The sequence below is a fragment of the Citrobacter telavivensis genome, assembly GCF_041807075.1.
Taxonomy (GTDB): domain Bacteria; phylum Pseudomonadota; class Gammaproteobacteria; order Enterobacterales; family Enterobacteriaceae; genus Citrobacter_A; species Citrobacter_A telavivensis.
The window spans coordinates 2297650-2354439 of the sequence record NZ_JBGUBF010000001.1 but is presented as its reverse complement, the minus strand read 5'-3'; the positions used below and the strand labels follow the sequence as shown (position 1 = coordinate 2354439).

The following is a 56790-nucleotide window of genomic DNA, read 5'->3' as shown; positions in this document are numbered from 1 at the left end:
CCATAATTAACAGGGAGACATTTATGAAGCTTCGCCTGTCGGCGCTTGCGCTGGGAACCACACTGCTGGTGGGGTGTGCAAGTTCTGGCACAGAACAGCAGGGGCGTTCAGACCCGTTTGAAGGGTTCAACCGCACCATGTACAACTTCAACTTTAATGTGTTGGATCCGTATATCGTTCGACCGGTGGCTGTCGCCTGGCGTGATTATGTTCCGCAGCCTGCCCGTAATGGTCTGAGCAACTTTACCGGAAACCTGGAAGAACCGGCGGTCATGGTGAACTATTTCCTGCAGGGTGATCCCTATCAGGGGATGGTGCATTTCACCCGTTTCTTCCTCAACACGATTCTGGGGATGGGCGGCTTTATTGACGTCGCCGGTATGGCTAACCAGAAACTGCAGCGCGTTGAGCCACATCGCTTCGGCAGTACCCTCGGCCACTATGGCGTAGGTTACGGTCCTTACGTGCAATTACCGTTCTACGGCAGTTGGACTATTCGTGATGACGGCGGTGATATGGCGGATACGTTCTATCCGGTTCTTTCCTGGCTGACCTGGCCGATGTCTATCGGTAAGTGGACGATTGAAGGGATTGAAACCCGCGCGCAGTTGCTGGATTCCGATGGTTTGCTGCGCCAGTCCTCCGATCCCTACATTATGGTTCGTGAAGCTTACTTCCAGCGTCATGACTTTATCGCGGATGGCGGGAAGCTCAAGCCGCAGGAAAACCCGAACGCGCAGGCGATTCAGGACGAACTGAAAGAGATCGATTCCGAGTGAGTCGATTGGGCAAATAAAAAGGTGAGCAAAAAGCTCACCTTTTTTACATCTGCAACTTTTACATCTGCAACAAATCAGAATGCGTAGTTGAAGTTGGTACCAAAGAGCCAGGCTTTACCTTCGGACTCGAACTGGTATGGACCTTCGCTAATTTTAACGCTCTGACCGTGCATGTAAGAGACGCCAACGTCAACTGAAGCATCTTTATTGAAGGCGTAGGTGGTACCGGCGCTCAGCCAGAAGCGGTCCTGATCCGGAATTGAGATAGAACGGTTTTGAGATGGAACCGGGCTATCATCGAAGGCGATACCGGTACGGAACGTCCAGTTGTCATCGTAGTAGTAGGTGGTACCCAGTGCGATGCGGTAGGCGTCTTTAAAGCCTTCATCTTTCTGGAACAGCGTCTGACCACTGGTGGATTTCGCTTTCAGCTCCTGGAACTGACTCCAGCTGGTATAGGCCAGGCTGTAGTGAATAGCCCACTGCGGCGCCACGCGGTTATAACCCGACACTTCCCACATTTCTGGCAGGTTCAGGGTCAGATAACCCGACTGGGTTGCGCCGCCGGTAGCGGTCGGGATGCCCAGATTGTAGTTGTTGATCGCTGGCGGCAGATCGCTGCTGTAGTTGCCTTTAAAATCAATTTTGACTTCAGAACGGTAGGTCAAGGCGTAGCGGTTGTTCTTATCCAGTTCATACAGGATCCCGGCGTTCCAGCCGAAGCCCCATTGGTTACCGTTCAGGTGGGCAATTTTAGTATCGCTCGGGATGCCGTTTGCGGTGGCAGCCAGTTGCTGACCCTGCGGCGTTTGTCCGGCAGGCGATTGCATTACCTGACCGGCGACCAGTTGACCCAGGTCACCGGCGAAGCGTTCGATTTTCGCCCGTGCATAAACGGCGTTCAGACCGAGACCAAAGCTCCAGGCGTCATCCAGGCGATAAGCACCGCTCAAGTTGAGGTTCATGGTTTCAAGGTCGGTGGTACCGCCGACAGAACCGCCCGCGTAGGTATCGTTAAACTCTGTCGCCAGACCGTAGTTAGAGGTAATTGATGCTCCCCAACCGAACTGATCGTTAATTGGCGCAACAAAGTGCGCATTTGGCACCCATGCCGTTGGTGCGATGTTATCCGCATCAAGGCTACGGCCAGACGGCGAGCGTCCGCTGATGTTGACGTCCGGATCGATATAGACCGCACCCGCAGAAAACGTTGGGCGATCGAACATCGTGATCAGCGCTGGGTTACGGCTGACGTTACCTGCATCGTCTGCGATAGCGCCTTCACCCGAATAGGCCCGGCCGAGGCCAGAGGAAGAAAATTCGTTTAACTGAAAGCCTGCAGACCAGGCCTGGGTGGAGATAATTGCCACTGCGACTGCGAGAGCAGACTTTGTTAACAGGGTTTTCTGGCTCATGACCATAACCTCAATTGATTTATTTTTATACAAACTATGTTACATGGTGTAACAGGAGCGCGAAGTGTAGGGTCTGTGGTACGACTTAGAAATCAGACCAGTGGCGTGAGTATAGGTCTGACCAGATGAAATGTTGCAAGTATGTTTATAAGTTTTTTCAATTGTGATCTTAAAAACGCGATCCAGCTGGCAAAATTGACGGTTTGCGCACTCATTCTTTTGGGTGAAATTTGTTCTGGATCATTTTTAAGTGTGATTTCGGTCACTTATCGCATTTCGCACAATTAACAACTGGAGAGGCGAATGTGGGGAGCGTAAAATATCCCCATCGTTTATCTGGCACCCTGGGTGCAAAATACAGAGGAAATCTACAATGAGTAAATGCAGTGCTGATGAAACCCCGGTTTGCTGCTGTATGGATGTTGGTACCATCATGGACAACTCCGATTGCACCGCATCATACAGCCGCGTGTTCGCTAACCGCGCAGATGCAGAAGAGACGCTGGCGGCGCTGACCGAAAAAGCGCGCAGCGTGGAATCTGAACCGTGCAAAATCACCTCAACCTTCACCGAAGAGTCTGACGGTGTGCGTCTGGATATCGATTTTGTCTTCGCCTGTGAAGCCGAAACCCTGATCTTCCAGCTGGGTCTGCGTTAATCCCACCTCGTTGTTTTTGATGCCCCGGTGATTTTTCCCGGGGCATTTTCATTTCAGGCAGTGATTATTCACTGTGCCATAGCTCTCACTTTCTTTGCGCTCCGCTTGGCTAAATGTAAAAAATTGGTTAAGACTATGATCAGGTCAGACCACTTATTTTATTTTTACAGGGGAGTGTTATGCGTCAGGTTTTACCGCTGGTCACCCGTCAGGGCGATCGCATCGCCATTGTGAGCGGATTACGTACGCCTTTTGCCCGTCAGGCGACCGCCTATCATGGCATTCCCGCCGTCGATCTCGGCAAAATGGTGGTTGGCGAACTGCTTGCGCGCAGTGAAATCCCTGCCGATGTTATTGAGCAACTGGTTTTTGGGCAGGTCGTCCAGATGCCGGAAGCACCGAACATTGCCCGTGAAATTGTGCTCGGGACCGGGATGAATGTGCATACCGATGCCTACAGCGTCAGTCGTGCCTGTGCGACCAGTTTTCAGGCCGTCGCTAACGTTGCGGAAAGCCTGATGGCCGGTACTATTCGTGCAGGTATCGCCGGCGGGGCGGACTCTTCTTCGGTGCTGCCCATTGGCGTCAGCAAAAAACTGGCGCGGGTGCTGGTCGATGTCAACAAAGCCCGCACGATGGGGCAGCGTCTGCAACTCTTTTCCCGTCTGCGCTTGCGCGATCTGATGCCCGTCCCGCCTGCCGTGGCGGAGTACTCTACCGGCCTGCGAATGGGCGATACCGCCGAACAGATGGCGAAAACCTACGGCATTACCCGTGAACAACAGGACGCTCTGGCGCATCGCTCTCACCAGCGTGCCGCCCAGGCGTGGGCAGAAGGAAAGCTGGCCGATGAGGTGATGACCACCTACACGCCGCCTTTTAAAGATCCCCTGTCTGAAGATAACAATATCCGCGGCAACTCCACGCTGGCGGACTATGCCAGACTACGTCCGGCATTTGACCGGAAACATGGCAGTGTAACGGCGGCAAACAGTACGCCGCTGACGGATGGCGCGGCGGCGGTCATCCTGATGACGGAATCCCGTGCCAAAGAGTTGGGGCTGGTTCCGCTCGGCTATCTGCGCAGCTACGCGTTTACCGCTATCGATGTCTGGCAGGATATGTTGCTGGGGCCGGCCTGGTCCACGCCGCTGGCGCTGGAACGTGCGGGGATCACGATGGCCGATCTGACGCTTTTCGACATGCACGAAGCCTTTGCCGCGCAGACGCTGGCGAATCTCCAGTTACTCGGTAGCGAGCGCTTTGCCCGTGAGGTGCTCGGTCGGTCCCATGCCACCGGTGAAGTCGATGACAGCAAATTTAACGTACTCGGCGGCTCGATTGCCTTTGGACATCCGTTTGCCGCGACGGGCGCGAGGATGATTACGCAAACCCTGCACGAATTACGCCGGCGCGGTGGCGGCTTTGGTCTGGTCACCGCCTGTGCGGCGGGTGGACTGGGTGCGGCAATGGTTCTGGAGGCGGAATAATGGAAACGACATCGGCTTTTACGCTTAACGTTCGTCTGGACAACGTCGCCGTCATTTCCGTTGATGTCCCAGGAGAAAAGATGAACACCCTCAAGGCGGAATTCGCCTCCGAGGTTCGGGTCATACTTAAACAGATCCGTGAAAACAAGGCGATTCGCGGCGTCGTGATCGTTTCCGCGAAAGCGGACAATTTCATTGCCGGAGCGGATATCAATATGATTAGTCGCTGCAAAAGCGCGCAAGAAGCGGAAATGCTGGCGCGACAGGGGCAGCAACTGATGGCTGAGATCAACGCGCTGCCGATCCCGGTGGTTGCCGCCATTCACGGCGCCTGTCTGGGCGGCGGGCTTGAACTGGCGCTGGCCTGTCATGCGCGTGTCTGTACGGATGATGCGAAAACGGTACTCGGTTTACCGGAAGTTCAACTGGGACTGCTACCGGGTTCAGGCGGCACCCAACGGCTTCCGCGCCTGGTGGGCGTCAGTACGGCACTGGATATGATCCTCACCGGTAAGCAACTTCGCGCGAAGCAGGCGTTGAAAGCGGGGCTGGTGGACGAGGTGGTTCCGCAGACGATCCTGCTGGACGCCGCCGTGGAATGGGCGAAAAAAGATCGCCCCGGTCATCGATCCCTTCCGGTTCGTGAACGTATTCTGGCGGGCCCACTTGGGCGAGCGTTGCTGTTCCGCATGGTCGGTAAGAAAACAGAACAGAAAACTCAGGGCAACTACCCGGCGACAGAACGCATTTTGCAGGTGATTGAAACGGGACTGGCGCAGGGCAGCAGCAGCGGCTATGACGCGGAAGCGCGCGCATTTGGCGAGCTGGCGATGACGCCGCAGTCTCAGGCGTTACGTAATATCTTTTTTGCCAGTACGGACGTGAAAAAGGATCCGGGCAGTGAGGTTACGCCAGGACCGTTACGCAGCGTCGGCGTATTAGGCGGCGGGCTGATGGGCGGGGGCATTGCGTATGTTACTGCCTGTAAAGGTGGCTTGCCAGTTCGCATCAAAGACATTAATCCCAAAGGAATCAATCACGCACTGAAATACAGCTGGGATCAGCTTGAAACGAAGGTACGTCGCCGGCATATCAAAGCCAGCGAGCGTGACAAACAGCTGGCGCTGATTTCAGGTTCGGTGGACTATCGCGGCTTTTCCCATCGCGATGTGGTTATTGAGGCGGTGTTTGAAGATCTGTCGTTAAAACAACAGATGGTGGCGGAAGTTGAGCAAAATTGCGCCTCACACACCATTTTTGCCTCCAATACCTCATCTTTACCCATTGGCGATATTGCGGCAAAAGCGGCCAGACCCGAGCAGGTGATAGGTCTGCACTTTTTTAGCCCGGTTGAGAAAATGCCACTGGTGGAGGTGATCCCGCATGCCACGACGTCGGGGCAAACCATCGCCACGACGGTTAAATTGGCGAAAAAACAGGGCAAAACACCGATTGTGGTGCGTGATAAGGCTGGATTCTACGTAAACCGTATTCTTGCACCGTATATCAATGAAGCAATTCGCCTGCTAACCGAAGGCGAGCGGGTCGAACAGATCGACAGCGCACTGGTAAAGTTTGGTTTTCCTGTTGGGCCAATCCAACTTTTGGATGAGGTCGGAATCGACACAGGCACTAAAATTATACCGATACTGGAAGCCGCTTATGGCGAGCGTTTTAGCGCCCCTGCAAATGTTGTTTCATCAATATTGAATGACGATCGCAAAGGTAGAAAAAATGGTCGGGGTTTCTATCTTTATGGGGCGAAAGGGCGTAAAAGCAAAAAACAGGTCGACCCCGCAATTTATAGGCTTATTGGCGCACAGGGGCAAAGTCGGCTCTCTACCCAGCAGATTGCGGAACGTTGCGTCATGTTAATGCTCAATGAGGCGGCGCGCTGCTTCGACGAGCAGGTGATCCGTGGCGCGCGCGATGGTGACATCGGCGCGGTGTTTGGTATTGGTTTTCCTCCGTTTCTCGGTGGCCCGTTCCGTTATATGGATTCTCTCGGCGCGGGTGAAGTGGTTGCGGTATTGCAACGTCTGGCTTCGCTGTATGGTCCACGGTTTACGCCGTGCGATACGTTGTTACAGATGGCGGAGCGGGGTGAAAGTTTCTGGAAAGCAGATGCAACTGACCTGAATTAACAAGGTCAAATGTTAAGGTAAATCCGTACTGAATGGTTGTGGTTTGGTTAAATTGTAAACACAGATTGACTATACTTACGCCATTGAGGTAAAACACAGCGTTTCATTCAGTGAACGGATAAGGCACAATGCCGGCCACTGCATTACAGCAACCCTGAGAGGTTTTAGCTGGGGTGCGTGTGATTCTGGTTAACAAAAGCGGTGCAATATGCAAGTTTTTATCATGCGTCACGGCGACGCGGCCCTCGATGCCGCCAGTGATTCGGTTCGTCCCTTAACCACCTGTGGTTGTGATGAATCCCGCCTTATGGCGAACTGGCTGAAAGGTCAAAAAGTGGATATCGAACGTGTTCTGGTGAGCCCGTTCCTGCGAGCCGAACAAACGTTGGATGTGGTAGGGGGATGCATGAACCTGCCAGGCGACGTGGATGTTTTGCCGGAGTTGACTCCCTGCGGCGATGTCGGTCTGGTCAGCGCTTATTTACAAGCTCTGGCCAATGAAGGTGTCGCCACCGCACTGGTGATTTCCCACCTCCCGTTAGTGGGTTACCTGGTGTCCGAGCTGTGCCCAGGCGAAACGCCGCCGATGTTTACCACCTCAGCAATTGCCAGTGTAACGCTGGATGACAGCGGAAAAGGGGTATTCAACTGGCAGATGAGTCCGTGTAACCTCAAAATGGCGAAAGCGATTTAACCTGTCGTCTTATCCTGTATCGGGATGAGGTTTGTCATACTCTCAAAGAGCCGCTGATGCGGCTCTTGTTGTTTTTGCGCTCAGGGCAGTTCCGGCGGTGCCCACTCTTCCACCTCGATCAGCACCAGCAGCGCGGCATCGCCGCCGTACTCTTTTGGTGCCTGATGGAAAGCCATGACATGCGGATGTTGCGCCAGCCACAGGGGCGTCTGTTGCTTCAGCACATGTTTGCCGTGACCGTGCATCACACAGGCGCAAAACACATGCTCCCGTCGACAGGCAGCAATCAGCGCGCCCAGCTCCTGCTTGGCCTGAAGCTGCGTCAGACCGTGTAAATCGAGAAACAATTCCGGAGAGTAATCGCCACGACGCATTTTCTTCAGTTCGAAATGGCTGACGTCAGGACGAACATATTTCACCGGGCCTTCCGTATTCAGCAGCGGCTGAAACTCATCAGAGAAATAGTGGCTGGCATCGGCCTGCTCTGAAAGCAGTCGCTTAACCGGAACTTCGGTGACCTTTTTACGCAGCGGGCGATGAACAATCGTGTCCTGTTTAATCTGACGGGTGCCGGTCATCAACTGTCGGAACAGCGCCTGGTCCTCCTCGCTGAGCGATGTTTTCTTTTTCATTCTGCGGTCTCATCTTTTTTTATTATCCGTTAGTTTACCCGACTCGATGCGGATGCGAATGCTCAAAACGCAATTTTCACCCGCTACCCCTGCGTGATTGCTGATTTATCGCCGTCTTCATGGCAAACTAGCCGCCGAAATTAATGCGAGCATGCCCTGGAGGAACAGATGGATAAAATTTTCGTTGATGAAGCAGTGAGTGATCTGCATACCATTCAGGACATGTTGCGCTGGGCGGTTAGCCGTTTTAGTGCGGCGAATATCTGGTACGGTCATGGTACGGATAACCCGTGGGATGAAGCCGTACAGCTGGTACTGCCCTCGTTGTATCTGCCGCTGGATATCCCCGAAGATATGCGCACCGCGCGCCTGACCTCCAGCGAACGCCACCGTATTGTTGAGCGCGTGATCCGTCGCGTGAACGAACGTATCCCGGTGGCCTATCTGACCAATAAAGCCTGGTTCTGCGGCCATGAGTTCTATGTCGATGAACGCGTGCTGGTGCCGCGCTCTCCGATTGGCGAGCTGATCAACAACCGCTTTGCGGGGCTGATTGCACAACAACCTCACCACATACTGGATATGTGTACGGGTAGCGGTTGTATCGCTATTGCCTGCGCCTACGCCTTCCCGGAAGCGGAAGTGGACGCGGTAGATATCTCGGCAGACGCGCTGGCCGTGACGGAACGCAACATTGAAGAGCACGGTCTGATCCATCACGTCACGCCCATTCGCTCCGATCTGTTCCGCGACCTGCCTAAGGTCCAGTACGACCTGATCGTGACCAACCCGCCGTACGTTGACGCGGAAGATATGTCCGATCTGCCTAATGAATATCGTCATGAGCCGGAACTGGGGCTGGCGTCCGGTACTGACGGCCTGAAACTCACCCGTCGCATTCTGGGCAACGCGCCGGATTACCTGTCTGATGACGGTATTCTGATTTGTGAAGTCGGTAACAGCATGGTACATCTGATGGAACAATACCCGGATGTGCCGTTCACCTGGCTGGAATTTGACAATGGCGGCGATGGCGTCTTTATGCTGACCAAAGCCGAGTTGATCGCTGCCCGCGAGCACTTCAGCCTCTATAAAGATTAAACCACAACGACAACAACGAGACCGCAATGGCAGGAAATACAATTGGACAACTCTTTCGTGTAACCACCTTCGGCGAATCGCACGGGCTGGCGCTCGGTTGTATCGTCGACGGTGTGCCGCCGGGCATTCCGCTGACGGAAGCTGACCTGCAACACGATCTCGACAGACGTCGCCCTGGCACGTCACGTTACACAACGCAGCGTCGTGAACCGGATCAGGTCAAAATCCTTTCCGGCGTGTTTGAAGGCGTCACGACAGGCACCAGCATTGGGCTGCTGATTGAAAACACCGATCAGCGTTCACAGGACTACAGCGCCATCAAGGACGTGTTTCGTCCCGGACACGCGGATTACACCTACGAGCAGAAATATGGTCTGCGCGATTATCGTGGCGGCGGACGTTCCTCCGCACGAGAAACCGCGATGCGCGTGGCGGCAGGGGCGATTGCTAAAAAATATCTCACCGAAAAATTTGGCATTATCATTCAGGGCTGTCTGACCCAGATGGGCGACATTCCGCTGGCGATCAAAGACTGGTCGCAGGTAGAGCTTAACCCTTTCTTCTGTCCGGATCCGGATAAGATTGAGGCGCTGGATGAACTGATGCGTGCGCTGAAAAAAGAGGGCGATTCCATCGGCGCGAAAGTGACCGTGGTCGCCAGCGGCGTACCGGCAGGGCTGGGCGAGCCGGTCTTTGATCGTCTCGATGCCGACATCGCCCACGCGCTGATGAGCATCAACGCGGTGAAAGGCGTCGAAATTGGCGACGGGTTTGACGTCGTGGCGCTTCGCGGTAGCCAGAACCGTGACGAAATCACCAAAGAGGGGTTCCAGAGCAATCACGCTGGCGGTATTCTGGGCGGGATCAGCAGCGGTCAGCAGATCGTGGCCCACATGGCGCTGAAACCGACGTCCAGTATTACCGTCCCAGGGCGCACCATTAATCGCTTTGGCGAAGAGGTGGAGATGATCACCAAAGGACGCCACGATCCGTGCGTGGGGATCCGCGCCGTACCGATCGCGGAAGCGATGCTGGCGATCGTGCTGATGGATCACCTGTTACGTCAACGGGCGCAAAATGCGGATGTCAAAACGGATATTCCACGCTGGTAAGAGATGAAAAAAACCGCGATAGCACTGCTGGCCCTGCTTGCCAGCACGGCCAGCCTGGCGGCGACGCCGTGGCAAAAAATTGCCCAACCCGTGCCGGGCAGCGCGCAGTCAATTGGTGGCTTCTCGAACGGCTGCATTGTGGGAGCGGACACGCTTCCCGTGCAGTCCGAGCATTATCAGGTGATGCGCACCGATCAGCGTCGCTATTTCGGCCATCCCGACCTGGTGATGTTTATTCAGCGCCTGAGTACGCAGGTGAACAATCTTGGACTGGGAACGGTGCTGATTGGCGACATGGGAATGCCCGCCGGTGGTCGATTTAATGGTGGACATGCCAGCCATCAGACCGGCCTGGATGTGGATATTTTCCTGCAGTTGCCAAAAACGCGCTGGACTCAGGCGCAACTGCTGCGTCCCCAGGCGCTGGATTTGGTCGCCCGTGACGGTAAACATGTGGTGCCGACCCTGTGGAAACCGGAAATCGCCAGCCTGATTAAGCTGGCGGCGGAAGATAACGACGTCACCCGTATTTTTGTGAACCCTGCCATAAAACAGCAACTTTGCCTCGATGCCGGTACCGATCGCGACTGGTTACGTAAAGTGCGACCCTGGTTCCAGCATCGTGCGCATATGCATGTACGATTGCGTTGCCCTGCCGACAGCCTTGAGTGCGAAGACCAACCGTTGCCTCCTCCGGGCGATGGCTGCGGTGCCGAGCTGCAAAGTTGGTTTGAACCACCAAAACCTGGAACAACAAAGCCTGAGAAGAAGACACCACCTCCGTTGCCGCCTTCCTGCCAGGCGCTACTGGATGAGCATGTACTCTAATGGATAATTTTGCGGACCTGTTTATGGTCTCTCCGCTACTGTTGATGGTGTTGTTTTTTGTGGCAATGCTGGCTGGATTTATCGACTCACTGGCGGGCGGCGGCGGTCTGTTGACCATCCCCGCGCTGATGGCAGCAGGGATGTCTCCCGCGCAGGCGCTGGCGACCAACAAACTGCAGGCCTGCGGCGGCTCGATTTCTTCTTCGATTTATTTTATTCGCCGTAAAGTGGTGAACCTCGCTGACCAGAAACTCAATATCGCGATGACGTTTATTGGCTCGATGAGCGGCGCGCTGTTGGTGCAGCATGTGAAGTCTGACGTGTTACGTCAGGTCCTGCCGGTTCTGGTTATCTGCATTGGTCTCTACTTTTTGCTGATGCCGAAAGTGGGTGAGGAAGACCGACAGCGTCGTCTGTACGGTCTGCCGTTTGCCCTGGTCGCCGGGGGTTGCGTAGGCTTTTACGATGGCTTTTTTGGCCCGGCGGCAGGTTCATTTTACGCGTTGTCATTTGTCATGCTGTGTGGCTATAACCTCTCTAAATCGACGGCCCACGCCAAGGTGCTGAATGCCACCTCCAATATTGGTGGCCTGCTGCTGTTTGTCATCGGCGGGAAAGTGATTTGGGCCACCGGTTTTGTCATGCTGATCGGACAGTTTCTCGGGGCGCGAATGGGTTCCCGACTGGTACTGAGCAAAGGACAAAAGCTGATTCGCCCGATGATCGTCATTGTTTCGGCGGTGATGAGCATGAAACTTCTTTATGATAACCATGGACAGGAGATTCTCCACTGGCTGGGGATGAATTAATGAACAGTACGCACCGCTACGAACAGTTGATTGACATTTTTAATGGCTGCTTTGCCGATGATTTTAATACCCGTCTGATTAAAGGCGACGACGAACCGATCTATCTTCCTGCTGATGCAGAGATCCCGTATCACCGGATTGTCTTTGCGCACGGTTTTTACGCCAGCGCATTGCATGAGATTTCGCACTGGTGCATTGCCGGAAAGGCGCGCCGCGAGTTGGTGGATTTCGGCTACTGGTATTGTCCGGACGGTCGAGATGCGGCGACGCAGGGGCAGTTTGAAGATGTGGAAGTGAAGCCCCAGGCGTTTGACTGGTTGTTCTGCGTGGCAGCGGGGTATCCGTTTAACGTCAGTTGCGACAACCTGGAAGGCGATTTTGAACCAGACCGCGTGGTGTTCCAGCGTCGGGTTCATGCACAGGTGATGGTGTATCTGGAGAACGGCATTCCCGAACGTCCGGCGCGCTTCATTAAGGCATTACAGAATTATTATCACACGCCTGAACTTACGGCGGAACAGTTCCCGTGGCCAGAAGCGCTCAACTGAAGCCAGCGCCACGTTACAATGAGGAAAGAAGATGATCGCGGAGTTTGAATCACGCATTCTGGCATTAATCGATGACATGGTAGAGCATGCAAGCGATGATGAGCTGTTTGCCAGTGGGTATTTGCGTGGCCACCTGACGTTAGCCGTTGCAGAACTGGAAGGTACAGATGACCATTCTGCTCAGGCCGTCTATGCCAACGTCACCCGCAGCCTGGAAAACGCTATCGGTGCCGGTGAGTTGTCGCCGCGCGATCAGGCGTTAGTGAAAGAGATGTGGGACACGCTGTTCGAGAAAGCAGTGCAATAATCACGATAACGCCATCCGGCCTGGTTAACTTGCCGGATGGCGCGTCTGTTCATCCCATCGGTGTTTTAACCGCTTTCCCTTTCAACAATTTCCGCACCCATAAACGATTTGGATTTAATGCTGCCAGCGTGGCGGCATCCATCGGCATCGGTTCATTACTCATTTGTGAAGCCAGTATTTCTGCGCACAGGGGCGCGGAGCACAGCCCGCGGGAACCCAGCGCACCCAGCATAAATAAATCGTCATACACCGGCGCATTTGCCGCGCCCGCTTTGTTGTCGGCTAAATCGGCGTACTGCACCAGTGTGGCAGCGTAGTCCGGAACGCTTCCCACCATCGGCAAATGATCGCGGGTGGCGCAGCGCACGCCGCAGCGCGCCGCGTTGTCGCTGACATCGACCTCTTTGGCCCATTCCGCCGCCGGGAAGCAGTCAATCAAGCGCTGTCGATTTTGCTGCTGATCGTCTTCCCGATACTGCGTCTCTTCGCTGCCGCGATGGTAGCTGGCACCGATACAGTGCTGCTGATTAGCCAGGTTCTGCGGCGTGAGATAACCGTCATAGCACAGCACCTGACGAATCTTACAAAGCGCTGGCGTGGTCGGAATATGGCTGACCTGGCCGGCGACAGCGTAGACGGGCAACGGTTGTGTCTGCGTAAAATGGTTAATCTGATGACCGTTAGCCAGTACCACCACGGCATGTTCAGCGCAATTACCGTGCGTAAACTGCAAATTCCAGCCGGATGCAGACTGATTAAGTGCCGCCAGCGAATGCTGATAGTGACAGCGTAATCCCTGTTTTTCAGCAAGCAGAAGCACGGCGGCGGTTAATTGCGCCGGGCACAGCCAGCCGCCCAGAGGATACGTCACGCCGCCACAATCGGTATCGACACCGGTAAGACGTCGCGCCTGTTCAGCATCAACGGCGTTCGCCAGCGCTGACGGTAAATCCAGCGACAGCATCTGCGCGATTTTCTGCTGACTCTTGTCGTCCCAGCCCAGTTGCGTGACGCCACACCAGTCGTGATCGAACCTGACGGGCAGGGCGTCATAGAGACGACGGGCAAACGTAAACGCGGCGGGGAAAAAGAGGTTTATTGCCGCATCGTGTTTGCTGAGAAGAGGGTAGAGCGCCCCCTGACGGTTGCCGGACGCGCCCTGAGCGGGTTTATCATCCGCGCAATAGAGCGTGACCTGCCAACCGCGGCGCAACAGCGCCAGCGAAAGCAGCGCGCTGGCAATCCCGCCGCCAATGAGGGCAACCTCGCGTTTTTCACTGCCCTGACGGGAAAACCACGGCATTGATGCTGGCAGCGCGGGAGCGTGTTCCATCACGCCGCGCAGCATCTCGCGCTTGCGCCCAAAGCCTTTGCATTTCTGCATGGTAAAACCGGCTTCCTGTAAACCGCGACGGACAAATCCGGCAGACGTAAAGGTCGCCAGCGTACCGCCCGGCCGAGCCAGTCTCGCCATCGCGTTAAACAGCGTTGGCGTCCACATGTCCGGGTTTTTGGCCGGGGCGAAGCCATCAAGAAACCAGGCGTCGACTTTTTGATTCAGGCTGTCATCGAGTTGATCGGTGAGTTCATTAATATCGCCAAACCAGAGATCGAGCGTGACGCGTCCTTCATCCAGCAGCAGACGGTGGCAACCCGCCAGCGGTAACGGCCACTGGGCCTGAAGCTGTCCGGCAAATTCAGCCAACTCCGGCCAGTGCTGATGTGCCGCCGTGAGATCGTCGCGGGTCAGCGGAAATTTTTCAAAACTGATGAAATGTAATCTTTGTAGCGTAGCCTCGGGCTGAGTGGCGCGAAATTCAGCAAACGCCTGCCAGAGCGTGAGAAAGTTCAGACCGGTGCCGAAACCGCTCTCCGCCACCACAAACAGCGGGTGAGAATGTTTTGCAAAACGTTCTGTGATTCGGTTGCCGCCGAGGAAGACATAGCGCGTCTCTTCCAGACCGTTGTCGTTGGAAAAGTAGACGTCGTCAAAATCTCGGGAAACAGGTGTACCCTCAGCGTTGAATTCGAGGTTGGCGGGTTGTATAGCGTATTGTTTCACGTAAGTTACTCGTCTGACAGGCAGTGTCACGATCTTAGCGATGTGTGCCAGGCGGCGCAAATTTCAGTACAAATTGGCTGATCGGACTTGTTCGGCGTACAAGTGTACGCTATTGTGCCAATCGAAACTTACTATAGTGCGATTACAGAGGTATTGAATGAAACGTGCAGTGATTACTGGCTTGGGCATCGTTTCCAGCATCGGTAATAACCAGCAGGAAGTCCTGGCATCTCTGCGTGAAGGACGTTCAGGGATCACTTTTTCTGACGAGTTTAAAGATGCAGGAATGCGTAGCCACGTATGGGGCAACGTCAAACTGGACACCACTGGTTTGATCGACCGTAAGGTGGTTCGTTTCATGAACGATGCCTCTATTTATGCCTATCTCTCCATGCGTGAAGCGATTGCAGATGCAGGCCTGAGTGAAGACGCGTATCAGAACAACCCGCGCGTTGGTCTGATTGCCGGTTCCGGCGGCTCTTCCAAAGCGCAGGTATTCGGTGCTGACGCAATGCGTAGTCCGCGTGGCCTGAAAGCGGTTGGCCCGTATGTGGTCACCAAAGCGATGGGCTCCGCAGTTTCTGCCTGCCTCGCAACACCGTTCAAAATTCACGGCGTAAACTACTCAATCAGCTCCGCCTGTGCGACCTCCGCACACTGCATCGGTAATGCGGTCGAGCAGATCCAACTGGGCAAACAAGACATCGTATTTGCGGGCGGCGGCGAAGAGCTGGGCTGGGAAATGGCCTGTGAGTTCGACGCGATGGGCGCACTGTCCACCAAATATAACGACCAGCCTTCTAAAGCTTCTCGTACCTATGACGCGCACCGTGACGGTTTTGTTATCGCAGGCGGCGGCGGTATGGTGGTGGTTGAAGAACTGGAACACGCGCTGGCGCGTGGAGCCCATATCTACGCGGAAATCGTGGGCTACGGCGCGACGTCTGATGGCGCTGACATGGTGGCTCCGTCTGGTGAAGGCGCGGTGCGCTGCATGCAGATGGCGATGCACGGCGTTGATACTCCAATCGACTACCTGAACTCCCACGGTACCTCTACGCCAGTGGGTGACGTGAAAGAACTGGGTGCGATTCGCGAAGTGTTTGGCGATAACAGCCCGGCTATCTCCGCGACCAAAGCGATGACCGGTCACTCTCTGGGCGCTGCTGGCGTACAGGAAGCGATCTACTCTCTGCTGATGCTGGAACACGGCTTTGTCGCACCAAGCATCAACATCGAAGAGATGGACGAGCAGGCTGCCGGTCTGAACATTGTGACCGAAACTCTCGATCGTGAACTGACCACCGTTATGTCCAACAGCTTCGGTTTCGGCGGTACCAACGCCACGCTGGTGATGCGTAAACTGAAAGCGTAAGTGACTTTCTTAATAAGAAGGGGAGCCCGGTTGCTCCCCTTTTTTGTTTCGTTGACAAAATGCATGCGTAGCAGGCAGACTTCAGGCCCATCATTATCTTCTGGATAATGCGTAAGCGTTTGACGTTATCCAACGCACCTTAATCCTGACGGTCAGGTGGAGGGGGCGTGGCAATTCCTCGCCTTACTCTGCATTCTGGAGTAACGCATGACAGCAGTAATCCATAAAGAAAAAACATCTGCAGCGAACACATCGCTTTTTCGCATCGCTTTTGCGGTCTTTTTGACCTACATGACGGTCGGCTTGCCGCTACCCGTTATTCCACTTTTTGTCCACCATGAGCTGGGCTATGGCAATACGATGGTCGGTATCGCCGTGGGGATTCAGTTTTTGGCCACCGTCTTAACACGCGGCTATGCCGGGCGACTTGCCGATCAGTACGGCGCTAAGCGTTCCGCGCTTCAGGGGATGTTCGCCTGCGCGCTGGCGGGCGGCGCGTGGCTACTGGCGGCGCTGTTACCCGTTTCTGAACCGATCAAATTCGCATTATTGATAGTCGGACGTCTGATCCTCGGCTTTGGTGAAAGCCAGTTATTGACCGGAACGCTGACTTGGGGACTTGGGCTGGTGGGGCCTGCACGTTCCGGCAAGGTGATGTCGTGGAACGGGATGGCGATTTACGGTGCGCTGGCGGCAGGCGCGCCGCTGGGGCTACTCATCCACAGCCATTTTGGTTTTGCGGGTCTTGCGGGCACGACAATGGCGTTACCGCTGCTGGCATGGGCGTTTAACGGAACGGTGCGTAAAGTACCTGCTCATGCGGGCGAGCGCCCCTCGCTGTGGAGCGTGGTGGGGCTTATCTGGAAACCGGGTCTGGGCCTCGCGTTGCAAGGTGTCGGATTTGCCGTTATCGGCACTTTTATCTCTCTCTATTTTGCCAGTCACGGTTGGGCGATGGCCGGCTTTACGCTGACCGCGTTTGGCGGGGCCTTTGTCATTATGCGCGTGCTGTTTGGCTGGATGCCGGACCGCTTTGGTGGGGTCAAGGTGGCTATCGCTTCCCTGCTGATAGAGACCGTTGGACTGATACTGCTCTGGCTGGCACCGACGGCGTGGTTTGCGCTGCTCGGGGCGGCATTAACCGGGGCCGGGTGTTCGCTAATCTTCCCGGCGCTCGGCGTTGAAGTGGTGAAACGCGTACCGTCGCAGGTTCGCGGAACCGCACTGGGGGGATACGCCGCATTTCAGGATATCTCTTACGCGGTCACCGGCCCGCTGGCGGGACTGCTTGCCACGTCCTGTGGCTATCAATCCGTGTTTCTTGCCGGTGCGATTTCGGCAGTGCTGGGGATTGTGGTGACGCTGTTGTCGTTTCGCCGGGGCTAGATGACCAGCCAGAACACCAGTAACGCGATCAGCAGGGCGATAAACAGCAGTCCGGGACGCGCGGTGAACGATCGCAGCGTCTCAATAAACGGTGCAAACGGACTGTAAATCGGCTGAATGTGGCGTGGATCGGTGAATTCCCGATCGCGCTCAACGCGCTTGAGGAAGATCTGATTCAGGAGATCCTGTACCTGGGCGGTGGTGAGCACGGTTTGCGGTTGGATCTGCCCGTTCTGCTGGGCGTAATCTTTCAAACTGGCCAGCTCGTCGGCTTCCAGCGGTTGCTTAAGCGCCGCCTGTAGCGATTGCAGAGTGGGGGCATGTTGCAGACTCAGGGTCTGACGCGCCTGTAGCCAGGTCGCCAGATGGGTGAAATGTTTTGCCGGGATCAGCTCACCGCTTTTCACGCCAGAGAGTTCCAGCATCGATTGCCAGATAAGCTTGCCGGATTCCCCCGTGGCGGCGGCCAGTTTAGTCACCAACTGATTTAACGTATTGTGTTCGGCTGGCATCAGCGGGCGATCGGTTGCCGGACGCTGTTGCGGCTGCGGGATCGACAGCTGCCCCTGCTGTAAAAGCGTCAGTACGTTCTTAAGCTGTTCCGGTTTGAGTTGACTGAGCGCCGTTTGTCCGTACTGCTGGCGAATAAAATCGCTCACTGCCTGGCGGTTATTCCCCTGACTCAGCAATTCCGTCAACTGTGAAAGTACCTGACGGTTGGCATGATTCTGTTGGGCTACGCCAAGACGCTGGCTGAGATTTTGCTCCGCCGCAGGGAAATGACGTGACAGTAGCGGAGTGTCGCTTTTCACTCCTAGATCGTGCTTCATGCCAGCCCACACTTCCGCACTTTGCTGTTGCGTCAGTGAAATCAGGCGGGTTATCAGTCGTTCCAGTACGGTCCGCTGTTGCGTGGAGAGCGGTTGTTCGCCCGCCGTGGAAACCGCAGGTTGCCCTTCACCGGGAGGGGGCGCGGGAGTACCGGAAATAGGTTGCATCATCACTTATCCTTAAACCATCAATCTTAGCAAAGTATGCCTGGCGGCCAGATTATGGCACACTTGCCCGGTTAACTCTCGTTCTCAAACAGGTACGACAGACGTGAAAATTCTCGTTGATGAAAATATGCCTTATGCCCGCGAATTGTTTAGCCGTCTGGGCGAGGTCAAAGCGGTTTCTGGGCGCCCCATCCCTGTCGCTGAACTGGATGATGCCGACGCGTTAATGGTGCGTTCTGTCACCAAAGTGAACGCGTCATTGCTGGAGGGAAAGGCCATCAAGTTCGTTGGTACCGCAACTGCCGGCACCGATCATGTGGATGAGGACTGGCTTAAGCAGGCGGGAATCGGATTTTCAGCAGCGCCTGGCTGTAACGCCATTGCGGTGGTGGAGTATGTGTTCTCTTCGCTGCTGATGCTGGCGGAGCGTGACGGATTCGCATTGCGCGATCGTACCGTCGGGATTGTTGGCGTGGGTAACGTCGGGGGGCGCCTGCAGGCTCGGCTGGAAGCGCTGGGGATCCGTACGCTGTTATGCGATCCACCGCGCGCGGATCGTGGAGACGAAGGCGATTTTCGCTCGCTTGATGAGCTGGTACAGGAAGCCGATGTCCTGACCTTCCATACGCCGCTGTTTAAAGAAGGGCCATACAAAACGCACCATCTGGTCGATGAGGCGCTGATTGGTCGCCTGAAACCGGGCAGCATTCTGATTAATGCCTGTCGCGGCGCGGTGGTTGATAACGCCGCGCTGCTGGCGCGCCTTAACGCCGGGCAGGCGCTGAGCGTGGTCCTGGATGTCTGGGAAGGTGAACCGGATCTGAATGTCGACCTGTTGCGTAAGATAGATATTGGCACGGCGCACATTGCGGGCTACACGCTGGAAGGCAAAGCGCGCGGCACCACGCAGGTTTTTGAAGCCTGGAGCAAATTTATTGGTCGCGAGCAGCATGTCGCGCTGGATACCCTGCTGCCAGCGCCGGAATTTGGCCGCATTACGCTGCATGGCCCGTTGGATCAGCCGACGCTGAAAAGACTGGTGCATTTGGTGTATGATGTGCGCCGCGACGATGCGCCACTGCGCAACGTTGCCGGAATACCGGGTGAATTTGATAAACTGCGCAAAAATTATCTCGAGCGCCGTGAATGGTCCTCACTGTACGTGATGTGCGACGACGCGAATGCGGCGGCGTTACTGTGTAAACTGGGTTTTAACGCGGTTCATCACCCGACACGTTAATGTCTTCTTAATGCTCCCTGACGAATAATCGACAGGGAGGCTTATGCTTTTCTGGAGTAAACCACCATGTCTGAAGGCTGGAATATTGCCGTCCTCGGCGCGACGGGCGCCGTCGGCGAAGCGTTGCTTGAAACCCTGGCTGAACGTCAGTTCCCGGTTGGGGAAATTTTTGCGCTGGCACGTAATGAAAGTGCAGGCGAACATCTGCGCTTTGGTGGTAAGTCAGTGATGGTGCAGGATGCGGCTGAATTCGACTGGACGCAGGCACAGCTGGCCTTTTTCGTTGCCGGTGTCGACGCCACGGCAGCCTGGGTGGACGAGGCGACAAATGCGGGCTGTCTGGTCATTGATACCAGCGGTCTGTTCGCGCTTGAGCCGGACGTCCCGCTGGTGGTGCCAGACGTGAACCCGTTCGTGCTGGCAGACTACCGCAATCGTAACGTGATCGCTGTGCCGAACAGCCTGACCAGCCAGTTGCTGGCCGCGCTGAAGCCGCTTATCGATGAGGGGGGACTCTCTCGCATCACCGTAACCAGTCTGCTTTCTGCATCTGCGCACGGTAAGAAAGCCGTCGATGCCCTCGCCGGACAGAGTGCGAAACTGCTGAACGGGATCCCCATTGATGACGATGATTTCTTTGGCCGCCAGCTGGCGTTCAATATGTTGCCGCTGTTGCCGGATCGCGAAGGCAGCGTGCGTGAAGAGCGGCGGATCGTCGATGAAGTGCGCAAAATCATGCAGGATGACGGGTTGATGATTTCGGCAAGCTGCGTACAGTCACCGGTGTTTTATGGTCACGCGCAGATGGTGGCATTTGAAGCGCTGCGTCCACTGGCTGCCGAAGAGGCTCGCGATGCTTTTGCCCGTGGCGAAGACATTGTGCTGTCGCAAGAGAGTGATTTCCCGACTCAGGTTGGCGATGCCACCGGCAGCGCGCACCTGTCCGTGGGCTGCGTGCGTAACGATTACGGCATGCCGGAGCAGGTTCAGTTCTGGTCCGTGGCGGATAACGTTCGCTTTGGCGGCGCGCTGATGGCGGTGAAAATTGCGGAAAAACTGGTGCAGGAGTACCTGTACTGATGTCTGACCAGCAACGCTCGCCGGTGTATAAAATTGCGCTGGGCATCGAATATGACGGCAGCAAATATTATGGCTGGCAGCGTCAGAATGAAGTCCGCAGTGTGCAGGAAAAGCTGGAAAAGGCGCTCTCACAGGTTGCTAATGAGCCGATTAACGTTTTTTGCGCCGGACGCACCGATGCCGGTGTGCACGGCACCGGTCAGGTTGTGCATTTTGAAACCACCGCTTTGCGCAAAGATGCGGCATGGACATTGGGTGTAAATGCGAATTTACCTGGTGACATCGCGGTGCGATGGGTAAAAGCTGTACCGGAAGATTTTCACGCGCGTTTCAGCGCCACGGCTCGCCGATATCGTTACATCATCTACAATCATCGGTTACGTCCGGCGGTGTTAGGTAAAGGTGTAACGCATTATTATGAACCGCTGGACGCTGAGCGCATGCATCGTGCGGCGCAGTGTCTGATTGGCGAGAATGACTTTACGTCGTTTCGCGCCGTCCAGTGCCAGTCGCGCACGCCGTGGCGCAACGTGATGCACATTACGGTCTCGCGCCATGGCGCGTATGTGGTGGTCGATATCAAAGCGAATGCCTTTGTACATCATATGGTCAGGAACATTGTTGGCAGCCTGATGGAAGTAGGTGCCCACAACCAGCCGGAGAGCTGGATAGCAGAGTTGTTAGCGGCAAAGGACAGAACGCTCGCAGCGGCAACGGCGAAGGCCGAAGGACTGTATCTGGTTGCGGTGGACTACCCTGACCGGTTTGACCTTCCTAAACCGCCCATGGGCCCGCTCTTTCTGGCGGACTAATTCGAGTCGTATAAAGGCACAACTATGGACCTGATTTACTTCCTTATCGATTTTATCCTGCATATTGATGTGCACCTGGCGGAACTGGTCGCACAGTACGGCGTCTGGGTTTACGCGATTTTGTTCCTGATCCTGTTTTGTGAAACCGGACTGGTGGTGACGCCGTTCCTGCCAGGCGATTCCCTGCTGTTTGTGGCGGGGGCGCTGGCGTCGCTGGGCACTAACGATCTCAACGTGCACCTGATGGTGGTGTTGATGCTGATTGCCGCGATTGTTGGCGATGCGGTGAATTACACTATTGGTCGATTGTTCGGTGAGAAGTTATTCAGTAACCCGAACTCGAAGATTTTCCGCCGCAGCTATCTGGACAAGACGCATCAGTTTTACGAAAAACATGGCGGAAAAACCATCATTCTCGCCCGTTTTGTACCGATCGTCAGAACATTTGCGCCGTTTGTGGCGGGAATGGGACATATGTCGTATCGTCATTTTGCGGCTTATAACGTGATAGGCGCGCTGCTGTGGGTTCTGCTCTTCACCTACGCAGGTTACTTCTTTGGTACCATTCCGATGATTCAGAACAACCTTAAGTTGCTGATTGTCGGGATTATTGTGGTGTCTATCCTGCCGGGCGTGGTGGAAATTATTCGCCATAAACGCGCGGCGTCACGTGTAACAAAATAGAAACTAACTCGGCGGTTCGACCACTTTTTTGTCCAAAGTTTCGGGCTGTTATGTTTTAATGTGCAACATTCATGGTCTGTTGGGGGCAAAAATGGCATTATGCGCCCCCACGGCAAAACTGGAACACACCAGGTTCAGGCAGAAAGGTCATAAATGAGCTGGATTGAACGAATTAAAAGCAACATTACGCCCACCCGCAAGGCAAGTATTCCTGAAGGGGTGTGGACTAAGTGTGATAGCTGCGGTCAGGTTTTATACCGTGCTGAGCTGGAACGTAATCTCGAGGTCTGTCCGAAGTGTGACCATCACATGCGTATGTCGGCGCGTAACCGCCTGCATAGCCTGTTAGATGAAGGAACGCTGGTGGAGCTGGGTAGCGAACTTGAGCCGAAAGACGTACTGAAGTTCCGTGACTCCAAGAAATACAAAGACCGTCTGGCTTCCGCGCAAAAGGAAACCGGCGAGAAAGATGCGCTGGTGGTGATGAAAGGCACGCTTCACGGCATGCCGGTCGTCGCGGCGGCATTTGAGTTCGCTTTCATGGGCGGCTCGATGGGTTCTGTGGTCGGCGCACGTTTTGTGCGTGCTGTTGAACAGGCGCTGGAAGATAACTGTCCGCTGGTGTGCTTCTCCGCCTCCGGCGGCGCGCGTATGCAGGAAGCGCTGATGTCGCTGATGCAGATGGCGAAAACCTCTGCGGCGCTGGCAAAAATGCAGGAACGCGGTCTGCCGTACATCTCCGTGCTGACCGACCCAACGATGGGCGGTGTCTCTGCAAGCTTCGCGATGCTGGGCGATCTCAACATTGCTGAACCGAAAGCGCTGATCGGCTTCGCGGGTCCGCGCGTTATCGAACAAACCGTACGTGAGAAACTGCCGCCGGGATTCCAGCGCAGTGAGTTTCTGATCGAAAAAGGCGCTATCGATATGATCGTCCGCCGTCCGGAGATGCGCCTGAAACTGGCAAGCATTCTGGCGAAGCTGATGAATCTGCCGGCGCCAAATCCGGATACCCCGCGTGAAGGCGTGGTGGTGCCACCGGTGCCGGATCAGGAACCAGAGGCCTGATAACTGAAAAGGGCAGGGCCACAGGCGCTGCCCTTTTGCTTTTCTCAACGTAACGAATTTACGGGCATCATGAATAACAAACATATTCCTAAAGCCGCGTCGCCCCTGGCCTCGTGGCTTTCTTATCTGGAAAACCTCCACGCGAAGACTATCGATCTGGGCCTTGAACGCGTAAGCCAGGTGGCTGCGCGGCTGGGCGTGCTGAAGCCTGCGCCGTTTGTCTTCACCGTGGCGGGCACCAATGGCAAGGGCACTACCTGCCGGACGCTGGAGTCCATATTGACGACAGCGGGATACAAAGTCGGGGTATACAGTTCGCCGCATCTGGTGCGCTACACCGAACGTGTGCGTGTGCAGGGCAATGAACTGCCAGAATCGGCCCACACGGAATCCTTTGCGGAGATTGAAGCGGCGCGTGGGGATATCTCGCTGACCTATTTTGAATACGGCACGCTGTCTGCGTTGTGGCTGTTTAAGCAGGCGCGACTGGATGTGGTGATTCTGGAGGTCGGGTTGGGCGGACGACTGGACGCGACAAACATCGTTGATGCCGATGTCGCCGTGGTGACCAGCATTGCGCTGGATCATACCGACTGGCTGGGGCCTGATCGTGAAAGTATTGGCCGCGAAAAGGCCGGCATTTTCCGTGCGGATAAACCAGCGATTGTCGGCGAACCCGAAATGCCCTATACCATCGCTGATGTGGCGCTGGAGAAAGGCGCACGCCTACAGCGCCGTGGCGAAGACTGGCAGTTTACGGTAACGGAGACGGGGTGGTCCTTCAGCGACTGCCACGGTACATTGACCGATTTACCGCTGCCACAGGTACCGCAACCCAATGCGGCGACCGCACTGGCGGCACTGCGCGCCAGTGGCCTGAACGTCAGTGAACAGGCGATCCGCGACGGGATTGCTCAGGCGATTCTACCGGGACGTTTCCAGATTGTGAGCGAGTCGCCGCGCGTCATCCTCGATGTCGCGCATAATCCCCATGCGGCGGAATATCTGACCGGACGGCTGAAAATGTTGCCGAAAAAGGGGCGCGTTCTTGCCGTTATCGGTATGCTACATGATAAGGATATTGCGGGAACGTTGGCCTGGTTGAAAAGCGTGGTCGACGACTGGTATTGTGCTCCGCTGGAGGGCCCCCGGGGGACGACGGCAGAGCAACTGCTGGAACATCTCGGTAAAGGCAGTGTCTATGACAGTGTCGCGCTGGCATGGCACGCCGCTCTGGCAGACGCGAGACCAGAAGATACCGTACTGGTGTGTGGTTCATTCCACACGGTTGCACATGTCATGGAAGTGATGGACGCGGGGAGAATCGGTGGCGAGTAAGTTTCAGAATCGTTTAGTCGGCACGATTGTGCTGGTCGCGCTGGGCGTGATTGTGCTGCCCGGGCTGCTCGACGGGCAGAAAAAACATTATCAGGATGAATTCGCGGCGATCCCGCTGGTGCCGAAACCCGGCGATCGCGACGAGCCGGATATGATGCCCGCGGCAACGCAGGCATTACCGACTCAACCGCCGGAAGGGGCGGCAGAAGAGGTGCGGGCAGGCGATGCGGCGGCTCCGTCGCTGGATCCGTCACGCTATGCGTCAGCGAACAGTCCTGAGCTTGATACGACGCCAGCGCCCGTAGAACAACCCAAACCAAAACCGGTTGAAAAACCGAAGCCGCAACCGAAGCCGCAGCCGACTGTGGACGCAACGCCCGCTCCGGTTCCCACTCCTGCGCCAAAACCGGCGGTGGAAGAGAAACCGGCACCGACGGGTAAAGCCTATGTTGTGCAGTTGGGTGCGCTGAAAAATGCCGATAAGGTCAATGAGATCGTGGGTAAACTTCGTGGCGCAGGTTTCCGGGTATATACTTCTCCGTCAACGCCAGTACAGGGTAAAATAACCCGTATTCTCGTGGGGCCGGATGCATCACGCGACAAGCTGAAAGGTTCGCTCGGCGAGTTACAGCAAATCTCCGGATTAAGCGGAGTGGTGATGGGGTACAGCCCGAACTAAGTTAGGGTTGCCTGATGGCGGCGCTCGGCGTCTTATCAGGCTTACCACCGTGTGGTTTGTTGGCCGGATGAGGTGTTTACATCGCCATCCGGCAGTGCCCGAAGAGGCATAAAACGGTATGGCGTTGAATATTTTTTCAGCGCCATTTTTATTTACGCGCGGGAAGGAAATCCCTACGCAAACGTTTTCTTTTTCTGTTAGAATGCGCCCCGAACAGGACGACAGGGCGTAAAATCGTGGGACACATATGGTCTGGATTGATTACGCCATTATTGCGGTGATTGGTTTTTCCTGTCTGGTTAGCCTGATCCGTGGCTTTGTTCGTGAAGCGTTATCGTTGGTGACATGGGGTTGTGCTTTCTTTGTCGCCAGCCATTACTACACTTACCTGTCTGTCTGGTTTTCGGGCTTTGAAGACGAACTGGTTCGAAACGGGATTGCCATCGCGGTGTTGTTTATCGCGACGCTTATCGTCGGCGCCATTGTGAACTACGTGGTAGGGCAACTGGTTGAGAAAACCGGTCTGTCAGGTACCGACCGGGTTCTGGGGGTCTGTTTCGGCGCGCTGCGTGGTGTGTTGATTGTTGCTGCCATTCTGTTCTTTCTCGACACCTTTACGGGCCTGTCGAAAGGTGAAGACTGGAGTAAGTCACAGCTGATCCCGGAGTTCAGTTTCATCATCAGATGGTTCTTTGACTATCTGCAAAGCTCGTCAAGTTTCTTGCCCAGAGCATAAGCGTTGGGTTGTAGCTTAACGAGGAAAAAGACGTATGTGCGGTATTGTCGGTATCGCCGGTGTTATGCCGGTTAACCAGTCGATTTATGACGCCTTAACAGTGCTCCAGCATCGTGGTCAGGATGCCGCTGGCATTATCACCATCGATGCAAATAACTGCTTCCGTTTGCGTAAGGCAAACGGCCTGGTGAGCGATGTATTCGAAGCGCGTCACATGCAGCGTATGCAGGGCAATATGGGCATCGGTCATGTGCGTTACCCAACGGCTGGTAGCTCCAGCGCCTCTGAAGCTCAACCTTTCTACGTCAACTCCCCGTATGGCATCACGCTTGCCCACAATGGCAACCTGACTAATGCCCACGAACTGCGTAAAAAGCTGTTTGAAGAGAAGCGCCGCCATATCAATACCACCTCAGATTCTGAGATCCTGCTCAATATCTTCGCCAGCGAACTGGATAAGTTCCGCCACTATCCGCTGGAAGCAGACAACATTTTTGCGGCAATTGCCGCGACCAACCGCCAGATCCGCGGCGCGTATGCCTGCGTGGCGATGATTATTGGTCACGGTATGGTCGCCTTCCGCGACCCGAACGGTATTCGTCCGCTGGTGTTGGGTAAACGTGATATCGGTGACGGCCGCACTGAGTATATGGTGGCGTCTGAGAGCGTTGCGCTGGATACGCTGGGCTTTGAGTTTCTGCGTGACGTTGCGTCGGGCGAAGCGGTCTATATCACTGAGAAAGGGCAATTGTTCACCCGTCAGTGTGCTGAAAACCCGGTCAGCAACCCGTGCCTGTTTGAGTATGTTTACTTCGCGCGTCCGGATTCCTTCATCGACAAGATTTCCGTCTACAGTGCCCGTGTGAATATGGGGACCAAACTTGGCGAAAAAATTGCCCGCGAATGGGAAGATCTGGATATCGACGTGGTCATTCCGATTCCGGAAACCTCCTGCGACATCGCGCTGGAAATTGCGCGTATTCTCGGTAAGCCGTACCGCCAGGGGTTTGTGAAAAACCGCTATGTCGGCCGTACCTTTATCATGCCGGGACAACAGCTGCGTCGTAAGTCCGTACGTCGCAAACTGAACGCTAACCGCGCTGAGTTCCGTGATAAAAATGTCCTGCTGGTGGATGACTCCATTGTGCGCGGCACCACCTCAGAACAGATTATTGAGATGGCGCGTGAAGCCGGGGCGAAAAAGGTCTATCTGGCCTCTGCCGCACCGGAGATTCGCTTCCCGAACGTGTACGGTATCGACATGCCTACCGCAAATGAACTGATTGCGCATGGTCGTGAAGTGGATGAGATTCGCCAGATAATTGGCGCAGACGGTCTTATCTTCCAGGATCTTGACGATCTGATCGACGCCGTGCGTGCCGAGAACCCGGATATTCAGCAGTTTGAATGTTCCGTGTTTAACGGCGTCTACGTCACGAAGGATGTCGATCAGCAATATCTCGATTTCCTCGATTCCCTGCGTAATGACGATGCCAAAGCGGTCCAGTTGCAGAACGAAGTCGAAAACCTCGAGATGCACAACGAAGGGTAATCCTGACCTGCCAGGGGGCGAATCCCGCCCCCTGACTTGCAACTCCCCATAAAATCCTGCAAAGTCAGCCCAGAAGTCAGACAGGGCGATATATCATGAAACGACTCATAGTAGGGATCAGCGGTGCCAGCGGCGCCATTTACGGCGTGCGGCTGTTGCAGGTTTTACGCGATGTACCGGACGTTGAAACGCATCTCATCATGAGCCAGGCCGCCCGCCAGACGCTGTCGCTGGAGACTGATTTATCGCTGCGCGATGTCCAGGCGCTTGCCAACGTGACGCACGATGCGCGCGACATTGCCGCCAGCATTTCCTCAGGCTCATTTTCGACTGCCGGCATGGTGATTCTGCCATGCTCCATCAAAACCCTTTCCGGTATTGTGCACAGCTATACCGACGGCCTGTTGACCCGTGCGGCAGACGTGGTGTTGAAAGAGCGCCGTCCGCTGGTGCTATGCGTTCGGGAAACGCCGCTCCATCTTGGGCATCTGCGCTTAATGACTCAGGCGGCGGAAATTGGTGCGGTGATTATGCCGCCGGTTCCGGCGTTTTATCATCGTCCTGTGACGCTGGATGATGTGATAAATCAAACGGTTAATCGCGTTATCGATCAGTTTGATATCGCCCTGCCGCAGGACCTTTTTACCCGTTGGCAGGGGGCATAACATTGCGCTGTCAGCGTGCCTTTTTGCATCAGTTGCCCTGTTTCAGGGCAATTTTGTAACCGCGATCATATCCTCAACATTTAATTCGCTAAATCCATTCGAAACGCTGCGGTTCATCCGTCAGACCTGCTATCTTCAACATCAGGACAATATTGCAACGTTTTATTAACATATTTAACGTCGAATATCCCAGGCGGCGCGAAAATGGCATAAGACCTGCATGAAAAAGCCTGCAAACACACAACACAACGTAAAACATAATAAAGTCATTCCACTTGAGGGTTATGTATGAAGAAGTCAATTCTCGCTCTGTCATTGCTGATTGGTCTTTCTGCTACTGCATCCAGCTATGCGGCGCTGCCGCAAACGGTGCGCATTGGCACAGACACAACCTACGCCCCGTTCTCTTCGAAAGATGCCAAAGGCGACTTCATCGGCTTTGATATCGATCTGGGCAATGAGATGTGTAAGCGTATGCAGGTCAAATGTACCTGGGTCGCCAGTGATTTTGATGCGCTGATCCCATCACTCAAAGCGAAGAAAATTGATGCCATTATCTCTTCGCTCTCGATTACCGATAAGCGTCAGCAGGAAATCGCGTTCTCTGACAAGCTGTACGCGGCGGACTCGCGGTTGATTGCGGCGAAAGGCTCACCGATTCAGCCGACGCTTGACGCGCTGAAAGGTAAGCACGTTGGCGTGTTACAAGGCTCAACTCAGGAAGCGTATGCCAATGATATCTGGCGCAGCAAGGGCGTGGATGTGGTGGCCTATGCAAACCAGGATCTGATTTATTCCGACCTGACAGCGGGCCGTCTTGATGCGGCACTGCAGGACGAAGTTGCCGCCAGCGAAGGTTTCCTCAAACAGCCTGCGGGCAAAGACTATGCTTTTGCCGGTCCTTCCGTGAAGGATAAAAAGTACTTCGGCGACGGTACGGGCGTCGGTTTACGTAAAGATGATGCTGAACTGAAGGCCGCCTTCGATAAGGCACTTGCCGATCTGCGTCAGGATGGCACTTACGACAAGATGGCGAAAAAGTACTTTGACTTTAACGTCTACGGTGACTGAAACCTCAATATGGGGAACGGATTGCACCGGTCGGGTTAACCATAACGGTGCGTGACAGGTGAATTGCACCGTTATGGTGCAATTAGTGCGGGTGAACAGGGCGGAAGTGCATATTTAAGCGCTTTTCATGCAAAATAAACCGGGCGACAGGGTAGAATGTTTTGCCTTGTCGACCCGATTAGTGGCACGATAACTGCACCTGGTCCTGTAAACATCCCCTATAAAAGACAGTCTGTTGAGGATAGTTATGAAAAAACTGGTGTTATCTCTTTCTCTGGTCCTGGCTTTCTCCAGTGCTACCGCAGCATTTGCCGCTATTCCGCAAAAAGTTCGTATCGGTACCGATCCGACCTATGCCCCGTTTGAGTCAAAGAATGCCAAGGGTGAATTAGTCGGTTTTGATATCGATCTGGCGAAAGAGCTGTGCAAACGTATTAATACACAATGTACCTTCGTTGAGAACCCGCTGGATGCGCTGATCCCTTCGTTAAAAGCGAAGAAAATCGACGCTATCATGTCCTCGCTTTCGATTACTGAAAAACGTCAGCAGGAAATCGCCTTCACCGACAAACTTTATGCAGCCGACTCGCGTCTGGTGGTGGCCAATGCGTCTGACATTCAGCCGACCGTTGAGTCGCTGAAAGGCAAGCGTGTCGGTGTGCTGCAGGGCACTACCCAGGAGACGTTTGGTAACGAACACTGGGCGCCAAAAGGCATTGAGATCGTGTCTTATCAGGGCCAGGACAATATTTACTCCGACCTGACTGCCGGACGTATTGATGCCGCATTCCAGGACGAAGTCGCTGCGAGCGAAGGCTTCCTGAAACAACCCGTTGGCAAAGATTACAAATTCGGCGGCCCGTCTGTGAAAGACGAGAAACTGTTTGGTGTAGGGACCGGTATGGGTCTGCGCAAAGAGGATAACGAATTGCGTGAAGCCCTGAACAAAGCGTTTGCAGAAATGCGCGCTGACGGAACTTACGAGAAGCTGGCGAAGAAGTACTTTGATTTTGATGTTTACGGCGGTTAATCACCGCAGGTGCAGATAAAGCCCGAAGATGTTTGACAGACTTTATGCCAGATGACGGCTTCGCCTTATCCGGCCTACGACGATGTTCTTGTAGACCGGATAAGCGTAGCGCCATCCGGCATCAATGAAGTGTGTCATCACGTCAAAAGAGGCTTCTAACTCGCCACTCACGACAGGACAGGCAGCATGTTGTACGGGTTTTCAGGTGTTATTTTACAGGGCGCAATTGTCACGCTGGAACTGGCTCTCAGTTCCGTGGTACTGGCCGTTCTGATCGGCCTCGTCGGGGCGGGGGCCAAACTCTCGCAAAACCGGGTGACGGGGCTTATTTTCGAAGGTTATACCACTCTCATTCGCGGGGTGCCGGATCTGGTGCTGATGCTGCTGATTTTTTATGGCTTGCAGATAGCACTCAACGCGTTAACCGATGCGATAGGCATCGGTCAGATTGATATCGACCCGATGGTCGCTGGTATTATTACGCTCGGCTTCATCTACGGTGCGTATTTTACGGAAACCTTCCGTGGCGCCTTTATGGCGGTCCCCAAAGGGCATATTGAAGCGGCAACGGCCTTCGGTTTCACCTCGTCACAAACTTTTCGCCGCATTATGTTCCCGGCGATGATGCGTTATGCGCTGCCGGGGATTGGTAACAACTGGCAGGTGATCCTCAAAGCGACGGCGCTGGTCTCGCTGCTCGGTCTGGAAGATGTGGTAAAAGCCACGCAGTTGGCCGGGAAGAGCACCTGGGAGCCCTTCTATTTCGCCATCGTCTGCGGACTTATTTATCTGGTATTTACTACGGTTTCTAATGGTGTGCTGCTGTTCCTTGAGCGCCGCTACTCCGTCGGTGTGAAGAGGGCTGACCTGTGATCGAGATTATTCAGGAGTACTGGAAATCCCTGTTGTGGACGGACGGCTACCGCTTTACGGGCGTGGCGATAACGCTGTGGCTGCTGATCTCCTCCGTGGTGATGGGCGGCATTCTGGCGGTAATCCTGGCGATTGGCCGCGTTTCCAGTAACAAATTCATCCAGTTTCCCATTTGGCTATTCACCTATATTTTCCGCGGGACGCCACTGTACGTTCAGCTACTGGTGTTCTATTCAGGGATGTACACGCTGGAGATAGTCAAAGGCACGGATTTTCTTAACGCCTTCTTTCGCAGCGGTCTGAACTGTACCGTTCTGGCGCTGACGCTGAACACCTGCGCGTATACCACGGAGATTTTCGCTGGGGCGATCCGTTCGGTTCCACACGGTGAAATTGAAGCAGCGCGCGCGTACGGCTTCTCCTCGTTTAAAATGTATCGTTGCATTATTCTGCCTTCGGCGCTGCGTATCGCGTTGCCCGCGTACAGCAACGAGGTCATTTTGATGTTGCACTCCACGGCGCTGGCCTTCACCGCGACGGTTCCGGATCTGCTGAAAATCGCCCGTGATATAAACTCGGCGACCTATCAGCCCTTTACCGCCTTCGGTATTGCCGCCGTGCTGTACTTAATCATATCGTATGTCCTGATAAGCCTCTTCCGCCGCGCGGAAAGGCGCTGGTTGCAGCATGTTTCCTCTAAATAATTCGAGTAACACGATGTCTGAGAATAAATTAAACGTTATCGATTTGCACAAACGCTACGGCGAACACGAAGTGCTGAAAGGGGTTTCGCTGCAGGCCAACGCCGGGGATGTGATCAGTATTATTGGTTCTTCTGGCTCGGGAAAAAGTACGTTTTTGCGCTGCATAAACTTCCTCGAAAAACCGAGTGAAGGGTCGATTGTGGTCAATGGCCAGAATATCAATCTGGTGCGTGACAAGGACGGTCAGCTAAAGGTGGCGGATAAAAATCAGCTTCGTTTACTGCGTACGCGCCTGACAATGGTGTTTCAGCACTTTAACCTGTGGAGCCACATGACGGTGCTGGAAAACGTCATGGAAGCGCCGATTCAGGTACTGGGCCTGAGCAAACAGGAGTCCCGCGAGCGGGCGATCAAATATCTGGCGAAAGTTGGTATTGATGAGCGCGCCCGGGGGAAATATCCGGTGCATCTTTCCGGCGGTCAGCAGCAGCGTGTGTCGATTGCGCGCGCGTTGGCGATGGAGCCGGAGGTGCTGCTCTTTGACGAACCGACCTCGGCGCTGGATCCTGAACTGGTGGGCGAAGTGCTGCGTATCATGCAGCAACTGGCAGAAGAGGGAAAAACGATGGTGGTGGTGACGCACGAAATGGGCTTTGCCCGCCATGTCTCCAGCCACGTTATTTTCCTGCATCAGGGGAAAATCGAAGAAGAGGGCAATCCGGAGCAACTCTTTGGCAATCCGCAAAGTCCACGTCTGCAACAGTTCCTGAAAGGATCGCTGAAGTAACATTTCTCTGTTGGCGTGGTGTTTTCAGCTAATAGTCCTGATAAGCGCAGCGCCTCAGGCTAACATTCAATGCCGGATGGGGGCGTAAACGCCTTATCCGGCCTACAGATCAACAAACGCCTCTGCCTCCAGACGGTATCCCCAGTCATCATAGTGGATACCGTTGACCTCAAACGCTTTCTCCAGTACCTGCGTACGCACAAATCCGAGCTTTTCCAGCAGACGAACTGAACCCCGATTCTCGGCGAGCACCCAGGCGTTGATGGCTTTCACACCGGCATCGCAAAAGGCATAGTTGCAGACGGCGCGAACGGCCTCGCTGGCGATACCGCGTCCCTGGGCTGCGGGGATGACGCAATAACCGATATCCGCTTCTTGCGGAAAATGATGGCTAACCTGTAAGCCAATGTCGCCCAGCGGTGTGGCATCGTGATGCTGGCGGATCACGAAGGTGTGTTTTGAGGTAAGGCGACGTGCAAACAATAAGCGTGTTTCGCGTTCGGGGCAGAGGTTGCCCATAAAACGCATGACGTCCGGATTTTCACGAAGCGCGAGGAAAAAGGGCCAGTCTGTGGGTTGAAACGGGGAAAGCGTCAGTCGTTCAGTGGTGAGTCGTGCCATAAAATCGCCATTCCGGGAGCCAGTGAGACTACCTTACCACCGGAATAGCGAGGGTGAACAGGGAAGACGTTAACGAACAACATCCGCCAGCGCTTCTTCAAGATCGTACCAACGGAAGGGAAATCCGGCGGCTTCCAGTCGTTTTGGCAGGGCGCGCTGCCCACCCAGCACCAGAACGGACGACTCGCCCATCAGCAGGCGAATCACCGTGGCCGGTACGCGAAGAATCGCAGGCCGCTGCAGGGCATGTCCTAGCGCATGAGCAAACTGTTCATTGCGTACCGGGTAGGGTGAGACCATGTTGAACGGTCCACGCAGATCGTTATCCAGCAGCCAGAGGATCGCATTGACCATGTCATCAATGTGGATCCAGGCCAGATACTGGCGACCGCTGCCGATTGGACCACCGAGGCCCAGGCGAAAGGGGGGGATCATTTTGGCGAGGATCCCGCCTTTTGGCGCCAGCACCACGCCGGTACGCAGCAGGCACACGCGCGTTCTGTCGCTTTGCGCCTCACAGGCAATTTGCTCCCAGCGCGCGCAAAGCTTATGGGTGAATTCGTTATGCGGCGGCTCTTCCTCGGTGACAACCACTTCACCCAGATCACCGTAATAACCGGCGGCAGAACCTGAAATCAGAACCGACGGCGGCGTTTCACTGGCGTTAATGAGGTCCGCCAGTTTCTGGGTGATGCGCCAGCGGCTCTGGCACAGGCGATCTTTTTGCTCTGTCGTCCAGCGCTTGTCAGCAATGGGTTCACCGGCCAGGTTAATCACCGCATCGATGTCGTCGAGGTTGTGCTTATCGTCCAGCGAGTTCCACAGGGTGACCCGATCATTGAGTTTTTTGCGGGCGTCATCGGGGCGGCGGGTCAGTACCGTCACCTGATGGCCCAGTTCCTGCAGGCGCGGGACCAGGTGTCCTCCGATAAGGCCAGTCCCTCCAGTTACCAGTATCTTCATGCAGCCTCCCGTGAAAGCGGTTAGCGCTGCCAGCTCAACGTCATGGAGACAGAATCGGCATAACGCAACGCGTGTAGTTTGTCGACTTCCACTTCAGCATAAGTGACCCAGTGGTGTTCGCGTGCGATATCGAGCACATCCTGGGTTAATTTTTCTAACAATGAGAAGCGGTTGTTCTCAACGTGCAGGATGATATTTTTGGTGATCGTGCGGTAGTTCAGCGCATCATTGATATCTTCGCTGACGCGGGCTTTGTCTGCCGGATAGTGAATCGCAACGTTGATGACAATGTCCTGTCGGTTATTGATCTCTTCCTCTTTGATACCGATGAAAGTGCGTAAACGAAGGTTTTTTATACGAATAATAGCGTCATGATGTGACATTGCAGGTCTCCTCCATGTATGAACTCTCGCATGATACACGAGAACCCGGCCACGTTATTCTTTTGCACTCGCAGGATCCTGGTGCGCCCGCATCATCGCGCGTTCCGTGGCGGGTCGACTGCGAATGCGGTCAAACCAATTCTTCACGGCGGGAAACATGTCAAGGTCGACGCGCTGACGCTGCCAGGCGTTCACCCACGGCCAGCAGGCAATGTCGGCGATGCTGTAATGTTCACCGCCCAGCCACGGCGACGTTTCCAGCCGTTTATTGAGGACGTTATACAGCCGCTGTGTCTCCACCTGATAGCGTTCGATGGCGTAGGGGATGGCCTGCGGGGCGAAATGGTTGAAATGGTGATTCTGACCGAGCATCGGTCCCAGTCCGCCCACCTGCCAGAATAGCCATTGCAACGTGGTATGGCGTTCGCGCAATTCGCCGCTAAGCAACAGGCCGCTCTTTTCCGCCAGATAGATCAAAATGGCGCCGGACTCAAACAGGCTGAGCGGTGTGCCGCCATCGATTGGGGCATGATCGACGATGGCGGGGATTTTATTGTTGGGTGAAATGGCCAGGAAATCAGGGCGAAACTGATTTCCCTTACTGATATCCACCTTAATGAGTCGGTAGTCCAGCGCAGCCTCTTCAAGGAAGATCGTAATCTTGTGCCCATTGGGTGTCGGGGCATAATAGAGGTCGATCATTTCAGCTCCAGAAAGCATTGAGTGGAATTAGACAACCACAAGTATAGAAAGCCTGTTGCGCTGTGTGAGTTTTCATCAGGTGACAGCAAGCGAAAGACCCTCTATGTTGTGAGAAAAGCCTAATAACGACGAGGATGCTATGAGTAAACCCAACATCACGCTGTGGTCAGACGCGAATTTTTTCTCTCCCTACGTGCTATCTGCCTATGTTGCGTTGCAGGAAAAGGGGCTGCCGTTTAGCCTGAAAACCGTTGACCTGGACAGCGGCGAACATCTACAACCTGGCTGGCAGGGTTTTGCATTGACTCGCCGTGTGCCGTTGCTGGAAATCGATGGCTTTGAGCTGAGCGAGTCCTCCGCGATAGCTGAATATCTGGAAGACAGTTTTGCGCCACCCAACTGGGAACGAATCTATCCCCACGACCTGCAAAAGCGCGCGCGTGCGAGGCAGATTCAGGCATGGTTGCGCAGTGATTTAATGCCCATTCGAGAAGAACGTCCGACGGATGTCGTTTTCGGTGGGGTAAAGAAAGGGCCGCTGAGCGACGCGGGGAAAGTCAGCGCGGAAAAACTGTTCGCCACGGCGGGGAATCTACTGGCACACGACATGCCAAATCTTTTCGGAGAATGGTGTCTGGCCGATACCGATTTAGCCCTGATGCTCAACCGTCTGGTCCTCAATGGTGATGAGGTCCCTGAACGACTGGCGGAATATGCAGCATTTCAGTGGCAACGCGCATCTGTCCAGCGTTATATTGCGCTTTCCGCGAAGCGTTCAGGCTGATAAAGCGTCTACAATCCAGTATCATAATGTGGTTTTTGATGACACGGAGTATGTGATGAAACTGATGTTTGCATCCGACATTCACGGGTCCTTGCCTGCCACAGAACGCGTGCTGACGTTGTTTTCCCAGAGTGGCGCACAGTGGCTGGTGATACTGGGAGATGTACTCAACCACGGGCCGCGAAATGCCTTACCCGAAGGCTACGCGCCCGCTCAGGTGGCTGAGCGACTGAACGAACAGGCGGCGCAGATTATTGCGGTACGGGGAAACTGTGATAGCGAAGTGGATCAAATGCTGCTGAAGTTTCCAATGACCGCGCCCTGGCAGCAGGTGCTGTTGGATAATCAGCGGCTGTTTCTGACTCACGGCCATCTCTTTGGGCCGGATAGCCTGCCCGCTTTACGCGCCAGCGATGTCCTGGTGTATGGGCATACGCATCTGCCGGTGGCAGAAAAAAAAGGCGATATTTATCACTTCAACCCGGGTTCAGTAAGCATTCCTAAGGGGGGCTTTCAGGCAAGTTATGGCCTGTTGGACGATAATGTTTTAAGCGTTATCGCACTCAATGATCAAAGTATCATTGCACAGGTTGCGATTAATTCGTAATTTACCCCCCACATATGTAAATGCGCCGTAAGAGCGCCAGAAAAAGAAGGTTTCCTGATGGTGGAACAGCGTCGTTTGGCAAGTACGGAATGGGTGGATATTGTGAATGAAGACAACGAAGTCATTGCACAATCCAGCCGGGAACAGATGCGAGCGCAGGGCCTGCGTCATCGTGCGACCTATATTGTCGTACATGACGGGATGGGCAAAATACTGGTGCAGCGTCGTACCGAGACAAAAGACTTTTTACCTGGAATGTTAGATGCCACTGCCGGTGGCGTTGTGCAGGCCGACGAACAACTGCTGGATTCTGCCCGTCGTGAAGCGGAAGAAGAGTTAGGCATTGCCGGCGTGCCATTTGCCGAACACGGTCAGTTCTACTTTGAAGATAAGAACTGTCGCGTCTGGGGGGCGTTGTTCAGTTGTGTGTCGCACGGCCCGTTCGCCTTACAGGAAGAAGAGGTCAGCGAAGTGTGCTGGCTGACGCCAGAAGAAATTACCGCTCGCTGCGATGAGTTCACGCCCGACTCTCTGAAAGCGCTAGCGCTATGGATGACCCGTAATGCCAAAAACGAAGCGGCCAGGTCAGAGTCGCAACAGGAGAAGCAGGAAGAGGCGGAGTAACCGCTCAGCAACTGTCCCTTACGCACAAACTGGAGGCGATCGGTTTTTGATCGCGCCAGTTGCCATCCTCAAACCGTGCCAGTAACGCACGTCCAGCCTCAATACCAATCTTGCGATGGGGCACAGCCATCGTGGTTAACGGCGGCTGGCAAACCCTGCTCACATCACTATCGCCAAATCCGACTACCGCCAGATCGTCAGGCACTTTGATGCGTCGTCGCTGGCACTCATACAGCACGCCACAGGCCAGTTCATCCGACACGCAAACCAGCGCGTCGAGTTCGGGCCAGGCGAGAATAAACTCGGGCAACTGCGAAGCGCCGGTGGAAAAGTTGGGGGGGAGCGCCGCGTTAATCACTCGATTCGGCGACATGTGGTGGCGCAGCATCGCCTTATACCAGCCTTGCAAGTGCTGCTGAAAAATCCACTGTTCCTGATTGGCGCAGAGCAGTCCAATGTTTTGATAGCCGCGTTGAATCAACATTTCGGTGAGTTCAAACATTGCTGCGACGTTATCAATACCAATGTTCATATCAATGGGATCGCTACGAATCGCGCCCATCTCCATGACCGGGATCCTGGCGTTTTTCAGCCAGTTCCGCACGGTGTCGCTGTGCTCGACGCTGAGCAAAATGGCGGCGGCAATATTGGAGGCCAGCAGCGTCTCAAGCAGCGTTTCTTCCTGTTCCAGGCGATGACGGGACTCTGCCAGCATGATCTGGTATCCGGCGGGCTGCAGGACTTCCTGCAATCCAGCGAACATTTCCGAGCAGCCAGCCTCTGAAAGATTCGGTACGACCATCGCAATGGTTCGTGATGACGCAGACGCCAGCGCACTTGCAGCCAGATTGGGCATGTAGCCCAGTTCATGCACTGCAGCGTCTATTTTTTCCCGGAGTTTATCGGAAACCTGTTCAGGCGTGCGCAGTGCACGAGAGACGGTCATGGTGCCGACACCGGCAAGGTGAGCGACATCCGCAATGGTCACCTTGCCTGTACTACGTCGTTTTCGGGTCAGAGACATACACATTCCTGCGCAATTACAACCGGTTGAGCCGCTTTTTATCGTCATTTTTTGCTTCGTATGCAGGGCAAGTATACGCCTTTAATGACTTTCATTGCTGTGATTTTACCCGGCAATTATATTTTGATAGCGCTATCACATATCTGAACGATATCCCCTGATAGCGCTATCTTTGTGAGAATGATCGCAGATAAGGTTTCATGGGTTGAATAAAGTTTGCTCACATTGAGCAAGAAATGAGGAGAGGACGTGCTGAATAAATGGTTAACGGAGTCAACCATCATGCTGCGCGAGAGCGTTGAGGACTGGCAGCAGGCTCTTGCGTGGTGTGCCAGACCTTTGCTTGCTGCCGGGATTATTACACCGAAGTACCTTACCGCCATCGTCGCGCAGCATCATCAATTGGGACCTTACTACGTCCTGGCACCGGGTCTGGCAATGCCGCATGCCAGACCGGAAGAAGGCGCAACAGCATTAGGGCTTTCAATGTTAAAACTGGAGCACGGTGTTTCATTTGGCGCAGGCGAATTTGATCCTGTCGACATTATTATCATGCTCGCGGCGCCGGATAAACATAGCCATATTGCCATGATATCCGCACTGGCTGAATTATTTTCAAGCGACGAGGATCTGGTGCGATTACATCAGGCAACAACCCTGGAGGAAATTAAAAAAATCATTTCACGTTTCTGATGTAAGTCATATTGGCATCTTCTAAAACATGACGCGAAAGCGTGATGCGGGCGTACTCTACTTAAAAAAGGGGATAACAATGAAAATTCTGGCAATTTGTGGTTCTGGCCTGGGCAGCAGTTTTATGGTCGAAATGAATATTAAAAAAGTGCTCAAGAAACTTAATATTCAGGCAGATGTTGAACATTCCGATCTCTCCTCCGCCACGCCTGGCGCTGCCGATCTGTTTGTGATGGCAAAAGATATTGCCGCCAGTGCCAGCGTACCGGAAACTCAACTGGTGGTGATTAATAATATTATCGATATCAATGAACTGGAAGCGCAATTGCGCGAATGGTTCGACAAACAATAACTGTAAATGCACACCATCATGCAAACAGCCCGATGGCGGTTGCGCTGATGTGCATAAAGCGAGGTGGATATGTTTATCCTTGAAACGCTGAATTTTGTTGTTGATATTCTTAAAGTCCCTTCCGTGCTGGTGGGGTTAATTGCATTAATTGGCCTGGTCGCGCAAAAGAAAGCTTTTTCCGATGTGATAAAAGGGACAATTAAAACGATTCTGGGTTTTATTGTTCTTGGCGGCGGCGCAACGGTGCTGGTAGGATCGTTAAATCCGTTAGGCGGGATGTTTGAGCACGCGTTTAATATTCAGGGCATCATTCCTAATAATGAAGCCATTGTCTCTATTGCTCTCGAGAAATATGGCGCCTCAACCGCGCTTATTATGGCGTTCGGGATGGTGGCGAATATTATTGTCGCCCGCTTCACGCGCCTGAAGTATATCTTCCTGACCGGGCATCATACGTTTTATATGGCCTGCATGATCGGCGTCATTCTGACCGTCGCCGGATTCGACGGGATCGGCCTTGTCTTTACGGGTTCGCTGATTCTGGGGCTGGTGATGGCTTTTTTCCCCGCGCTGGCGCAGCGGTATATGCGGCGGATCACCGGAAATGATGAGATTGCCTTTGGTCACTTCGGCACGCTGGGATACGTGCTGTCAGGCTGGATCGGCAGCGTCTGCGGCAAAGGTTCCCGTTCGACCGAAGAGATGAACTTACCGAAGAACCTGAGCTTCCTGCGTGACAGTTCAATCTCTATCTCCCTGACCATGATGATAATCTATCTGATTATGGCGATCAGCGCCGGTCGGGAATATGTCGAAAGTACCTTCAGCGGCGGGCAGAACTATCTGGTTTACGCCATCATCATGGCGATCACCTTTGCCGCCGGGGTGTTCATTATTCTGCAAGGTGTCCGTTTGATTCTGGCGGAAATCGTCCCGGCGTTTACCGGTTTTTCTGAAAAACTGGTGCCTAACGCGCGACCGGCGCTGGACTGCCCGGTGGTCTATCCCTATGCCCCGAATGCGGTACTGATTGGCTTTCTGTTCAGTTTTCTCGGCGGGCTGGTGGGGCTGTTTCTGTTGGGACAGATGAAACTGGTGCTGATCCTGCCAGGCGTTGTTCCACACTTTTTCACTGGCGCAACGGCCGGGGTGTTTGGTAACGCCACCGGTGGGCGTCGCGGGGCCATGATTGGCGCGTTTGCCAATGGCCTGTTAATCACCTTCCTGCCGGTTCTCCTCTTGCCCGTGCTGGGCGCGATTGGTTTTGCCAATACCACTTTCTCGGATGCCGATTTTGGCGTCGTTGGCATCGTGCTCGGCAACCTGGCGCGTTATCTGTCGCCTTTTGCCATCACGGGACTGGTTGTGGCGTTGTTTGCGCTGTTGGTGGCCTGGAACCTGTTCGCGAAAAACCGGACTGTAACGGGTCAGACTAAGGAAAATAATGGAGCCAAATCATGAGTGTGAAGGCGGTAACGCAACTGGCGCGCGAGATTCGCATCGCCACCCTGAAGTCGCTTATTGATCTCGGCTTTGGCCATTTTGGCGGCTGTATGTCGGTGGTGGAAACGCTGGCGGTTTTGTATGGCGAGGTGATGAACATTGACCCTGCCGATCCGGACTGGCCAGAGCGGGACTATTTCGTGTTATCAAAAGGCCATGCCGGGCCGGCACTGTATAGCACGCTGGCGCTGAAAGGCTACTTCCCGGTCGCAGAGTTGAGCACGCTGAACCAGAACGGCACGCGTCTGCCCAGTCACCCGGACAGTCTTAAGACGCGTGGCGTTGATGCCACGACAGGATCGCTGGGGCAGGGCATTTCTATCGCCGGGGGGATGGCGCTGTCGCACAAACTGGCGCAGCGGACTAACCGGGTATTCTGCATTGTGGGTGATGGCGAGCTCAATGAAGGGCAGTGCTGGGAAGCGTTCCAGTTTATTGCCCACCATCGCCTGAACAACCTGACGGTCTTCATTGACTGGAATAAGCAGCAGCTGGATGGCGAACTGGATGACATCATCCACCCGTTTTGTCTTGAAGATAAATTTCGTGCGTTTGGTTTTGAGGCATTCACGGTGAAAGGGGATGATATCCCCGGCCTGCTGGCGGTGGTCCAACCGGTTCTGGATAGCCAGGCACGTCCACGCGTTGTGATTCTTGACAGCGTCAAAGGGCAGGGGGTGCCGTATCTGGAGCAATTAACCAACTCACATCACCTGCGCCTGACGGATGAGACCAGACATGCGCTGAACGATAATCTTCGCCAACTGGAGGCTACGCATGATTAAGCTCGCGCCCGCAGGACAAAAAGACAGTGTGGAGATGCGCAAGGTTTATGCCGGTTTTGTCGCGAAAGAAGTGGCGGCGGGAAGCCCGATCATTGCGCTGGAAGCGGATTTGATGAGCTCCATGGCGATGGACGGCGTGGCGCGCGAGTATCCGCAGCATGTCATTAATTGCGGCATCATGGAGGCGAACGTTATTGGTACTGCGGCAGGGCTGGCACTGACCGGACGCAAGCCGTTTGTGCATACTTTTACGGCATTCGCCAGTCGCCGCTGTTTCGATCAGCTGTTTATGTCGCTCGATTATCAGCGGAGTAACGTCAAAGTCATCGCCTCCGATGCCGGCGTGACCGCCTGTCATAACGGCGGGACGCACATGTCTTTCGAAGATATGGGCATCGTTCGCGGGCTGGCGCATTCGGTGGTGCTGGAGGTTACTGATGCCGTCATGTTTGACGATATCTTACGCCAACTGATTGACCTCGACGGGTTCTACTGGGTGCGCACCATCCGTAAACAGGCACCGAGTATTTACGCCCCGGGATCGACCTTTACGCTGGGGAAAGGAAATGTGTTGCGGGAAGGCAATGATGTCACCCTGATTGCCAATGGGATTATGGTGGCTGAAGCGCTGGAAGCGGCACGACAACTGGAGCGGATGGGGGTCAGTACGGCCGTCATCGACATGTTCACCCTCAAGCCTGTCGATCGCATGCTGGTGAAGAACTATGCCGAAAAAACGGGGCGGATTGTGACCTGTGAAAATCACAGTATCCATAACGGGCTGGGATCGGCGGTAGCGGAAGTGCTGGTAGAAACCTGCCCGGTTCCGATGCGGCGGGTTGGCGTCAGGGAACGCTATGGACAGGTCGGCACCCAGGACTTCTTGCAGGAAGAGTATGGACTCACCGCGGCGGCGATTGTGACTGCGGCAAAATCACTGCTTTAGAAAGGAGAAGCCGGATGAGCGCTAACGCTTATCCGGCCTACGAGGATAAGAAATATTGTAGGCCGGATAAGACGCGTTAGCGTCGCCATCCGGCATGTTGGATCAATGGTATCCCATAATCTGTGCGCCAATCACCACCACGCTGGACATAATAAACAGCAGTCCCAGCAACGTCGCACCCACTTTCAGCCAGTTACGAAAATCCACCCGACAGACGCCTAACGTCGCCATCAGTGACGCTGAGGTCGGATAGATGATATGGCTAAAGCCATCGCCAAACTGGAACGCCAGCACGGTTACCTGACGATTAACACCTACCAGATCGCCGAGCGGCGCTAACAGCGGCATGGTTAACGCCGCCTGACCGGATCCTGACGTAACAAAGAAATTGAACACGGCCTGGAAGAGCAGCATAAACCACGCGGCAACGGCGTTATCCAGCCCGCTGATGCCGTTGGCAATACTGTGCAACAGCGTATTCAGCACGCTCGCGTCACCTGCTTCGCCGTTGCCTACCAGCAGCAATATACCTTTGGCAAAGCCTACCAGCAGGGCAGGGGCAATCATCATGCGCGCGCCTTCGGTGAAAGAGGACGCCATAATGTTGACCGTCATGCCGTTAAGGCGAAAAATAACGGCGATAATGCCAATCACCAGGCCCATGGTGAAGAACTGGCTGGCGATTTCAGGAATAAACCACGCGTTGACGATGACGCCCCAGACAACCCATACTATCACGCCGGTCAGAACCAGGAGTACCAGCCAGTCGCCGATCGTGAAGCGTCGCTCGACAACATCATCCTGCTGCTCGCGGAAGAAACGGTCAGATTCATGTACGCGCGACAGAAGCGGGTTCTTTTTCACCCGCGAGGCGTAGGCCAGGGTAAACGTCAGGCCAATCAGCGTTGAAATGACCCATACCACGATACGCAGACCGGAACCGGAGAGGACGGGAACGCCGGCGATACCCTGAGCAACCACCACGCAGAAGGGATTCATCCACGAACTGGCAAAGCCAATTTGTGTTGCAATATAGGTCACCAGCACGGTGGTGATACTGTCATAGCCCAGCCTCACCATCAGCGGCGCGATGATGATCGCAAAGGCGACCGCCTCTTCCCCCATACCGAATACCGCGCCGCCCAGCGAGAAGAGAATAAACAACACCGGGATAAACAGAACCTCGTTGCCTTTGGTATGGCGGATCAGCGCCAGAATGCCATTATCAATCGTTCCTGTACGCATGACGATGCCAAACGCGCCACCAATCACCAGCATAAACATGATGATGCCAACGGCGGTGCCGAATTTAGAGCCAGAAGTCAGCCCTTCAAACGGGAAGTTCATCAGGCCCGGACTTTCGTCACCGGTGGTAAAGAACTTCACCGGGTGATACTGCGCTTCACCTGCCTCGTTGGTCAGAATACGAAAGGAGTGCGGGTCGACCACTTTACGGGTTTTTGTCTGACCATCGACCTGGTATTGCACCTCCTGGCTGTCAAACATCCCGACGGGGACAACCCAGGTTGCAAGACTGGTTAAAATGGCGACAAAGAAAATAATCACCAACGTATCGGGCATGGCCCATTTTCTTCTGGTTGGCTGTGTTTCGGTTACTGCAGACATGACAGACTATCCCTGTTGCAAAGCAAAGAGGCTAAGTATGCAAACAGGCGAATGGTTATTCATTGATACAGCGCAGTTAAGCCAAAAAAATCAGATTTTGCAACGCTGAAAGGACGGAAATAAAAAATCCGGAAATCGTTGAAATTTCCGGATGTTGACTGGGCTCGTGAGAGCCCAGGGGAGGCAGTTTACTGCTGCTGCTGTGAAGACTGAATCGCGGTCAGAGCGATGGTGTAGACGATATCGTCAACCAGCGCGCCACGGGACAGGTCGTTCACCGGCTTGCGCATACCCTGCAGCATCGGCCCGATGGAGATCAGGTCGGCTGAACGCTGTACCGCTTTGTAGGTGGTGTTACCGGTGTTCAGATCCGGGAAGATGAACACGGTAGCGCGACCGGCAACCGGAGAGTTCGGCGCTTTGGATTTCGCGACATCAGCCATCACGGCAGCATCGTACTGCAGCGGACCGTCGATCATCAGGTCAGGACGTTTTTCCTGCGCCAGACGAGTCGCTTCACGCACTTTTTCTACGTCGCTACCCGCGCCAGAGGTGCCGGTGGAGTAGGAGAGCATTGCGACGCGCGGTTCGATACCAAAGGCAATTGCGGAATCGGCGGACTGGATTGCGATCTCAGCCAGCTGTTCAGCGGTCGGATCCGGGTTGATCGCGCAGTCGCCGTAAACGTAAACCTGTTCCGGCAGCAGCATGAAGAATACGGAGGAAACCAGTGAACTGCCCGGCGCCGTTTTGATCAGCTGCAGCGGCGGACGAATGGTATTAGCCGTGGTGTGAACGGCACCGGACACCAGACCGTCAACTTCGTCTTGTTCCAGCATCAGCGTACCGAGAACCACGTTGTCTTCCAGCTGTTCGCGGGCAACGGTTTCGGTCATGCCTTTGCTCTTACGCAGTTCAACCAGACGTGCGACATAGCTTTCGCGGACCACTTCCGGGTCAACGATTTCGATGCCAGCGCCGAGTTCAACGCCCTGAGACGCCGCAACGCGGTTGATCTCTTCCGGATTACCCAGCAGCACGCAGGTTGCGATACCACGTTCAGCACAAATGGCTGCCGCTTTCACGGTACGCGGTTCGTCGCCTTCCGGCAGCACAACACGTTTACCGGCTTTACGCGCCAGTTCGGTCAACTGATAGCGGAAAGCTGGCGGAGACAGACGACGGCTACGCTCAGAGGTCGCAGTCAGAGACTCGATCCAGTCAGCGTTGATGTAGTTCGCCACGTACTCCTGAACTTTCTCGATACGTGCGTGATCGTCAACCGGCACTTCCAGGTTGAAGCTCTGCAGGCTCAGAGAGGTCTGCCAGGTATTGGTGTTCACCATGAATACCGGCAGGCCGGTCGCGAAAGCGCGTTCGCACAGTTTAGAGATGCGCGCGTCCATTTCGTAACCACCGGTCAGCAGCAGGGCGCCGATTTCTACGCCGTTCATCGCGGCCAGGCAAGCGGCAACCAGCACGTCCGGACGGTCAGCGGAGGTGACCAGCAGGGAACCGGCACGGAAGTGTTCCAGCATGTGCGGAATGCTACGCGCACAGAAGGTGACAGACTTCACGCGACGCGTGTTGATGTCGCCTTCGTTAACGATGGTGGCATTCAGGTGACGCGCCATGTCGATAGCACGGGTAGCGATCAGATCAAAGCTCCACGGCACTGCGCCGAGAACCGGCATCGGGCTGCTTGCGGTGAGCTGCGCCGGATCAACTTTCACGATCTGCGCTTTGGAAGAGTCGTCGAAAATCTCGGACAGATCCGGGCGAGTACGACCCTGTTCATCAACCGGGGCGTTCAGTTTGTTAACGATAACGCCGGTGATGTTGGTATTTTTTGTGCCGCCGAAGCTGCTGCGAGTCAGTTCAATACGCTCGTTCAGCTGTTCTGGCGTATCGGTGCCCTGAGACATCACGAAGACGATTTCTGCATTCAGCGTTTTAGCGATTTCGTAGTTCAGGGACTGCGCAAACTGGTGTTTACGGGTTGGGACCAGGCCTTCAACCAGTACCACTTCTGCGTCTTTGGTGTTCGCGTGGTAGTTCGCGATGATCTCTTCCATCAGCACATCTTTCTGATTGCTGGACAGCAGAGACTCAACGTGGCTCATCTTCAGCGGTTCAGCCGCTGTGACAGAGGAGTTTGCACGAACGATAGCGGTGGTCTGGTCTGGCGCATCGCCACCGGCGCGTGGCTGGGCGATTGGCTTAAAGACACTCAGACGAACGCCTTTGCGTTCCATAGCGCGGATGACGCCGAGGCTGACGCTGGTCAGGCCGACGCTGGTTCCGGTAGGGATCAGCATAATAATACGGGACACGGTTTATCCTCTTTCGTTACCGCCCGTTGGGCGGGTTACAAAACAGCACCGCCAGCTTAGCTGGCGGTGTGAAATCAGGCAGTCAGACGGCACGCGTCTTGCGCGATAACCAGTTCTTCGTTGGTTGGGATCACCACTGCAGGACGGGTACCTTCCTTGTTGATGAAACCAGACTTGCCGAAACGCGCAGCCAGGTTACGTTCATGATCAACTTCAAAGCCCAGCACGCCCAGTTTACCCAGAGACAGCTCGCGAACCATGGCCGCGTTCTCACCAATACCGCCGGTGAAGACAACCGCGTCCAGACGACCGTCCATCAGCGCCGTGTAGGAACCGATGTACTTCGCCAGACGGTGGCAGTAAACGTCCATTGCACGTTTCGCGTCTTCTTTGGTGGTGTAGTTGTCTTCAACGTAACGGCAGTCGCTGGTGACTTCGGTCAGACCCAGCAGGCCAGACTCTTTGGTCAGCATTTTGTTGATCTGATCAACGCTCATGCCCAGCGTGTCGTGCAGGTGGAAAATGATTGCCGGGTCGATATCACCAGAACGGGTACCCATTACCAGACCTTCCAGCGGGGTCAGACCCATAGAGGTATCAACACATTTACCGTTGCGGATAGCCGAAACAGAACCACCGTTGCCCAGGTGGCAAGTGATGATGTTCAGTTCGTCAACCGGTTTGTTCAGCATTTTTGCCGCTTCCTGAGTGACGAAGAAGTGGCTGGTACCGTGCGCGCCATAACGACGAACGCCGTGTTCTTTGTACAGGCTGTACGGCAGGGCATAGAGGTAAGACTCTTCCGGCATAGTCTGATGGAACGCGGTGTCAAACACGGCTACGTTTTTGTCTTTTAACTGCGGGAAGGATTTCAGCGCTTCTGCGATCCCGATCAGGTGAGCCGGGTTGTGCAGCGGTGCGAAAGAGGCAGAATCTTTGATGCCCTGAATAACAGAGTCATCGATAACCACGGAGCTGGTATACTTCTCGCCGCCGTGTACGATACGGTGACCGATTGCAGTCAACTGCGCAGACAGTTCTGGTTTTTGTGCCAGAATAGTATTAACGATAAAGTTCAGCGCTTCACTGTGAGCGGCGCCTGCACCTAAAGCCGCTTCTTGTTTACCGCCGTCCATTTTCCATTTGATACGTGCTTCTGGGAGATGGAAACATTCGGCTAAACCAGAAAGGTACTCTTCACCGTTAACTGCATCGATGATTGCAAATTTCAGTGAGGAGCTACCGCAGTTCAGAACCAGTACTAACTTACTCGACATGGAAGTACCTATTATTGATACGTGGCTAAAAAAACGTCAGGGAGCCATAGAGCGTAGCGCAGTGTGACGCTGACATTTATGATTAACATCATGCCAGTTGTCTTTTTTGGCATGATGGAAGAAATACCTTTGAGTCTATGCCATTTTGCGTATTTTTCAGCCAATGGCATACTATATGTAAATTTGACGACTCAATGATTTTGGACTACAGGCCATTTACAGGCCGCTACAGGATACCCGATAGTGGGTATCAATGACAAAATGTTTTGAACGTTGTCCCGCATAGTTGTTGTTTTGCACAAATATTTGAATTTTTATATGTGAAGTTGAGGTAAGCCATGTCGACGCCGGATCATCGCTCCGTAAATTTTTTTAGCCTTTTTCGTCGGGGGCAACATTACTCAAAGACGTGGCCAATGGAAAAGCGCCTTGCACCCGTCTTTGTTGAGAATCGCGTGATACGGATGACGCGTTACGCGATCCGCTTTATGCCGCCGATCGCCATCTTTACCCTGTGCTGGCAGATAGCACTGGGCGGCCAGTTAGGGCCTGCCGTCGCCACCGCGTTGTTCGCGCTCAGCCTGCCGATGCAGGGGCTGTGGTGGTTAGGAAAACGTTCCGTCACGCCACTGCCGCCCTCTATTCTGAACTGGTTTTATGAAGTCAGAGGCAAATTACAGGAAGCAGGGCAAGCGCTCACACCGGTTGAAGGGAAACCCGATTACCAGGCGTTAGCTGACACGCTTAAGCGTGCCTTCAAACAACTGGATAAAACTTTCCTTGATGATTTGTAATTGACCCCGGATTACGCATATAAAAGAAGGCATATTGATGCCTTCTTTTTTTTCACTTTTTTCACCGTAGTAGAGTGATACAGGAGTCCCAAATGGAAATGACCAACGCTCAACGTCTTATTTTGTCTAATCAATACAAAATGATGACTATGCTCGATCCGACTAACGCCGAGCGCTATCGTCGTCTGCAGACGATTATTGAACGCGGTTACGGTCTGCAAATGCGCGAACTGGATCGGGAATTTGGCGAGCTGAAAGAGGAAACCTGTCGTACGGTTATCGACATCATGGAGATGTATCATGCCCTGCACGTCTCATGGGCCAATCTGAAAGATGCGCAAAGTATTGATGAGCGTCGGGTGACTTTCCTGGGTTTTGATGCCGCAACGGAAGCGCGCTACCTCGGCTACGTTCGCTTTATGGTGAATGTGGAAGGCCGTTACACCCATTTTGATGCCGGCACACACGGTTTCAACGCCCAGACCCCTATGTGGGAAAAATATCAGCGGATGTTAAGCGCATGGCATGCCTGCCCGCGTCAGTACCATTTGAGCGCCAACGAAATCAACCAAATCATCAATGCCTGAGGAGGTGAACGTGCAGTGCAAAGGCTTTCTGTTTGACCTGGATGGAACTCTGGTTGACTCTTTACCCGCAGTGGAACGCGCATGGTGTAACTGGGCCGATCGTTTTGGGTTGACGCATGACGACGTATTGAGTTTTGTTCATGGCAAGCAGGCGATCACCTCTTTGCGTCACTTTATGGCGGGCAAACCTGAGGCGGAGATCGCCGCTGAATTTACGCGTCTGGAGCGAATTGAAGCGACAGAAACGGCGGGCATCACTGCGCTGCCCGGTGCGGTTGCACTGCTCAACCATCTGAACAAGGCCGGGATTCCGTGGGCGATTGTGACCTCCGGGTCAATGCCGGTTGCTCGTGCGCGTCATCAGGTGGCCAATCTGCCGGCCCCGGAGGTTTTCGTGACCGCTGAGCGGGTCAAACGCGGTAAGCCTGAACCGGATGCCTACCTGTTGGGGGCGCAGTTGCTGGGGTTAGCGCCGCACGAATGCGTGGTGGTGGAAGATGCTCCTGCAGGTGTGCTCTCGGGATTGGCTGCAGGTTGCCATGTTATCGCGGTAAATGCCCCGGCGGACACGCCGCGTCTGGATGAGGTCGATTTCGCGCTGACCAGTCTGGAGCAGCTTTCGGTGACCAAACAACCGAACGGTGATGTGGTCGTATTAAGAAATACCTGATCATGATTTAGCCCCGATTTGTCGGGGCTTTTTTATGGCAGAATCACTCCATCTTCTCATCTGACAAGGATAGGTTGTGAACGGTGAATTGATCTGGGTTCTCTCGCTGTTGGCGATTGCCGTTATTTTGTTTGCGACGGGCAGAGTGCGTATGGACGCGGTAGCTCTGTTGGTCATCGTAGCCTTTGTTCTGAGTGGAACATTGAGTCTTACCGAAGCCTTTTCTGGTTTCAGCGACCCTAACGTGGTGTTGATTGCCGCGCTGTTTATCATCGGCGACGGACTGGTGCGTACCGGCGTGGCGACCGTCATGGGCACCTGGCTGGTGAAAATGGCGGGCAGTAGCGAAGTTAAGATGCTGGTCCTGCTGATGCTGACCGTTGCCGGACTGGGCGCGTTTATGAGTTCAACTGGCGTTGTCGCTATCTTTATCCCCGTGGTACTCAGCGTCTCGATGCGTATGCAAACCTCGCCATCGCGCCTGATGATGCCACTGAGTTTCGCAGGGCTTATCAGCGGTATGATGACGCTGGTGGCCACCCCGCCAAACCTGGTGGTTAACAGTGAATTGCTGCGTGAAGGCCATGCTGGTTTCAGTTTCTTCAGCGTTACACCTATCGGTCTGGTCGTGCTGGTGCTGGGCATTATCTATATGCTGCTGATGCGTTTTATGCTCAAAGGCGACAATCCGCAACAGCAACGGGATGGCTGGAAGCGTCGTACCTTCCGCGATTTGATCAAAGAATATCGGCTGACCGGGCGTGCGCGTCGACTGGCGATTCGTCCGGGGTCGCCGATGATCGGTCAGCGCCTCGACGATCTCAAACTGCGCGAGCGCTATGGCGCCAACGTGATCGGTGTTGAACGCTGGCGGCGTTTTCGGCGGGTGATTGTGAATGTGAACGGGGTTTCGGAGTTTCGCGCCCGCGACGTATTGTTGATTGATATGTCTGCCGCCGATGTCGATCTCCGTGAATTCTGTAGCGAGCAATTGCTGGAGCCGATGGTGCTGCGCGGGGAATATTTCTCTGATCAGGCGCTGGATGTGGGAATGGCGGAAATTTCGCTGATCCCGGAATCGGAGCTGATTGGCAAGTCGGTGCGGGAAATTGGTTTTCGTACCCGTTACGGGCTGAACGTGGTCGGTCTGAAACGCGACGGCGTGGCGATCGAGGGCTCGCTTGCTGATGAGCCGCTGCTGATGGGCGATATCATCCTGGTCGTCGGTAACTGGAAGCTGATCGGTATGCTGGCGAAGCAGGGGCGAGATTTTGTTGCGCTTAACCTGCCGGAAGAGGTGAGCGAGGCGTCACCTGCGCACAGCCAGGCCCCGCACGCTATTTTCTGTCTGGTTCTGATGGTCGCGCTGATGCTGACCGACGAAATTCCTAATACCGTTGCGGCAATTGTTGCCTGTCTGCTGATGGGGAAATTCCGCTGCATTGACGCCGAAAGCGCGTACAAAGCGATTCACTGGCCAAGTATCATTTTGATCGTCGGCATGATGCCTTTTGCGCTGGCGCTGCAAAAGACCGGCGGTGTGGATTTGGCGGTGAAAGGGTTGATGGACGTCGGCGGCGGCTATGGGCCGTACATGATGTTGGGGTGTTTGTTTGTGCTGTGTGCGACCATTGGCCTGTTTATCTCAAATACCGCGACGGCGGTATTAATGGCGCCGATTGCCCTGGCGGCGGCGAAATCGATGGGCGTTTCCCCTTATCCATTTGCGATGGTGATCGCGATGGCGGCGTCAGCGGCCTTTATGACGCCGGTTTCATCACCGGTCAACACGCTGGTGTTAGGGCCGGGGAATTACAGCTTTAGCGATTTTTTGAAGCTGGGCGTTCCGTTTACGATTATTGTGATGGTGGTGTGTGTGTTGATGATCCCGCTACTGTTCCCGTTCTGACCTGCTGCCCGGTGGCGCTGACGCTTACCGGGCCTACGTGACGTTCATATCATTCGGACATGACTGGATGCGATCTGTAGGCCGGATAAGACGTTTACGTCACCATCCGGCAACATGGCTTACAATGGAGAATCCTGGCTAATTTCATCAAGAGAAAGGTGGAAGCTGGGGACAAAGACCTCCATGAAATAGTCCATCTCCGGGCTCCGGCGTGATTCCAGCGTTTTTTCCAGCCGCGTCTTCGCCAGCAGGAATTCATTATTTCCCGCCGACAACTCTTCCAGACACTTCAGATACGCACACAGCGCGTCGGCCTGTTTCACAATTGATTTTTCTTCTTCGCTATATGCATGCTCATCAATCAGCGGCGCAAAAATATCCCGCAATTCATCGGGCACCATATCGACCAGTTTCTGCTGAGCGATTTTCTCAATCGCCTTATATTCCTGGGCGATTTGCGAATTGAAATATTTCACCGGCGTGGGCAGATCGCCAGTCAGCACTTCTGACGCGTCGTGATACATCGCCAGTAACGCAATGCGCTCGGCATTAACCTGACCGGCAAATTTCCGGTTTTTGATTGCCGCCAGCGCATGGGCCACCATCGCGACCTGGAGGCTATGCTCAGAGACGTTTTCTGTGCGCACATTGCGCATTAAAGGCCAGCGGTTAATGAGTTTGAGGCGGGAGAGATGGGCAAAAAAATGACTCTGCTTCATAGTGATCTTTTCATGATAACAACCTGGAGGTCATTGTGCGCAGAGAAGGCCGCCGGATGCAAATACCGGCAGCCCATTTCAGATTACAACTGCCGATATCCCGACAGGAAACGTTCAAATTTACTCAGCGACATTTCGATATCGTCAATGCGGGGCAGGGTGACGATACGCACATGGTCTGGCCACGGCCAGTTAAACGCCGTGCCCTGAACCAGCAGGACTTTTTCCTGTAACAGGAAATCGAGCACCATTTTCTGGTCGTCGTGAATATTGAAACGTTTGGCGTCAATTTTCGGGAACATATACAGTGCACCGCGCGGCTTCACGCAGGAGACGCCCGGAATATCGTTGATCAATTCCCAGGCGCGGTTGCGCTGCTCATACAGACGTCCACCGGGCATGATAAATTCACTGATGCTTTGGTAACCGCCCAGCGCCGTCTGAATCGCGTGCTGCGCCGGCACGTTGGCACAAAGACGCATCGATGCCAGCATCTCCAGCCCTTCGATATAACCTTTCGCATGTTTCTTCGGACCGTTGAGAACCATCCAGCCCTGACGGAATCCGGCCACGCGATAGGTTTTGGACAGGCCGTTAAACGTGATGGTCAGCAGGTCTGGCGCCATCGCGGCAATGGAATGGTGCTCGGCGTCGTCATACAGGATTTTATCGTAGATCTCATCGGCAAAGATGATGAGGTTATTCTGCCGCGCGATCTCGACTATCTCCATCAACAGTTCTTTGGAATAGACCGCACCGGTCGGGTTGTTTGGGTTAATAATGACTATCCCACGGGTACGCGGCGTGATTTTTGCGCGGATGTCGTCAAGGTCCGGGAACCAGTCGGACGACTCATCACACAGATAATGCACTGCATTCCCACCGGAGAGCGCGACGGCCGCCGTCCACAGCGGGTAATCCGGCGCGGGCACCAGCATTTCGTCCCCACTGTTCAGCAATGCCTGCATCGCCTGCACAATCAGTTCCGAAACGCCATTGCCGATATAGATATCTTCGACGGTGACGTCACGCATACCACGAGCCTGATAATGCTGCATGATGGCTTTACGTGCGGAATAGAGGCCTTTCGAATCGGAATAACCCTGCGCGGTAGGCAAATTACGAATGACGTCCACCAGAATCTCATCGGGGGCATCAAAGCCAAAGGGGGCGGGGTTACCAATGTTCAGTTTCAGGACTTTATTGCCTTCTTCTTCAAGGCGTTTCGCTTCCTTCAGAACAGGACCGCGGATGTCATAACAGACGTTATCTAATTTGCTGGATTTCTCAATGGGGGACATGAATCTTGACCTTTATGCTGTTATCACCACTTCCTGCCGTGGAAGTCAGTTTGAAACAATGTACTCCCACGGCGGGGCGTTTTGAAGGCTTTGCAGAAGAAGATTTTGCTGAATGGTTAAGCGCTATTATGCTGTCATTGACTGGTTTTTAACGGTTTTGCAGAGATAAAAATAGTTGTTGTTGTATTTTTCAGCATGATATTTCAGAGTTTTTGCTTTTGGGTGGCGTATTCTCTTGCCGGGAAAAGGTTCTGCGCTCGTGAAATTTCGGGGTGACTCTTACGTCATTTAATAATTCGTAAATACTGAAAGATTAACTGTCGGCTGTGTTATCGGGATGTACGGGAACCCTGATGGTGTAAATCTAATGTTAAGCAGGATTTATGAATGACCTTGGATCTCATTAATTATTATTTAATAATTAAAAAGGCTTTACGTAGGTCGGGAATAATAGCAGCCTGGTTTGAGAAACATAACAAAACTTTGCATCAGATTATTCGTATTAAGGCTTATAAATAAAAAGGTTTTAGGTTAAGATACGCCAGAGGAAAAGACATGTGGTCGCGTGATTTGTTAATATCCCGAATGGGGTTTTGCGGCTAACTTACTGCCATGTATGCTTATTTCTCGTTGATGTATGCTCAGTTCCATTCTTTACATTTACACTTTTACATCCAGACAATGGCAGAAATCTGCATACACTTTAATAGGTCAGCCCGTTCTTAACGAAATAACCTGAGTGATCGCGTAAGGTATTATTACGTAAGAAAGGGAGTAGCATTTCGCCAGTCTCATGATATACCTATTTACTTTCACCTGCTGTCAGCAGGTGACTCTGCTAAGGAAGCGCATTACAAAGGGAATTGCTTGATTTTGTATGCACAGCATTAACAAGCTCAGTATGAGCCGCCAGTAAGTGAAAAATTATGATAAATGCAAATCGTCCGATAATTAACCTCGACCTCGATCTGCTGAGAACATTTGTTGCTGTTGCCGATCTGAACACATTTGCAGCAGCAGCTGCAGCGGTGTGTCGTACTCAGTCTGCGGTGAGCCAACAGATGCAGCGCCTCGAGCAGCTCGTGGGAAAAGAACTCTTCGCTCGTCACGGTCGTAACAAACTGTTGACTGAACACGGCATTCAGCTTCTGGGTTACGCCAGAAAAATTTTACGTTTCAATGATGAGGCTTGCTCATCATTGATGTTCAGCAATCTTCAGGGAGTATTAACTATCGGGGCTTCTGATGAATCCGCCGATACGATACTGCCCTTTCTTCTGAATCGCATTAGTTCGGTTTATCCGAAACTTGCGCTGGATGTCAGGGTGAAGCGAAATGCCTTCATGCTCGACATGCTGAAATCGCAAGAGGTGGATCTGATTGTTACCACCAATCGTCCCGGATCGTTTGAAAGCCTGACGCTGCGTACCTCCCCGACGCACTGGTACTGTGCCGCAGAGTATGTGCTGCAAAAGGGCGAACCGGTTCCGCTGGTGTTGTTGGACGATCCCAGTCCGTTCCGTGATGTGGTCCTTGCCACCCTGAATGCGGCGAATATCCCCTGGCGACTGGCCTATGTCGCGTCGACACTGCCAGCGGTACGCGCGGCGGTGAAGGCCGGTCTCGGCGTGACGGCGCGCCCGGTAGAAATGATGAGCCCGGACCTGCGCGTGCTGGGGGCAGTTGACGGATTACCCCCGTTGCCGGACACCGAATACCTGCTCTGCCGTGACCCGGCATCGAAGAACGATCTGGCGCAGGTCATCTATCAGGCGATGGATACCTGGCAGAATCCGTGGCAGTACAGTCCGATTACCCCGGAAGGGGGAGATGATTCCGTGCTGGTCGAAGGAGACTATGAGTAACGGATCACAAAAAAGTCATTAAAAAATGTAAGTGTAAAAAAGAGCCACTGGTGATTAAAAAACATCCAGTGGTTCTTTTTTTGTACTAATATCCTTAACGGACGGGGGAAAAAGGTAAAAATCCTCATAAATCAGCGAGTAGACGTTGCGATAAAAAAAACGCGTAAAAAATAAGCAAAATTCGCAACTCAACGCTCTCATGTTAAAAAACGAGAGAAATTGTTGCTGTTTTTTGGGGTGGATTAACAAAAGCGTGTCACAGATCAAGAAAATACTCCTTTTTAGGGGAAGGCTTTTGGATCAATTCCTGTCAAAATAGGCGCGATTTTTCCTACTTACTTCACAACGGACACGATTCAACAACATCCCTTTTTAGCCTGTGAATCGATCAACACGGTGCTAAAGCGCATTAAATGTTAAGGGTGTTGTTATCATGTAAATTAATGTGAGGAAACTTTTGTCAAAGTTGACAAAAGGTTATAGAAAGGAGTAAAAAACCCCATCAATTGGCTGTCTAAAACATTTGTTGCAGCGATTGTAAGGTTTTTTTTATTCCTCCCCATGAATCGATGTGGCGTTCATCTGCCGAAAAGAGCAGAGAATTTGGCGCTACTTTTGATGAGTAAGCAATGAGTATGTCAACATCCACTGAAGTCATCGCTCATCACTGGGCATTCGCTATCTTTCTTATTGTTGCCATTGGCCTGTGCTGCCTGATGCTTATCGGCGGTTGGTTTTTAGGCGGTCGCGCACGCGCGAGGTCAAAAAACACCCCGTTTGAATCAGGTATCGACTCGGTCGGCACCGCCCGCTTACGCCTGTCTGCCAAGTTTTATCTGGTAGCCATGTTCTTCGTTATCTTCGACGTTGAAGCGCTGTATCTGTTCGCATGGTCGACCTCTATCCGTGAAAGCGGCTGGGTTGGCTTTGTGGAAGCTGCAATTTTTATTTTTGTGTTACTGGCAGGTCTGGTTTATCTGGTGCGTATTGGCGCGCTGGACTGGACGCCCGCGCGTTCACGCCGCGAGCGTATGAACCCGGAAACGAACAGTATCGCTAATCGTC

General features: G+C 54.0%; 57 protein-coding genes (1 of these 57 only partly in view). 43 read left to right on the top strand and 14 right to left on the bottom strand.

What is annotated here, in order from left to right; translation table 11 throughout:
- Window positions 1-23 precede the first annotated feature (23 nt).
- Entirely contained in the window at window positions 24-779 is a 756-nt protein-coding gene (mlaA, locus tag ACERJC_RS11225) for a phospholipid-binding lipoprotein MlaA (protein ID WP_152403284.1), read from the top strand.
- A 74-nt stretch (window positions 780-853) separates the two neighbouring features.
- Here the strand turns inward: mlaA and fadL are convergent, their stop codons facing one another.
- Complete coding sequence (gene fadL / locus ACERJC_RS11220) at window positions 854-2194, bottom strand: long-chain fatty acid transporter FadL (RefSeq protein ID WP_152403287.1); 1341 nt, start codon at window positions 2192-2194, stop codon at window positions 854-856.
- Between the two features lie 373 nt (window positions 2195-2567).
- Between fadL and ACERJC_RS11215 the strand changes: the two genes are divergently transcribed.
- The 4 genes from ACERJC_RS11215 (at window position 2568) to sixA (ending at window position 7180) form a co-directional block, all read left to right on the top strand.
- Complete coding sequence (locus ACERJC_RS11215) at window positions 2568-2852, top strand: YfcZ/YiiS family protein (RefSeq protein WP_046483140.1); 285 nt, start codon at window positions 2568-2570, stop codon at window positions 2850-2852.
- Window positions 2853-3031: 179 nt separating this feature from the next.
- Entirely contained in the window at window positions 3032-4342 is a 1311-nt protein-coding gene (gene fadI, locus ACERJC_RS11210; RefSeq protein ID WP_286631307.1) for an acetyl-CoA C-acyltransferase FadI, read from the top strand.
- On the top strand, window positions 4342-6486 hold the full coding sequence (gene fadJ, locus ACERJC_RS11205; RefSeq protein ID WP_373671664.1) for a fatty acid oxidation complex subunit alpha FadJ: 2145 nt from the start codon (window positions 4342-4344) through the stop codon (window positions 6484-6486). Before fadI ends, fadJ begins: the two co-directional genes overlap by 1 nt.
- Before the next feature lie 208 nt (window positions 6487-6694).
- Window positions 6695-7180 (top strand): phosphohistidine phosphatase SixA, encoded by a 486-nt coding sequence (gene sixA, locus ACERJC_RS11200; RefSeq protein WP_152403292.1) that lies wholly within the window; start codon window positions 6695-6697, stop codon window positions 7178-7180.
- An 80-nt stretch (window positions 7181-7260) separates the two neighbouring features.
- Here sixA and smrB read toward each other — a convergent pair whose 3' ends face one another.
- On the bottom strand, window positions 7261-7812 hold the full coding sequence (gene smrB / locus ACERJC_RS11195; protein WP_046483131.1) for an endonuclease SmrB: 552 nt from the start codon (window positions 7810-7812) through the stop codon (window positions 7261-7263).
- Between the two features lie 168 nt (window positions 7813-7980).
- Here smrB and prmB point away from each other — a divergent pair, with 168 nt between their 5' ends.
- Genes prmB through ACERJC_RS11165 form a run of 6 tightly spaced genes read left to right on the top strand, consistent with a single transcriptional unit; the run spans window position 7981 to window position 12517 of the window.
- The gene (gene prmB / locus ACERJC_RS11190) at window positions 7981-8913 is read left to right on the top strand and encodes a 50S ribosomal protein L3 N(5)-glutamine methyltransferase (protein WP_152403294.1); all 933 of its coding nucleotides are present in this window, start codon (window positions 7981-7983) and stop codon (window positions 8911-8913) included.
- Window positions 8914-8939: 26 nt separating this feature from the next.
- Window positions 8940-10025, top strand: coding sequence for a chorismate synthase (aroC, locus tag ACERJC_RS11185; RefSeq protein ID WP_286631310.1), 1086 nt, complete (start codon window positions 8940-8942; stop codon window positions 10023-10025).
- 3 nt (window positions 10026-10028) lie between these two features.
- The gene (gene mepA / locus ACERJC_RS11180) at window positions 10029-10853 is read left to right on the top strand and encodes a penicillin-insensitive murein endopeptidase (protein WP_371894565.1); all 825 of its coding nucleotides are present in this window, start codon (window positions 10029-10031) and stop codon (window positions 10851-10853) included.
- Window positions 10853-11662 carry a sulfite exporter TauE/SafE family protein gene (locus ACERJC_RS11175; RefSeq protein ID WP_286631312.1) on the top strand — a complete coding sequence of 270 codons (810 nt, stop codon included), beginning with the start codon at window positions 10853-10855 and terminating at the stop codon, window positions 11660-11662. The genes mepA and ACERJC_RS11175 overlap by 1 nt, the downstream gene beginning before the upstream one ends.
- On the top strand, window positions 11662-12210 hold the full coding sequence (locus tag ACERJC_RS11170; protein ID WP_152403302.1) for an elongation factor P hydroxylase: 549 nt from the start codon (window positions 11662-11664) through the stop codon (window positions 12208-12210). The genes ACERJC_RS11175 and ACERJC_RS11170 overlap by 1 nt, the downstream gene beginning before the upstream one ends.
- A 31-nt stretch (window positions 12211-12241) precedes the next feature.
- Window positions 12242-12517, top strand: coding sequence for a YfcL family protein (locus ACERJC_RS11165; protein WP_152403305.1), 276 nt, complete (start codon window positions 12242-12244; stop codon window positions 12515-12517).
- A 49-nt stretch (window positions 12518-12566) separates the two neighbouring features.
- Here the strand turns inward: ACERJC_RS11165 and mnmC are convergent, their stop codons facing one another.
- The gene (gene mnmC, locus ACERJC_RS11160) at window positions 12567-14579 is read right to left on the bottom strand and encodes a bifunctional tRNA (5-methylaminomethyl-2-thiouridine)(34)-methyltransferase MnmC2/FAD-dependent 5-carboxymethylaminomethyl-2-thiouridine(34) oxidoreductase MnmC1 (RefSeq protein WP_373671663.1); all 2013 of its coding nucleotides are present in this window, start codon (window positions 14577-14579) and stop codon (window positions 12567-12569) included.
- A gap of 157 nt (window positions 14580-14736) precedes the next feature.
- On the opposite strand from mnmC, the gene fabB reads away from it, so the two are divergent.
- Window positions 14737-15954 (top strand): beta-ketoacyl-ACP synthase I, encoded by a 1218-nt coding sequence (gene fabB / locus ACERJC_RS11155; protein ID WP_152403309.1) that lies wholly within the window; start codon window positions 14737-14739, stop codon window positions 15952-15954.
- A 207-nt stretch (window positions 15955-16161) separates the two neighbouring features.
- Window positions 16162-17340, top strand: a complete 1179-nt coding sequence (locus ACERJC_RS11150) for an MFS transporter (protein ID WP_373671662.1) — start codon at window positions 16162-16164, stop codon at window positions 17338-17340.
- Here the strand turns inward: ACERJC_RS11150 and flk are convergent.
- On the bottom strand, window positions 17337-18338 hold the full coding sequence (gene flk, locus ACERJC_RS11145) for a flagella biosynthesis regulator Flk (protein ID WP_373671702.1): 1002 nt from the start codon (window positions 18336-18338) through the stop codon (window positions 17337-17339). The two genes, ACERJC_RS11150 and flk, sit on opposite strands and share 4 nt — an antisense overlap.
- 103 nt (window positions 18339-18441) lie before the next feature.
- On the opposite strand from flk, the gene pdxB reads away from it, so the two are divergent.
- The 15 genes from pdxB (at window position 18442) to hisP (ending at window position 32657) form a co-directional block, all read left to right on the top strand.
- Window positions 18442-19578, top strand: a complete 1137-nt coding sequence (gene pdxB, locus ACERJC_RS11140) for a 4-phosphoerythronate dehydrogenase PdxB (protein ID WP_373671661.1) — start codon at window positions 18442-18444, stop codon at window positions 19576-19578.
- 66 nt (window positions 19579-19644) lie between these two features.
- Complete coding sequence (locus ACERJC_RS11135; RefSeq protein WP_152403316.1) at window positions 19645-20658, top strand: aspartate-semialdehyde dehydrogenase; 1014 nt, start codon at window positions 19645-19647, stop codon at window positions 20656-20658.
- On the top strand, window positions 20658-21470 hold the full coding sequence (truA, locus tag ACERJC_RS11130; RefSeq protein ID WP_152403318.1) for a tRNA pseudouridine(38-40) synthase TruA: 813 nt from the start codon (window positions 20658-20660) through the stop codon (window positions 21468-21470). Before ACERJC_RS11135 ends, truA begins: the two co-directional genes overlap by 1 nt.
- 24 nt (window positions 21471-21494) lie before the next feature.
- Window positions 21495-22154 (top strand): DedA family protein, encoded by a 660-nt coding sequence (locus ACERJC_RS11125; RefSeq protein WP_046483093.1) that lies wholly within the window; start codon window positions 21495-21497, stop codon window positions 22152-22154.
- A 153-nt stretch (window positions 22155-22307) separates the two neighbouring features.
- The gene (gene accD, locus ACERJC_RS11120; RefSeq protein ID WP_042317761.1) at window positions 22308-23222 is read left to right on the top strand and encodes an acetyl-CoA carboxylase, carboxyltransferase subunit beta; all 915 of its coding nucleotides are present in this window, start codon (window positions 22308-22310) and stop codon (window positions 23220-23222) included.
- 69 nt (window positions 23223-23291) lie between these two features.
- Window positions 23292-24560: a bifunctional tetrahydrofolate synthase/dihydrofolate synthase gene (folC, locus tag ACERJC_RS11115; protein ID WP_373671660.1), complete on the top strand. Its 1269-nt coding sequence runs from the start codon at window positions 23292-23294 to the stop codon at window positions 24558-24560.
- Window positions 24550-25239: a cell division protein DedD gene (gene dedD, locus ACERJC_RS11110; protein WP_152403322.1), complete on the top strand. Its 690-nt coding sequence runs from the start codon at window positions 24550-24552 to the stop codon at window positions 25237-25239. Before folC ends, dedD begins: the two co-directional genes overlap by 11 nt.
- Before the next feature lie 247 nt (window positions 25240-25486).
- Window positions 25487-25975, top strand: a complete 489-nt coding sequence (gene cvpA / locus ACERJC_RS11105; protein WP_046483084.1) for a colicin V production protein — start codon at window positions 25487-25489, stop codon at window positions 25973-25975.
- Between the two features lie 34 nt (window positions 25976-26009).
- Window positions 26010-27527 carry an amidophosphoribosyltransferase gene (purF, locus tag ACERJC_RS11100; RefSeq protein WP_152403325.1) on the top strand — a complete coding sequence of 506 codons (1518 nt, stop codon included), beginning with the start codon at window positions 26010-26012 and terminating at the stop codon, window positions 27525-27527.
- Between the two features lie 95 nt (window positions 27528-27622).
- Window positions 27623-28192 (top strand): UbiX family flavin prenyltransferase, encoded by a 570-nt coding sequence (locus tag ACERJC_RS11095; RefSeq protein WP_178828239.1) that lies wholly within the window; start codon window positions 27623-27625, stop codon window positions 28190-28192.
- 288 nt (window positions 28193-28480) lie between these two features.
- Window positions 28481-29263 carry a lysine/arginine/ornithine ABC transporter substrate-binding protein ArgT gene (argT, locus tag ACERJC_RS11090; RefSeq protein WP_061074829.1) on the top strand — a complete coding sequence of 261 codons (783 nt, stop codon included), beginning with the start codon at window positions 28481-28483 and terminating at the stop codon, window positions 29261-29263.
- A gap of 247 nt (window positions 29264-29510) precedes the next feature.
- Complete coding sequence (gene hisJ / locus ACERJC_RS11085; protein ID WP_152403329.1) at window positions 29511-30293, top strand: histidine ABC transporter substrate-binding protein HisJ; 783 nt, start codon at window positions 29511-29513, stop codon at window positions 30291-30293.
- Between the two features lie 186 nt (window positions 30294-30479).
- Window positions 30480-31166: a histidine ABC transporter permease HisQ gene (locus ACERJC_RS11080; protein WP_373671659.1), complete on the top strand. Its 687-nt coding sequence runs from the start codon at window positions 30480-30482 to the stop codon at window positions 31164-31166.
- A complete protein-coding gene (gene hisM / locus ACERJC_RS11075) occupies window positions 31163-31870 on the top strand; it encodes a histidine ABC transporter permease HisM (RefSeq protein WP_061074826.1) in 708 nt (235 codons plus the stop codon). Before ACERJC_RS11080 ends, hisM begins: the two co-directional genes overlap by 4 nt.
- A 13-nt stretch (window positions 31871-31883) precedes the next feature.
- Entirely contained in the window at window positions 31884-32657 is a 774-nt protein-coding gene (gene hisP / locus ACERJC_RS11070) for a histidine ABC transporter ATP-binding protein HisP (RefSeq protein ID WP_373671658.1), read from the top strand.
- Between the two features lie 102 nt (window positions 32658-32759).
- Here the strand turns inward: hisP and ACERJC_RS11065 are convergent, their stop codons facing one another.
- The 4 genes from ACERJC_RS11065 to yfcG all read right to left on the bottom strand — a co-directional run bounded on the left by ACERJC_RS11065 (window position 32760) and on the right by yfcG (window position 35326).
- Window positions 32760-33278, bottom strand: coding sequence for a GNAT family N-acetyltransferase (locus ACERJC_RS11065; protein WP_152403333.1), 519 nt, complete (start codon window positions 33276-33278; stop codon window positions 32760-32762).
- 69 nt (window positions 33279-33347) lie between these two features.
- The gene (locus ACERJC_RS11060) at window positions 33348-34241 is read right to left on the bottom strand and encodes a TIGR01777 family oxidoreductase (protein ID WP_152403335.1); all 894 of its coding nucleotides are present in this window, start codon (window positions 34239-34241) and stop codon (window positions 33348-33350) included.
- 20 nt (window positions 34242-34261) lie between these two features.
- Window positions 34262-34624, bottom strand: a complete 363-nt coding sequence (gene folX, locus ACERJC_RS11055) for a dihydroneopterin triphosphate 2'-epimerase (protein ID WP_043000007.1) — start codon at window positions 34622-34624, stop codon at window positions 34262-34264.
- A 54-nt stretch (window positions 34625-34678) separates the two neighbouring features.
- A complete protein-coding gene (yfcG, locus tag ACERJC_RS11050; protein ID WP_373671657.1) occupies window positions 34679-35326 on the bottom strand; it encodes a GSH-dependent disulfide bond oxidoreductase in 648 nt (215 codons plus the stop codon).
- Between the two features lie 139 nt (window positions 35327-35465).
- Between yfcG and yfcF the strand changes: the two genes are divergently transcribed.
- Genes yfcF through yfcD form a run of 3 tightly spaced genes read left to right on the top strand, consistent with a single transcriptional unit; the run spans window position 35466 to window position 37341 of the window.
- Window positions 35466-36110, top strand: a complete 645-nt coding sequence (gene yfcF, locus ACERJC_RS11045; RefSeq protein ID WP_373671656.1) for a glutathione transferase — start codon at window positions 35466-35468, stop codon at window positions 36108-36110.
- A 55-nt stretch (window positions 36111-36165) separates the two neighbouring features.
- Entirely contained in the window at window positions 36166-36717 is a 552-nt protein-coding gene (gene yfcE, locus ACERJC_RS11040; protein ID WP_152403341.1) for a phosphodiesterase, read from the top strand.
- A gap of 57 nt (window positions 36718-36774) precedes the next feature.
- The gene (gene yfcD, locus ACERJC_RS11035) at window positions 36775-37341 is read left to right on the top strand and encodes an NUDIX hydrolase YfcD (RefSeq protein WP_042317782.1); all 567 of its coding nucleotides are present in this window, start codon (window positions 36775-36777) and stop codon (window positions 37339-37341) included.
- Window positions 37342-37345: 4 nt separating this feature from the next.
- Here yfcD and ACERJC_RS11030 read toward each other — a convergent pair whose 3' ends face one another.
- Window positions 37346-38365 (bottom strand): LacI family DNA-binding transcriptional regulator, encoded by a 1020-nt coding sequence (locus ACERJC_RS11030; RefSeq protein WP_152403343.1) that lies wholly within the window; start codon window positions 38363-38365, stop codon window positions 37346-37348.
- 249 nt (window positions 38366-38614) lie between these two features.
- Here ACERJC_RS11030 and ACERJC_RS11025 point away from each other — a divergent pair, with 249 nt between their 5' ends.
- From ACERJC_RS11025 to ACERJC_RS11005, 5 genes are all read left to right on the top strand, one after another.
- Window positions 38615-39058, top strand: coding sequence for a PTS sugar transporter subunit IIA (locus ACERJC_RS11025; RefSeq protein ID WP_373671655.1), 444 nt, complete (start codon window positions 38615-38617; stop codon window positions 39056-39058).
- Window positions 39059-39137: 79 nt separating this feature from the next.
- A complete protein-coding gene (locus tag ACERJC_RS11020; protein ID WP_152403347.1) occupies window positions 39138-39410 on the top strand; it encodes a PTS sugar transporter subunit IIB in 273 nt (90 codons plus the stop codon).
- A gap of 69 nt (window positions 39411-39479) precedes the next feature.
- Entirely contained in the window at window positions 39480-40871 is a 1392-nt protein-coding gene (locus ACERJC_RS11015) for a PTS ascorbate transporter subunit IIC (RefSeq protein ID WP_373671654.1), read from the top strand.
- Window positions 40868-41698 (top strand): transketolase, encoded by an 831-nt coding sequence (locus ACERJC_RS11010; protein ID WP_373671653.1) that lies wholly within the window; start codon window positions 40868-40870, stop codon window positions 41696-41698. Before ACERJC_RS11015 ends, ACERJC_RS11010 begins: the two co-directional genes overlap by 4 nt.
- Window positions 41691-42644, top strand: a complete 954-nt coding sequence (locus ACERJC_RS11005; RefSeq protein ID WP_152403353.1) for a transketolase family protein — start codon at window positions 41691-41693, stop codon at window positions 42642-42644. The genes ACERJC_RS11010 and ACERJC_RS11005 overlap by 8 nt, the downstream gene beginning before the upstream one ends.
- Window positions 42645-42746: 102 nt before the next feature.
- Here ACERJC_RS11005 and yfcC read toward each other — a convergent pair whose 3' ends face one another.
- The 3 genes from yfcC to ackA form a co-directional block, all read right to left on the bottom strand.
- Window positions 42747-44270: a putative basic amino acid antiporter YfcC gene (gene yfcC / locus ACERJC_RS11000; RefSeq protein WP_373671652.1), complete on the bottom strand. Its 1524-nt coding sequence runs from the start codon at window positions 44268-44270 to the stop codon at window positions 42747-42749.
- Window positions 44271-44458: 188 nt separating this feature from the next.
- On the bottom strand, window positions 44459-46603 hold the full coding sequence (pta, locus tag ACERJC_RS10995) for a phosphate acetyltransferase (protein WP_373671651.1): 2145 nt from the start codon (window positions 46601-46603) through the stop codon (window positions 44459-44461).
- A gap of 74 nt (window positions 46604-46677) precedes the next feature.
- Window positions 46678-47880 (bottom strand): acetate kinase, encoded by a 1203-nt coding sequence (gene ackA / locus ACERJC_RS10990; RefSeq protein ID WP_152403359.1) that lies wholly within the window; start codon window positions 47878-47880, stop codon window positions 46678-46680.
- A gap of 338 nt (window positions 47881-48218) precedes the next feature.
- Here ackA and yfbV point away from each other — a divergent pair, with 338 nt between their 5' ends.
- From yfbV to ACERJC_RS10970, 4 genes are all read left to right on the top strand, one after another.
- Window positions 48219-48674, top strand: coding sequence for a terminus macrodomain insulation protein YfbV (gene yfbV / locus ACERJC_RS10985; RefSeq protein ID WP_373671650.1), 456 nt, complete (start codon window positions 48219-48221; stop codon window positions 48672-48674).
- Window positions 48675-48766: 92 nt separating this feature from the next.
- Window positions 48767-49261 carry a YfbU family protein gene (locus ACERJC_RS10980; protein WP_042290698.1) on the top strand — a complete coding sequence of 165 codons (495 nt, stop codon included), beginning with the start codon at window positions 48767-48769 and terminating at the stop codon, window positions 49259-49261.
- Entirely contained in the window at window positions 49254-49931 is a 678-nt protein-coding gene (locus ACERJC_RS10975; protein WP_152403361.1) for a sugar phosphatase, read from the top strand. Before ACERJC_RS10980 ends, ACERJC_RS10975 begins: the two co-directional genes overlap by 8 nt.
- A gap of 76 nt (window positions 49932-50007) precedes the next feature.
- Entirely contained in the window at window positions 50008-51840 is a 1833-nt protein-coding gene (locus tag ACERJC_RS10970; protein ID WP_371894578.1) for an SLC13 family permease, read from the top strand.
- 119 nt (window positions 51841-51959) lie between these two features.
- Here the strand turns inward: ACERJC_RS10970 and yfbR are convergent, their stop codons facing one another.
- Together yfbR and alaA are read right to left on the bottom strand one after the other, a co-directional pair.
- Window positions 51960-52559 carry a 5'-deoxynucleotidase gene (gene yfbR, locus ACERJC_RS10965; RefSeq protein ID WP_042317802.1) on the bottom strand — a complete coding sequence of 200 codons (600 nt, stop codon included), beginning with the start codon at window positions 52557-52559 and terminating at the stop codon, window positions 51960-51962.
- 83 nt (window positions 52560-52642) lie between these two features.
- On the bottom strand, window positions 52643-53860 hold the full coding sequence (alaA, locus tag ACERJC_RS10960; protein WP_373671649.1) for an alanine transaminase AlaA: 1218 nt from the start codon (window positions 53858-53860) through the stop codon (window positions 52643-52645).
- A 14-nt stretch (window positions 53861-53874) separates the two neighbouring features.
- On the opposite strand from alaA, the gene ACERJC_RS10955 reads away from it, so the two are divergent.
- The 3 genes from ACERJC_RS10955 to nuoA form a co-directional block, all read left to right on the top strand.
- Entirely contained in the window at window positions 53875-54012 is a 138-nt protein-coding gene (locus ACERJC_RS10955; protein WP_373671648.1) for a hypothetical protein, read from the top strand.
- Between the two features lie 774 nt (window positions 54013-54786).
- Entirely contained in the window at window positions 54787-55725 is a 939-nt protein-coding gene (lrhA, locus tag ACERJC_RS10950; protein ID WP_042317805.1) for a transcriptional regulator LrhA, read from the top strand.
- A gap of 629 nt (window positions 55726-56354) precedes the next feature.
- Window positions 56355-56790: the 5' portion of an NADH-quinone oxidoreductase subunit NuoA gene (nuoA, locus tag ACERJC_RS10945; RefSeq protein ID WP_042317806.1), read on the top strand. It continues 8 nt past the right edge of the window; only the first 436 of its 444 coding nucleotides appear in the window; its start codon is at window positions 56355-56357; its stop codon lies beyond the right edge, outside the window.

Excerpts from the sequence above, each read along its gene's own strand:
- mlaA (WP_152403284.1), top strand. The coding sequence starts at position 24 with ATGAAGCTTCGCCTGTCGGCGCTTGCGCTGGGAACCACACTGCTGGTG.
- fadL (WP_152403287.1), bottom strand. The coding sequence starts at position 2,194 with ATGAGCCAGAAAACCCTGTTAACAAAGTCTGCTCTCGCAGTCGCAGTG.
- ACERJC_RS11215 (WP_046483140.1), top strand. The coding sequence starts at position 2,568 with ATGAGTAAATGCAGTGCTGATGAAACCCCGGTTTGCTGCTGTATGGAT.
- fadI (WP_286631307.1), top strand. The coding sequence starts at position 3,032 with ATGCGTCAGGTTTTACCGCTGGTCACCCGTCAGGGCGATCGCATCGCC.
- fadJ (WP_373671664.1), top strand. The coding sequence starts at position 4,342 with ATGGAAACGACATCGGCTTTTACGCTTAACGTTCGTCTGGACAACGTC.
- sixA (WP_152403292.1), top strand. The coding sequence starts at position 6,695 with ATGCAAGTTTTTATCATGCGTCACGGCGACGCGGCCCTCGATGCCGCC.
- smrB (WP_046483131.1), bottom strand. The coding sequence starts at position 7,812 with ATGAAAAAGAAAACATCGCTCAGCGAGGAGGACCAGGCGCTGTTCCGA.
- prmB (WP_152403294.1), top strand. The coding sequence starts at position 7,981 with ATGGATAAAATTTTCGTTGATGAAGCAGTGAGTGATCTGCATACCATT.
- aroC (WP_286631310.1), top strand. The coding sequence starts at position 8,940 with ATGGCAGGAAATACAATTGGACAACTCTTTCGTGTAACCACCTTCGGC.
- mepA (WP_371894565.1), top strand. The coding sequence starts at position 10,029 with ATGAAAAAAACCGCGATAGCACTGCTGGCCCTGCTTGCCAGCACGGCC.
- ACERJC_RS11175 (WP_286631312.1), top strand. The coding sequence starts at position 10,853 with ATGGATAATTTTGCGGACCTGTTTATGGTCTCTCCGCTACTGTTGATG.
- ACERJC_RS11170 (WP_152403302.1), top strand. The coding sequence starts at position 11,662 with ATGAACAGTACGCACCGCTACGAACAGTTGATTGACATTTTTAATGGC.
- ACERJC_RS11165 (WP_152403305.1), top strand. The coding sequence starts at position 12,242 with ATGATCGCGGAGTTTGAATCACGCATTCTGGCATTAATCGATGACATG.
- fabB (WP_152403309.1), top strand. The coding sequence starts at position 14,737 with ATGAAACGTGCAGTGATTACTGGCTTGGGCATCGTTTCCAGCATCGGT.
- ACERJC_RS11150 (WP_373671662.1), top strand. The coding sequence starts at position 16,162 with ATGACAGCAGTAATCCATAAAGAAAAAACATCTGCAGCGAACACATCG.
- flk (WP_373671702.1), bottom strand. The coding sequence starts at position 18,338 with ATGCAACCTATTTCCGGTACTCCCGCGCCCCCTCCCGGTGAAGGGCAA.
- ACERJC_RS11135 (WP_152403316.1), top strand. The coding sequence starts at position 19,645 with ATGTCTGAAGGCTGGAATATTGCCGTCCTCGGCGCGACGGGCGCCGTC.
- truA (WP_152403318.1), top strand. The coding sequence starts at position 20,658 with ATGTCTGACCAGCAACGCTCGCCGGTGTATAAAATTGCGCTGGGCATC.
- ACERJC_RS11125 (WP_046483093.1), top strand. The coding sequence starts at position 21,495 with ATGGACCTGATTTACTTCCTTATCGATTTTATCCTGCATATTGATGTG.
- accD (WP_042317761.1), top strand. The coding sequence starts at position 22,308 with ATGAGCTGGATTGAACGAATTAAAAGCAACATTACGCCCACCCGCAAG.
- folC (WP_373671660.1), top strand. The coding sequence starts at position 23,292 with ATGAATAACAAACATATTCCTAAAGCCGCGTCGCCCCTGGCCTCGTGG.
- cvpA (WP_046483084.1), top strand. The coding sequence starts at position 25,487 with ATGGTCTGGATTGATTACGCCATTATTGCGGTGATTGGTTTTTCCTGT.
- purF (WP_152403325.1), top strand. The coding sequence starts at position 26,010 with ATGTGCGGTATTGTCGGTATCGCCGGTGTTATGCCGGTTAACCAGTCG.
- ACERJC_RS11095 (WP_178828239.1), top strand. The coding sequence starts at position 27,623 with ATGAAACGACTCATAGTAGGGATCAGCGGTGCCAGCGGCGCCATTTAC.
- argT (WP_061074829.1), top strand. The coding sequence starts at position 28,481 with ATGAAGAAGTCAATTCTCGCTCTGTCATTGCTGATTGGTCTTTCTGCT.
- hisJ (WP_152403329.1), top strand. The coding sequence starts at position 29,511 with ATGAAAAAACTGGTGTTATCTCTTTCTCTGGTCCTGGCTTTCTCCAGT.
- ACERJC_RS11080 (WP_373671659.1), top strand. The coding sequence starts at position 30,480 with ATGTTGTACGGGTTTTCAGGTGTTATTTTACAGGGCGCAATTGTCACG.
- hisP (WP_373671658.1), top strand. The coding sequence starts at position 31,884 with ATGTCTGAGAATAAATTAAACGTTATCGATTTGCACAAACGCTACGGC.
- ACERJC_RS11065 (WP_152403333.1), bottom strand. The coding sequence starts at position 33,278 with ATGGCACGACTCACCACTGAACGACTGACGCTTTCCCCGTTTCAACCC.
- ACERJC_RS11060 (WP_152403335.1), bottom strand. The coding sequence starts at position 34,241 with ATGAAGATACTGGTAACTGGAGGGACTGGCCTTATCGGAGGACACCTG.
- folX (WP_043000007.1), bottom strand. The coding sequence starts at position 34,624 with ATGTCACATCATGACGCTATTATTCGTATAAAAAACCTTCGTTTACGC.
- yfcG (WP_373671657.1), bottom strand. The coding sequence starts at position 35,326 with ATGATCGACCTCTATTATGCCCCGACACCCAATGGGCACAAGATTACG.
- yfcF (WP_373671656.1), top strand. The coding sequence starts at position 35,466 with ATGAGTAAACCCAACATCACGCTGTGGTCAGACGCGAATTTTTTCTCT.
- yfcE (WP_152403341.1), top strand. The coding sequence starts at position 36,166 with ATGAAACTGATGTTTGCATCCGACATTCACGGGTCCTTGCCTGCCACA.
- yfcD (WP_042317782.1), top strand. The coding sequence starts at position 36,775 with ATGGTGGAACAGCGTCGTTTGGCAAGTACGGAATGGGTGGATATTGTG.
- ACERJC_RS11030 (WP_152403343.1), bottom strand. The coding sequence starts at position 38,365 with ATGTCTCTGACCCGAAAACGACGTAGTACAGGCAAGGTGACCATTGCG.
- ACERJC_RS11020 (WP_152403347.1), top strand. The coding sequence starts at position 39,138 with ATGAAAATTCTGGCAATTTGTGGTTCTGGCCTGGGCAGCAGTTTTATG.
- ACERJC_RS11015 (WP_373671654.1), top strand. The coding sequence starts at position 39,480 with ATGTTTATCCTTGAAACGCTGAATTTTGTTGTTGATATTCTTAAAGTC.
- ACERJC_RS11010 (WP_373671653.1), top strand. The coding sequence starts at position 40,868 with ATGAGTGTGAAGGCGGTAACGCAACTGGCGCGCGAGATTCGCATCGCC.
- ACERJC_RS11005 (WP_152403353.1), top strand. The coding sequence starts at position 41,691 with ATGATTAAGCTCGCGCCCGCAGGACAAAAAGACAGTGTGGAGATGCGC.
- yfcC (WP_373671652.1), bottom strand. The coding sequence starts at position 44,270 with ATGTCTGCAGTAACCGAAACACAGCCAACCAGAAGAAAATGGGCCATG.
- ackA (WP_152403359.1), bottom strand. The coding sequence starts at position 47,880 with ATGTCGAGTAAGTTAGTACTGGTTCTGAACTGCGGTAGCTCCTCACTG.
- yfbV (WP_373671650.1), top strand. The coding sequence starts at position 48,219 with ATGTCGACGCCGGATCATCGCTCCGTAAATTTTTTTAGCCTTTTTCGT.
- ACERJC_RS10980 (WP_042290698.1), top strand. The coding sequence starts at position 48,767 with ATGGAAATGACCAACGCTCAACGTCTTATTTTGTCTAATCAATACAAA.
- ACERJC_RS10975 (WP_152403361.1), top strand. The coding sequence starts at position 49,254 with ATGCCTGAGGAGGTGAACGTGCAGTGCAAAGGCTTTCTGTTTGACCTG.
- yfbR (WP_042317802.1), bottom strand. The coding sequence starts at position 52,559 with ATGAAGCAGAGTCATTTTTTTGCCCATCTCTCCCGCCTCAAACTCATT.
- alaA (WP_373671649.1), bottom strand. The coding sequence starts at position 53,860 with ATGTCCCCCATTGAGAAATCCAGCAAATTAGATAACGTCTGTTATGAC.
- ACERJC_RS10955 (WP_373671648.1), top strand. The coding sequence starts at position 53,875 with ATGCTGTTATCACCACTTCCTGCCGTGGAAGTCAGTTTGAAACAATGT.
- lrhA (WP_042317805.1), top strand. The coding sequence starts at position 54,787 with ATGATAAATGCAAATCGTCCGATAATTAACCTCGACCTCGATCTGCTG.